53 protein-coding genes and 1 other RNA gene (1 of these 54 cut by a window edge) are annotated in these 56,768 nt (G+C 61.6%); 28 read left to right on the top strand and 26 right to left on the bottom strand.

Annotated features, from left to right (window positions below):
• Positions 1–65: 65 nt before the first annotated feature.
• Together REH59_RS24330 and REH59_RS24325 are read right to left on the bottom strand one after the other, a co-directional pair.
• On the bottom strand, positions 66–878 hold the full coding sequence (locus tag REH59_RS24330; RefSeq protein WP_003251736.1) for an SDR family oxidoreductase: 813 nt from the start codon (positions 876–878) through the stop codon (positions 66–68).
• 121 nt (positions 879–999) lie between these two features.
• Positions 1,000–1,464, bottom strand: coding sequence for a hypothetical protein (locus tag REH59_RS24325; RefSeq protein ID WP_003251738.1), 465 nt, complete (start codon positions 1,462–1,464; stop codon positions 1,000–1,002).
• Positions 1,465–1,633: 169 nt separating this feature from the next.
• On the opposite strand from REH59_RS24325, the gene REH59_RS24320 reads away from it, so the two are divergent.
• Entirely contained in the window at positions 1,634–2,086 is a 453-nt protein-coding gene (locus REH59_RS24320; protein ID WP_265536551.1) for a hypothetical protein, read from the top strand.
• 39 nt (positions 2,087–2,125) lie between these two features.
• Here the strand turns inward: REH59_RS24320 and REH59_RS24315 are convergent, their stop codons facing one another.
• The 13 genes from REH59_RS24315 to yaaA all read right to left on the bottom strand — a co-directional run bounded on the left by REH59_RS24315 (position 2,126) and on the right by yaaA (position 19,881).
• Positions 2,126–3,580, bottom strand: a complete 1,455-nt coding sequence (locus REH59_RS24315) for a mannose-1-phosphate guanylyltransferase/mannose-6-phosphate isomerase (RefSeq protein ID WP_003251742.1) — start codon at positions 3,578–3,580, stop codon at positions 2,126–2,128.
• Positions 3,581–3,615: 35 nt separating this feature from the next.
• Positions 3,616–4,263: an alginate O-acetyltransferase AlgF gene (locus REH59_RS24310; protein WP_003251744.1), complete on the bottom strand. Its 648-nt coding sequence runs from the start codon at positions 4,261–4,263 to the stop codon at positions 3,616–3,618.
• Positions 4,264–4,283: 20 nt separating this feature from the next.
• Complete coding sequence (locus tag REH59_RS24305; protein ID WP_003251747.1) at positions 4,284–5,441, bottom strand: alginate O-acetyltransferase; 1,158 nt, start codon at positions 5,439–5,441, stop codon at positions 4,284–4,286.
• 11 nt (positions 5,442–5,452) lie between these two features.
• Positions 5,453–6,910, bottom strand: a complete 1,458-nt coding sequence (locus REH59_RS24300; RefSeq protein WP_014592311.1) for an MBOAT family O-acyltransferase — start codon at positions 6,908–6,910, stop codon at positions 5,453–5,455.
• 198 nt (positions 6,911–7,108) lie between these two features.
• Complete coding sequence (locus REH59_RS24295) at positions 7,109–8,212, bottom strand: mannuronate-specific alginate lyase (RefSeq protein WP_014860708.1); 1,104 nt, start codon at positions 8,210–8,212, stop codon at positions 7,109–7,111.
• An 8-nt stretch (positions 8,213–8,220) separates the two neighbouring features.
• Positions 8,221–9,660 carry an alginate O-acetyltransferase gene (locus REH59_RS24290; RefSeq protein WP_014860709.1) on the bottom strand — a complete coding sequence of 480 codons (1,440 nt, stop codon included), beginning with the start codon at positions 9,658–9,660 and terminating at the stop codon, positions 8,221–8,223.
• Positions 9,661–9,673: 13 nt separating this feature from the next.
• Positions 9,674–11,233 carry a mannuronan 5-epimerase AlgG gene (gene algG / locus REH59_RS24285; RefSeq protein WP_003251754.1) on the bottom strand — a complete coding sequence of 520 codons (1,560 nt, stop codon included), beginning with the start codon at positions 11,231–11,233 and terminating at the stop codon, positions 9,674–9,676.
• 22 nt (positions 11,234–11,255) lie between these two features.
• Positions 11,256–12,734 (bottom strand): alginate export family protein, encoded by a 1,479-nt coding sequence (locus REH59_RS24280; protein ID WP_265536550.1) that lies wholly within the window; start codon positions 12,732–12,734, stop codon positions 11,256–11,258.
• Positions 12,731–14,164, bottom strand: a complete 1,434-nt coding sequence (gene algK / locus REH59_RS24275; RefSeq protein WP_014860713.1) for an alginate biosynthesis TPR repeat lipoprotein AlgK — start codon at positions 14,162–14,164, stop codon at positions 12,731–12,733. The genes REH59_RS24280 and algK overlap by 4 nt, the downstream gene beginning before the upstream one ends.
• Positions 14,165–14,174: 10 nt before the next feature.
• A complete protein-coding gene (locus tag REH59_RS24270; RefSeq protein ID WP_014860714.1) occupies positions 14,175–15,341 on the bottom strand; it encodes a PilZ domain-containing protein in 1,167 nt (388 codons plus the stop codon).
• Positions 15,342–15,378: 37 nt separating this feature from the next.
• Complete coding sequence (locus tag REH59_RS24265) at positions 15,379–16,860, bottom strand: glycosyltransferase family 2 protein (RefSeq protein WP_128573713.1); 1,482 nt, start codon at positions 16,858–16,860, stop codon at positions 15,379–15,381.
• Between the two features lie 86 nt (positions 16,861–16,946).
• Positions 16,947–18,263 (bottom strand): nucleotide sugar dehydrogenase, encoded by a 1,317-nt coding sequence (locus tag REH59_RS24260; RefSeq protein ID WP_004577139.1) that lies wholly within the window; start codon positions 18,261–18,263, stop codon positions 16,947–16,949.
• A gap of 838 nt (positions 18,264–19,101) precedes the next feature.
• Positions 19,102–19,881 (bottom strand): peroxide stress protein YaaA, encoded by a 780-nt coding sequence (yaaA, locus tag REH59_RS24255; protein ID WP_014860716.1) that lies wholly within the window; start codon positions 19,879–19,881, stop codon positions 19,102–19,104.
• A 137-nt stretch (positions 19,882–20,018) separates the two neighbouring features.
• On the opposite strand from yaaA, the gene REH59_RS24250 reads away from it, so the two are divergent.
• The 5 genes from REH59_RS24250 (at position 20,019) to moaE (ending at position 24,182) form a co-directional block, all read left to right on the top strand.
• Positions 20,019–21,146 (top strand): polysaccharide deacetylase family protein, encoded by a 1,128-nt coding sequence (locus REH59_RS24250; protein WP_014860717.1) that lies wholly within the window; start codon positions 20,019–20,021, stop codon positions 21,144–21,146.
• Between the two features lie 281 nt (positions 21,147–21,427).
• Positions 21,428–22,822 carry a PhoH family protein gene (locus tag REH59_RS24245; RefSeq protein WP_003251772.1) on the top strand — a complete coding sequence of 465 codons (1,395 nt, stop codon included), beginning with the start codon at positions 21,428–21,430 and terminating at the stop codon, positions 22,820–22,822.
• 195 nt (positions 22,823–23,017) lie between these two features.
• Positions 23,018–23,488: a cyclic pyranopterin monophosphate synthase MoaC gene (moaC, locus tag REH59_RS24240; protein WP_003251775.1), complete on the top strand. Its 471-nt coding sequence runs from the start codon at positions 23,018–23,020 to the stop codon at positions 23,486–23,488.
• The gene (gene moaD / locus REH59_RS24235; protein ID WP_003251777.1) at positions 23,488–23,733 is read left to right on the top strand and encodes a molybdopterin converting factor subunit 1; all 246 of its coding nucleotides are present in this window, start codon (positions 23,488–23,490) and stop codon (positions 23,731–23,733) included. The genes moaC and moaD overlap by 1 nt, the downstream gene beginning before the upstream one ends.
• Before the next feature lie 2 nt (positions 23,734–23,735).
• On the top strand, positions 23,736–24,182 hold the full coding sequence (gene moaE, locus REH59_RS24230) for a molybdopterin synthase catalytic subunit MoaE (protein ID WP_014860718.1): 447 nt from the start codon (positions 23,736–23,738) through the stop codon (positions 24,180–24,182).
• 573 nt (positions 24,183–24,755) lie between these two features.
• On the opposite strand, the gene rhlB is transcribed toward moaE, so the two are convergent.
• On the bottom strand, positions 24,756–26,198 hold the full coding sequence (gene rhlB / locus REH59_RS24225) for an ATP-dependent RNA helicase RhlB (RefSeq protein ID WP_010952422.1): 1,443 nt from the start codon (positions 26,196–26,198) through the stop codon (positions 24,756–24,758).
• Positions 26,199–26,298: 100 nt separating this feature from the next.
• Positions 26,299–26,955, bottom strand: a complete 657-nt coding sequence (locus tag REH59_RS24220) for an alpha/beta hydrolase (RefSeq protein ID WP_003251782.1) — start codon at positions 26,953–26,955, stop codon at positions 26,299–26,301.
• A gap of 332 nt (positions 26,956–27,287) precedes the next feature.
• Between REH59_RS24220 and REH59_RS24215 the strand changes: the two genes are divergently transcribed.
• The 4 genes from REH59_RS24215 (at position 27,288) to REH59_RS24200 (ending at position 31,445) form a co-directional block, all read left to right on the top strand.
• Complete coding sequence (locus tag REH59_RS24215) at positions 27,288–28,316, top strand: amino acid ABC transporter substrate-binding protein (RefSeq protein ID WP_014859324.1); 1,029 nt, start codon at positions 27,288–27,290, stop codon at positions 28,314–28,316.
• A gap of 67 nt (positions 28,317–28,383) precedes the next feature.
• Positions 28,384–29,562: an amino acid ABC transporter permease gene (locus REH59_RS24210; RefSeq protein WP_014859325.1), complete on the top strand. Its 1,179-nt coding sequence runs from the start codon at positions 28,384–28,386 to the stop codon at positions 29,560–29,562.
• A 10-nt stretch (positions 29,563–29,572) separates the two neighbouring features.
• Positions 29,573–30,670 (top strand): amino acid ABC transporter permease, encoded by a 1,098-nt coding sequence (locus REH59_RS24205; RefSeq protein WP_003251789.1) that lies wholly within the window; start codon positions 29,573–29,575, stop codon positions 30,668–30,670.
• 10 nt (positions 30,671–30,680) lie between these two features.
• Positions 30,681–31,445, top strand: coding sequence for an amino acid ABC transporter ATP-binding protein (locus REH59_RS24200; RefSeq protein WP_003251792.1), 765 nt, complete (start codon positions 30,681–30,683; stop codon positions 31,443–31,445).
• A gap of 170 nt (positions 31,446–31,615) precedes the next feature.
• On the opposite strand, the gene algW is transcribed toward REH59_RS24200, so the two are convergent.
• Positions 31,616–32,776 (bottom strand): Do family serine endopeptidase AlgW, encoded by a 1,161-nt coding sequence (gene algW / locus REH59_RS24195; protein ID WP_003251794.1) that lies wholly within the window; start codon positions 32,774–32,776, stop codon positions 31,616–31,618.
• 168 nt (positions 32,777–32,944) lie between these two features.
• On the opposite strand from algW, the gene REH59_RS24190 reads away from it, so the two are divergent.
• The 3 genes from REH59_RS24190 to cysN all read left to right on the top strand — a co-directional run bounded on the left by REH59_RS24190 (position 32,945) and on the right by cysN (position 36,762).
• Complete coding sequence (locus REH59_RS24190) at positions 32,945–33,703, top strand: Nif3-like dinuclear metal center hexameric protein (RefSeq protein ID WP_320450363.1); 759 nt, start codon at positions 32,945–32,947, stop codon at positions 33,701–33,703.
• A gap of 223 nt (positions 33,704–33,926) precedes the next feature.
• A complete protein-coding gene (cysD, locus tag REH59_RS24185) occupies positions 33,927–34,844 on the top strand; it encodes a sulfate adenylyltransferase subunit CysD (protein WP_003251799.1) in 918 nt (305 codons plus the stop codon).
• 16 nt (positions 34,845–34,860) lie between these two features.
• Entirely contained in the window at positions 34,861–36,762 is a 1,902-nt protein-coding gene (gene cysN, locus REH59_RS24180; protein WP_003251801.1) for a sulfate adenylyltransferase subunit CysN, read from the top strand.
• A gap of 85 nt (positions 36,763–36,847) precedes the next feature.
• On the opposite strand, the gene REH59_RS24175 is transcribed toward cysN, so the two are convergent.
• A complete protein-coding gene (locus tag REH59_RS24175) occupies positions 36,848–37,327 on the bottom strand; it encodes an Lrp/AsnC family transcriptional regulator (protein ID WP_003251803.1) in 480 nt (159 codons plus the stop codon).
• A 127-nt stretch (positions 37,328–37,454) separates the two neighbouring features.
• Between REH59_RS24175 and REH59_RS24170 the strand changes: the two genes are divergently transcribed.
• Positions 37,455–38,651, top strand: a complete 1,197-nt coding sequence (locus REH59_RS24170; RefSeq protein ID WP_014859327.1) for a methionine gamma-lyase — start codon at positions 37,455–37,457, stop codon at positions 38,649–38,651.
• Positions 38,652–38,875: 224 nt separating this feature from the next.
• Entirely contained in the window at positions 38,876–40,081 is a 1,206-nt protein-coding gene (locus REH59_RS24165) for an ISL3 family transposase (protein WP_265536574.1), read from the top strand.
• Between the two features lie 48 nt (positions 40,082–40,129).
• On the opposite strand, the gene REH59_RS24160 is transcribed toward REH59_RS24165, so the two are convergent.
• Positions 40,130–40,567: a YhcB family protein gene (locus tag REH59_RS24160; RefSeq protein ID WP_003251807.1), complete on the bottom strand. Its 438-nt coding sequence runs from the start codon at positions 40,565–40,567 to the stop codon at positions 40,130–40,132.
• Positions 40,568–40,702: 135 nt separating this feature from the next.
• Here REH59_RS24160 and REH59_RS24155 point away from each other — a divergent pair, with 135 nt between their 5' ends.
• The 3 genes from REH59_RS24155 to zapE all read left to right on the top strand — a co-directional run bounded on the left by REH59_RS24155 (position 40,703) and on the right by zapE (position 44,020).
• Positions 40,703–41,338, top strand: coding sequence for an alpha/beta hydrolase (locus REH59_RS24155; RefSeq protein ID WP_014861327.1), 636 nt, complete (start codon positions 40,703–40,705; stop codon positions 41,336–41,338).
• Between the two features lie 25 nt (positions 41,339–41,363).
• Positions 41,364–42,713 (top strand): tryptophan--tRNA ligase, encoded by a 1,350-nt coding sequence (locus REH59_RS24150; RefSeq protein WP_014861328.1) that lies wholly within the window; start codon positions 41,364–41,366, stop codon positions 42,711–42,713.
• Between the two features lie 212 nt (positions 42,714–42,925).
• The gene (gene zapE, locus REH59_RS24145) at positions 42,926–44,020 is read left to right on the top strand and encodes a cell division protein ZapE (RefSeq protein WP_003251813.1); all 1,095 of its coding nucleotides are present in this window, start codon (positions 42,926–42,928) and stop codon (positions 44,018–44,020) included.
• Positions 44,021–44,126: 106 nt separating this feature from the next.
• Here the strand turns inward: zapE and REH59_RS24140 are convergent, their stop codons facing one another.
• Complete coding sequence (locus tag REH59_RS24140) at positions 44,127–45,047, bottom strand: GlxA family transcriptional regulator (protein ID WP_173881439.1); 921 nt, start codon at positions 45,045–45,047, stop codon at positions 44,127–44,129.
• 190 nt (positions 45,048–45,237) lie between these two features.
• Positions 45,238–46,278 carry an NADP(H)-dependent aldo-keto reductase gene (locus REH59_RS24135; protein ID WP_003251817.1) on the bottom strand — a complete coding sequence of 347 codons (1,041 nt, stop codon included), beginning with the start codon at positions 46,276–46,278 and terminating at the stop codon, positions 45,238–45,240.
• Positions 46,279–46,536: 258 nt separating this feature from the next.
• Between REH59_RS24135 and rplM the strand changes: the two genes are divergently transcribed.
• The 7 genes from rplM to REH59_RS24100 all read left to right on the top strand — a co-directional run bounded on the left by rplM (position 46,537) and on the right by REH59_RS24100 (position 51,400).
• Positions 46,537–46,965, top strand: a complete 429-nt coding sequence (gene rplM, locus REH59_RS24130; RefSeq protein WP_003251819.1) for a 50S ribosomal protein L13 — start codon at positions 46,537–46,539, stop codon at positions 46,963–46,965.
• A gap of 14 nt (positions 46,966–46,979) precedes the next feature.
• Positions 46,980–47,372 carry a 30S ribosomal protein S9 gene (rpsI, locus tag REH59_RS24125; protein WP_003251821.1) on the top strand — a complete coding sequence of 131 codons (393 nt, stop codon included), beginning with the start codon at positions 46,980–46,982 and terminating at the stop codon, positions 47,370–47,372.
• A 262-nt stretch (positions 47,373–47,634) separates the two neighbouring features.
• The gene (gene petA / locus REH59_RS24120) at positions 47,635–48,228 is read left to right on the top strand and encodes a ubiquinol-cytochrome c reductase iron-sulfur subunit (RefSeq protein ID WP_003251823.1); all 594 of its coding nucleotides are present in this window, start codon (positions 47,635–47,637) and stop codon (positions 48,226–48,228) included.
• Entirely contained in the window at positions 48,228–49,439 is a 1,212-nt protein-coding gene (locus REH59_RS24115) for a cytochrome b (protein WP_003251825.1), read from the top strand. The genes petA and REH59_RS24115 overlap by 1 nt, the downstream gene beginning before the upstream one ends.
• Positions 49,439–50,218, top strand: a complete 780-nt coding sequence (locus REH59_RS24110; RefSeq protein ID WP_003251826.1) for a cytochrome c1 — start codon at positions 49,439–49,441, stop codon at positions 50,216–50,218. Before REH59_RS24115 ends, REH59_RS24110 begins: the two co-directional genes overlap by 1 nt.
• A gap of 116 nt (positions 50,219–50,334) precedes the next feature.
• Positions 50,335–50,958 (top strand): glutathione S-transferase N-terminal domain-containing protein, encoded by a 624-nt coding sequence (locus tag REH59_RS24105; RefSeq protein WP_003251828.1) that lies wholly within the window; start codon positions 50,335–50,337, stop codon positions 50,956–50,958.
• 10 nt (positions 50,959–50,968) lie between these two features.
• Positions 50,969–51,400 (top strand): ClpXP protease specificity-enhancing factor, encoded by a 432-nt coding sequence (locus REH59_RS24100; RefSeq protein WP_003251830.1) that lies wholly within the window; start codon positions 50,969–50,971, stop codon positions 51,398–51,400.
• A gap of 60 nt (positions 51,401–51,460) precedes the next feature.
• On the opposite strand, the gene REH59_RS24095 is transcribed toward REH59_RS24100, so the two are convergent.
• The 4 genes from REH59_RS24095 to REH59_RS24080 all read right to left on the bottom strand — a co-directional run bounded on the left by REH59_RS24095 (position 51,461) and on the right by REH59_RS24080 (position 54,904).
• On the bottom strand, positions 51,461–52,039 hold the full coding sequence (locus tag REH59_RS24095; protein WP_004575118.1) for a BON domain-containing protein: 579 nt from the start codon (positions 52,037–52,039) through the stop codon (positions 51,461–51,463).
• Positions 52,036–52,629 carry a phosphoheptose isomerase gene (locus REH59_RS24090; RefSeq protein ID WP_012053657.1) on the bottom strand — a complete coding sequence of 198 codons (594 nt, stop codon included), beginning with the start codon at positions 52,627–52,629 and terminating at the stop codon, positions 52,036–52,038. The genes REH59_RS24095 and REH59_RS24090 overlap by 4 nt, the downstream gene beginning before the upstream one ends.
• An 86-nt stretch (positions 52,630–52,715) precedes the next feature.
• Positions 52,716–53,087 carry a YraN family protein gene (locus REH59_RS24085; protein WP_003251836.1) on the bottom strand — a complete coding sequence of 124 codons (372 nt, stop codon included), beginning with the start codon at positions 53,085–53,087 and terminating at the stop codon, positions 52,716–52,718.
• Positions 53,087–54,904, bottom strand: a complete 1,818-nt coding sequence (locus REH59_RS24080; RefSeq protein ID WP_012053655.1) for a penicillin-binding protein activator — start codon at positions 54,902–54,904, stop codon at positions 53,087–53,089. The genes REH59_RS24085 and REH59_RS24080 overlap by 1 nt, the downstream gene beginning before the upstream one ends.
• 267 nt (positions 54,905–55,171) lie before the next feature.
• On the opposite strand from REH59_RS24080, the gene rsmI reads away from it, so the two are divergent.
• The 3 genes from rsmI to mraZ form a co-directional block, all read left to right on the top strand.
• Positions 55,172–55,966, top strand: coding sequence for a 16S rRNA (cytidine(1402)-2'-O)-methyltransferase (rsmI, locus tag REH59_RS24075; RefSeq protein WP_230065380.1), 795 nt, complete (start codon positions 55,172–55,174; stop codon positions 55,964–55,966).
• Positions 55,967–56,033: 67 nt separating this feature from the next.
• Positions 56,034–56,409: RNase P RNA component class A (gene rnpB, locus REH59_RS24070), an RNA gene on the top strand.
• 308 nt (positions 56,410–56,717) lie between these two features.
• A protein-coding gene (gene mraZ / locus REH59_RS24065; RefSeq protein ID WP_004575120.1) for a division/cell wall cluster transcriptional repressor MraZ crosses the window boundary here: on the top strand, positions 56,718–56,768 show its 5' portion. 405 nt of this gene lie beyond the right edge of the window; 51 of the gene's 456 nt are visible here — the first part of the coding sequence; it begins with the start codon at positions 56,718–56,720; its stop codon lies off the right edge, out of view.

The following is a 56,768-nucleotide window of genomic DNA, read 5'->3' as shown; positions in this document are numbered from 1 at the left end:
GGTGAACGGCGGGTGAAAATTGGCCTGCAGGCCCGGCCCTTTCGCGGGTACAGGCAGGCGATCACTCAGAGCGGGCGCAGCAGGCCAAAGCGCTTGCGCAGCGCCCAGTCCAGCAACCGCCGCGGCAGCAACCGTGCCATCAGCGGCAAGGCTGTACTGCCATTCCCCAAACGTACCACTGCGGGCGCCGGCGACTTGCCGACTGCTGCCAGCACGCCTTGGGCAAATACCGCCGCCGACGTTGGCTTGTCCTGCGATGCCCGCGCCCGCGCCTGCACATGCTCACGCAAAGGCCACCACGCCGAGTCGACCGCCAGCACCTGCTCAGCCTGGCGCTGGGCATTGCTGGCGAACTGCGAGGCAATTGCACCCGGCTGTACTTCCATCACCTGCACACCGAACGGCGCCAACTCCAGGCGCAAGGCATCGCTCAGGGCATGCACAGCCGCCTTCGAGGCGCAGTACGCGCCGGCGAAAGGCGTGACCAGCACGCCCGATACACTGCCGATATTCACCACCAGACCGCGTGAGCGGCGTAGCAGCGGGAACAGCGCCCGGGTAACGCCGACCACGGCGAAGACGTTGGTTTCGAACTGCTGGCGCAGGGCGTCGACGCCACCATCGAGCAGTGGGCCCATGGCACCGTAACCCGCGTTGTTGATCAGGATATCGAGGGTTTGCAGTTCCTCTGCCAGGCGGGCCAGTGCCTCGCCGTCGTTTACATCCAGCTGCCGGGCCGTGTAGCCGGCGGCACTCAGTTGCTCGACATCCTCAGGCTTGCGGGCGGTGGCCCAGACATGGTGGCCCGCATCGCGGAAGGCGTCGGCCAGGGCGCGGCCGATGCCGCTGGAACAACCGGTGATCAGGACGGTGGGCATGGTAGGGGCCTGTTGTCATGGAGGATTGGTTGTTGCCTGTGCCGGCCTCTTCGCGGGTCAACCTGCCCCTACACCCTGCAGGAGCGGGTTGACCCGCAAAGAGGCCGGCATAGGCAACACATCAATTGGCAAATGTACCTTGCAGGTGCTCTACCCGGAATTCCAGGGTCTGCGGCCGATAGCCGGAACGCAGCGGCGGCAATGGCAGGCAGTCTTGCCACTCGGCTCCCGGCTGCAATTCACCTGGCCCTCGGTATCGCGGTGCATTGTAGGTGTTCTCGGCCAGGTTCACGGTATCGCCCGGTGCGTACGCTGCCACGCGCCAGCGCAGTTCGGTCAGCGGCACGTCGTTACCGTTCTTCATGCGTACCTGCAGGGCACGGTCGGCGGGACAGTGTTCGGGGGCGTAGGTCAGGCGCAGGTCCAGGCGTGCCAGTCGACTGCTTTCGCGGCTGTCTTGCCAGACCACGAACAAGGCCACCAGGCCCAGGCCAAACACGGCCGCCAGGGAGATGGGAAGAGCCTTGGCTGGGTAACGCAACAACAACACCAGCCAGGTGAGGATCAGCAGGGCACCGATCAGCATCGCGTAATCGCCTCATTCGCGCGCAGGGATGGCTACAGCCTATCTAAAACCCAGCGGTCAGGTAACCGGTGAGCAACTATGCCAGAAGCCAGACCTGGCAATACTGCGAGTAGTGGAAAGGGTACATCCATTCTAGATTCCGCCATGCCTAATCAAAAGGAGCATGGCCATGAGTGACACATCGGTTGAGCAAAAACCTGTGCAAGAAATGAAAAAAGCGCCTGCCAAGGGCAACGTTACGGCTGTCATCAGCCTTGCGGGTCAAAGAGAGGATTTCGTTTCGAAGGGCGTGGATTTCGGGACCACTGAACAAAACGCGTGGTTGTATGCGTACAAGGGGCAGGCCGATGATGCGGACGTCTACATTGACTTCGACCTGCAGTTACAGGCGGGCGTGCGGGATGTCGTTATCGGGGGGGAGGCGAACCGGGCGCTTGTTCACAAGCGCGGCACAACCTATGGCGGCTATGCGAAATCCGGGCGTATCCGGAAACTCGAAATGACTGCCACAAGCATCAGGGCTGAATCCTTCGAATTTGAAGGGGAGGATGATTTGCAGCGACCTTTCAAGGTGGTGGGTGGCCCATTCGACATCTACGTCATAGCCCCGAGCGTTGAATGAGCAGGCTCGCCCCTGGTCAGCCCAGGGGCGAGTCAGCATTTACTGCGCGATGGTCTTCACCGAAACGCCGCGCTCGATGGGTGTGGACGTGCGCCCATACACATCCTCGAAGCGCTCGATATCATCCTCGCCCAGGTAGCTGCCGGACTGCACTTCAATGATCTCCAGCGGGATCTTGCCCGGGTTGCGCAAACGGTGCACCGAAGCGATGGGGATATAGGTCGACTGGTTTTCGGTCAGCAGGAACACGTTCTCGTCGCAGGTCACCTCGGCGGTACCGGATACCACGATCCAGTGCTCGGCGCGGTGATGGTGCATCTGCAGCGAGAGGCTGGCGCCCGGCTTGACGGTGATGTGCTTGACCTGGAAGCGGCCGCCCATGTCCACCGAGTCGTACGAGCCCCACGGGCGATACACTTCCAGGTGGTTCTGGGTTTCCGTGCGGCCCTGTTCGTCGAGGGTCTTGACCATCTGCTTGACGCCCTGGACCTTGTCCTTGTGGGCAATCATCATGGCATCCTTGGTCTCGACCACCACGATGTTCTCCAGGCCGATCACCGACACCAGTTTGCCGTTGCCGTGGATCATGCAGTTGCGGCTGTCTTGAACCACCACGTCGCCCTTGGTGACGTTGCCGTTGTCGTCTTTCTCGTGCACTTCCCACAGCGACGACCAGCAGCCTACATCGCTCCAGCCGGCCGACATCGGCACCACGCAGGCACGCTGGGTTTTCTCCATCACCGCATAGTCAATGGAGTTGTCCGGGCAGCAGGCGAAGGTGGCTTCGTCGATGCTCAGCACATCGCCGTCTTCCTGGCTGCGCTCCAGCGCCAGTACGCAGGTATCGTAGATGTCGCCGTCGTGCTTTTTCAGCTCTTCGAGGAAGCGGCTGGCGCGGAACAGGAACATACCGCTGTTCCAGAAGTAACCACCGGCCTGGACGAACTCGGCCGCGCGTTTTTCGTCGGGCTTCTCGACGAACTGCGCAACCCGCGCCACGCCTTCGGGCAGCAGCGCATCCTGGCTGGAACGGATGTAGCCGTAGCCGGTTTCCGGCTTGGTCGCCGGCACGCCGAACAGCACCATCTCGCCACGCTCGGCGGCCACGGTGGCCAAGGCCAAGGCACGTTGCAGGGCTTTCTGGTCATCGATCACATGATCGGCAGGCAGCACCAGCATCAGCTCGTCGCGGCCTTCGTTGACCAGCTTCATGGCAGCCATGGCCACGGCCGGCGCGGTGTTGCGGCCGAACGGTTCCATGAGGATGCCCTGGGTTTCCAGCTTCAGTGCGGCCAGTTGCTCCTGGACGATGAACTTGTGGTCCTTGTTACAGACCACGATCGGGGTGTCCATGCCCTCGAATACCAGGCGCTCGATGGTTTGCTGGAACAGCGTGTGCTCACCGGTCAGGGCCAGGAACTGTTTGGGGAACTGCTTGCGCGACAGAGGCCACAGACGGGAACCGCTACCACCAGAAAGAATTACCGGGATCATCATGTTTCTCCAATAGTCGTTGAGAGGCAGGGGAATCAGTTGCTAGCCACGGGGCGAGTTACCCACACCGGCGACAAGGCGTTGCCGGAACCCGTTACGTACAGCACTGCGGCTTCGCCGCGCTCCAGGGCGACGGGTTTCACGTCACCCACTTTCTTGTCTCCTTGGTACAGCGCCAGGTTGACCTTGACCGGGTTGATTTCGCGTTCGCCACGGCCGTTGGCGGCCACCGGCTTGACCACTTCGGTCTTGCCGTCGGCGGTTTTCAGGGTCAGTTGCTGGTCGCTCAGGTTCTGCACGCGCACCAGGGCTTTCTGCTTGTTCTTGAACGGTGGTTCTTCGATCAGCTTCGGGCTGCCGCTGTTGCTGTTGACCAGGGTGTAGTACTTGTCCGAGGCCAGCTTGACCGGCACGCTCTTGCCGCCGACTTGGGCGGTGTAGTCGCCGCCTGGCAGGAAGCTGAAATCGCTGCTGGCCTGTGCGCCAACCTGTTTGATCTGGGTGTTGCCGACCGACGCGGCGGCGGGTGCGCTGGTCGCGTTGTACAGGCGTACGAAGGTCGAGCCTTTCGGCGCACTTGGGCCATACAGTGCGGCGTCGGCACCGGCGAAGGCCTGCATCGAAGCAAGGGAAAGGCCGGCCGCGAGGGTGAGGGCTTTGGCAATGGAAGTCTTGGTAGTCATGTGCGTTTCCTCTCTATCAGTCAGTGGTCTGTCCGGGTGGACGACAAGGCCAGGTTTTCTTCGGATTTACGGGAGTTTTTCAGCTGCGCGATCCACTGCGGATCGAAGCTGCTGAGGTCGTTTTTCATTGGCAGATAACGTTCGGGGAATTCCCACACCACCACTTGTGGTGCGGCGTTTTTAAAGGCATCGCTTTGCAGGTACTTGAGCATCGGCAGCAGCGGGCCATGGCCGTCTTCGGCGTAGTTGGCGACGTCACTGCGCAGGGCCTGCTGCAGCGCGCCGAGGAAGTTCCAGTGCGGGTTGGCGCTGTAGCTGGTGCCTACCAGTGCAACCGGGATCTGCTTGTCGGCGAACAACGCGTCGCCGGCGTCACCCTCGGCATCGACCGGCCGGGTGGTGCGTTTCTGCAGGTTGTCCGGGGCTGGCAGCAGGTTGCTGAACAAGGGGTCCAGTGGCAGGAAGTTGGTCAGGTCGCCCTTGTAGGGGGCGGTGTTGCCCGCTTCTGTGATGAAGGCTTGTGGGTCGCCATTGAGCAGGCTCTGGCGGCTGACCGCTTCGGCCAGCGCCTGCGCCGCCACTTCGGCCCCCATAGGCGTCCAGTGGGTGTCAGTACGCAGAAACACCTGGCCGCGGGCCTTGGCCTGCTCCATCGGTGCCATCAGGTCCGGTGCGAACACGTTGGCCTGGCGTGCCTGGGCATGGAACTGGTTGTACAGGTCGTCATGCAGGCTGGCAGGCCGCTCTTTGCCCAGGTACTCGGCGTAGACCCGCGCCTTGGCTGGTACGATCGCCAGCACCAGCTGGCTACCGTGTTGCTGCAGGGTGTCGCGTACGCCACGGATCAGTGCCAGGTTTTCCTGCATCAATTGCTCGGCACCGGCGGTGGGCTTGAACTCTTCGTCGCTGAACAACCACTGGTCGCGGCCCAGTACCACACCCGGGCGGCCTTCGTTGAACAGCTTGAAGTCCATGGCCGCCCACAGGTTGGTGCCCAGGCGCTTGATCGGGAACTCGGCGTCGTAGTGGGTCTCGGCGGCCTTGGCCAGCTTGCCGTTGAGCAGGGTCATCTGCTCGGTGCGCTGGAAACTCTGCAGGCCACCGGTGGACCAGGCGCCCATGCCGACCAGCAGGCCGAGGAACGACAGGGAATAGGTGATGCGTAATGTCCGGGTCATGGTCATCAACCTCAGAACTGGAAGTAAAGGAACGGCGAGTAGCTTTGCGCCGAAAGCTTGAGGATCGAGGCGACGAACAGCAGCAGGATCAGTGCGCGGGTCATCACCCGGGTCCAGTCCAGGCCGATCGAGCCGTCAGCGTTGACCTGCACCGGGGTCGCCTTGGGCGTCGGCCTGGCATTGCGGTAGAAGTCGCGCAAGCCGAAGAACGCCAGGGTGAGGTAGGCGATAACCAGGGTGGCTACCTGCAGGCCGGTGAGCTGGGCACGGTTGAGCTCCGACAGCTGCCAGTCACCGAAGCTGAACATGGCGCCGTACATGCGGGCGGCCACCTGCAGGTTTTCGGCGCGGAAGATCACCCAGCCGACCACCACCAGCAGGAAGGTGAAGGCCCACTTCACCGGGTTGAAGCGCTGCGGGTTGGTGTCGAGGCCCAGCGCGCGCTCGATGGCCAGCCACATGCCGTGCCAGGCGCCCCAGATGATGTAGGTGAAGTTTGCACCGTGCCACAGGCCGCCCAGCAGCATGGTCAGGAACAGGTTGCGGTAGGTATTGAAGGTGCCTTTACGGTTACCGCCCAAGGTGATGTACAGGTAGTCGCGCAGCCAGGTCGACAGGCTGATATGCCAGCGCCGCCAGAACTCGGTGATCGACTGGCTGATATAGGGCTGCTTGAAGTTTTCCATGAAGCGGAAGCCCATCATCAGGCCCAGGCCGATGGCCATGTCGCTGTAGCCGCTGAAGTCGAAGTACAGCTGTGCGGTGTAGGCCAGGGCGCCGAGCCAGGCATCGCCCGTGGTGGGGTTTTGCAGGGCGAAGCAGTGGTCGGCGACCACGGCCAGGGTGTCGGCGATGAACACTTTCTTGATGAAGCCCTGCATGAAGCGGGTGCAGCCTTCGGAGAACTTGTCCAGCGTGTGGGTACGGTTGTTGAACTGGTCGACCAGGTCCTTGAAGCGCAGCACGGGGCCTGCGATCAGGTGCGGGAAAATCGCCACGAACGCTGCGAAGTCGATCAGGTTGCGGGTAGCCGGGGTGTCACCGCGGTATACGTCGATGATGTAGCTGATCGACTCGAAGATGTAGAACGAGATACCGATCGGCAGCAGCACGTGGGTCAGAATGAATGGCTCCAGGCCAAACGACGTCATGATCGCGTTCAGGCTGTCGACGCCGAAGTTGGCGTACTTGAAGTAGCCGAGGATCGCCAGGTCGACACCCACGCCGAGCAGCAGCCAGCGCTGCGCCGGCTTGGTGCGCACACCGGCGGCACCGACTTTCAGGCCGATCCAGTAGTTCCACAGGGTGACGCCGGCGAACAGTGCCAGGAAGTCCACCCGCCACCAGGCGTAGAAGATGTAGCTGGCGACCAGCAGCAGCAGGTTGCGATAACGTTGCCCGCTCAAGTAGTACAGGCCGAGGAAGATCGGCAAGAACAGGAACAGGAACACGTTGGACGAGAAGACCATCCCGGTTCTCCTAATTTGTTCACAGCATCCAGGGCAAAGCGCCCCCCAAACCCCCCAGTGCAAGACTGGAAGGCAACTTAGATTCCTGTGGGAGCGGGCAAGCCCGCGAACAAGGGCGAAGCCCTTGCCATGCACCGCGGTGGCTTCTTAGCGGGCATGCCCGCTCCCACAGGTTCCGCCCCCGCAATGGGGGTCAATTCATTTCTTGCTCTCTGCACTCGGGTCGTAGACCCGGGTCACATCGCCCCCCAGCCGGAAGCTGTTGAACGGCTGCATGTCGTGCTTGCGCTCAAGCGTGTCGCCGACGCAGTGGTACAGCGCACACCAGGGCTCGAGCCAGGAGTACTTGCTGTCGACCTTGAGGTCGGTCATGTCCTGTTTCTTGCCCGCGCGCGCCTTGAAGTGGCTGGGATCGCGGGCGCCGGCCAGCACGCCTTCACCCAGGCGCTGCAAGGCGAAGTTGTTCTCGGCGCGCAGGTCGACGCCATTGGCCTGGGCGAAGCTGGCAATCATCGCCAGCGGCGGCAAGGCGTAGTTGTGATAGGCCAGCGCGCGCTGCTTGCGCTTGATTTCGTTGGGCAGGAAGCCTTGGTCATCCACCTGGTTGGCGCCCACCTTGTATTCCTTCACGGCCCAGTCGAACAGGTCGCGACGGTCGGTGGCGACGGCGGTAGCCATGACTGACCAGGCCGCCCAGTAGCTGTGGTTGTTGATCTTCTCCAGCGGCAGGTCGCTCCAGTCACGCACAGTCTGCTCGGCCAGGCGGTTGAGCCATTTTTCGATCAGGTCGGCCTCGGCCTGGTGTGCGGCCAGCGGCTGCGAGTTGGAGAATTTCAGCCGCAACCATGAACCGCTCATGCTGCCCAGCGCCCATTTGCGCATCGACTTGCCGGTATGGTTGTAGTCGGTGGACAGCAATGCACCGGCGCGTGCCCAGGTACCCAGCCAGGTCAGGGTGCAGTCGAGTTGCGCCGGGCGGCCGTCGCGCATGTACTGGCCGACCATCTTGCTCACGCCTTTCTCCAGCGTGGTGATGTCTTCGGTCGACGTGCGGAAGGCTTTTTCCGAGGCTGCGTTGAGCGTTGCCCGTGCCTTGTCCGAGCCTTCGTACTTGCTGCGAAACTGCAGCGGGCCGGTGTATGGCTTGGGCGCCGCTTCGCAGCGGAAGTTACCCTCACCGGTCTTGAGCTTTTCGATCCCCTGGTAGTAACCCTGCGGCGGTACCAGCGCGGCGTGCGCGGCACCGCCAAACAAGGCCAACGCGAGCAGGGCGGGGCTGGAAATTCGCTTGAAAATGGTCATGGGTCGCCTCACTGGCCAGCCTGCGCGGTCTGCGCAGGCACGGCGAAGTTGTTGCGTTTGCAGAGCTTGGCTTCGACCTTCTGGGTGCCGCTTTCCGGCCCTTGTACCTCGAACGCCAGCAGGCTCTGGCTGGCCCAGTCCTCGTCTTCGCGCATCTGGAAGACGAAGCGGCCGTCGGTGTCGGAGGTTTCCGGTTTTTCCAGCTTGATGTCCTCATGGCGGCCGTTGAGGTACCAGAGGGTGGCCTGCAACACCTTCACCGAGGGGTCTTCGAACTTGACGTCCATCTGCAGGTTGCGGTTGATCAGGTCTTTGATCACGCCGCCCTTGCCGTTGACCATCAGCTCGTTCTTGCCAGGCTTGAGGGTGGTGCTGGCGCTCATCAGGGCTGGGCGGTCGTCGCAGCCGTCGTCGAGCAGGCCAAGGATTTGCCGCCAGATGGTTTCCTGGTCCAGGCGGTACAGCGGGGAGAATTCCCAGATCAGGATCTTCGGCGGGTTCTTCTGGAATTCCTCGCTGCCCAGGTACTGGATCATCGACCCTTCCAGGCCGCCGCCTGGGAAGGCGACGTTGAGCACGTCGGCGCCGATGTATTGCTCGAGGAAGCCCGAGAAGTTGTAGTTTTTGCCGCTGTGGCTGGTACCGACCAGGGTGATCTGCGCATTGCCGCTGTCACCGAACAGGTCGTCGCCACCGCTCGAGCCTTTCGGCTCGGTGGCGAACTGGTCCATGTACTGGACGGCGTAGCTGGTGCCGCACAGTTGGCCGGCAACGTTGTGCAGGGTGCCGGTCTTGCCCATGCGCCCGGACTTCTTCGTCTCGAATGCCTTGCGTGGGATGCCTTCGAAGGCCGGCATCTTGTGCACGGTGTCGGCCACGATCTTCGCCGCGCGCTCGGCCCCGTACGGCGTCCAGTGCTGGTCGCCACGGAAGTAGAAGTCCTTGCCCTGGTCAGCGGCGGCCAGTTGCTCGTTGGTCAGCGGTGACAGGTCGGGCACGTTGTAGCCCATGCTGGCGAAGCGCTTGAGCATGGCCTGGTAGTTGCCCAGGGCCTTCTGGTAGTCGAACGCGGCTTTTTCGGCCGGGTTGAGCATGTTGCGGTTCACCAGGCCGCGGGTCGGCTGGTACACCACCACCAGTTCCACGCCACGTTTCTTGAACGCGTCGTGCACTTGCTGCAGGCGTTTGTAGCCGGCTGGGGTGGTGTTGAACTCGGTGCGCAGGTCTTCGCGGGTGCGGAACAGCCAGTCGCCCTGGGCCTGCACCAGCGTGGTGAAGTTTTGCTGATAGCGGGTGGTGTAGCGGCTGGCATCGTGCGCTTCAGGGCACAACTGGCAGCAGGGCTCGGCGTTGAAGGTCGGGGCCTTGACGTCTTCGGCGCGCACGCCCTGGCTGATTGCCAGAAGGGCGGCGGACAGGCCCAGCAGTTTCATCAGGTGTGGAGTCATGGTCTGGGCTTCCTTAATCGATCATTTCGGTCTGGCGTTCGACCGGGTCGATCAGCACAGCCTTCTGCTGGCGTACCAGCAGGTCGAGGATTTCGTCCTGGCGCTCGCCCAGCACGCCATTGAGGCTGATGCCGCTGGCCTTGCGCGGGGCGAGCATGGACACCTTGTACAGCTCGACCGACAGCGGCGAGTCGATCGACAGCGGGCCGGAGCCGTTGGCCGACAGCTCGCCACCCACCACGATCAGCGACACCTTGGTGTCGAACGGGTCGAGGGCGATGTCGCGGTCGGTGTCGGACAGGTCCTTGATGTGGCCGTATACGCCGACCAGGCCGTTGGCCATGGCGACGTTTTCGTACAGGCGGATGTTCACGCTGTTACGCACGCGGATGCCGTGGCGGCGGTTGTTGACCAGCTTGTTGCCCCAGATCAGGTTGTCGCCGCTTTCGTACAGGGTGATGCCGTCGGTGTGGTTGCGGTAGATCTCGTTGTAGGCCACCAGGTTGTTGACGCTGTTACGGTCGATCACCACGCCCGAGAGCTTGTTGTCGTAGCTCTTGTTGTTGATGATCCAGCTGTCGTTGACCTCACGCGAAACGATGATGCCGTGCTTCTTCTTGGTGCCGTACACCGTGTTGCCGGCGATGATCAGGCGGTGCGAACGGTCGTGCGGGTCGATGCCGTAGACGATGTTGTCGCGGTAGGTGCTGTCCTTGATCACGAAGTCCTGGGTTTCGTAGCAGTAGAAGCCGTACCACATGTCGCTGAACTCCGAACCGATGATCCAGCCGGTGGGCTCCGGGCGGCCCATGCGCTTGGCCATGTTCGGCGTGTACTGCGAGATGCTCACGCCATACGACTTGGACTTGGCGTAGCCGAAGCTGGCCATCTTCGTATTGACGATGTAGGTCTCGGTACCGCCCCACGACAGCAGGAACGGGCGGAATTCCTTGGGCGAGCGGAAGGTCGCCGGGCCGTTGTCCTTTTCCCGCCAGCCGGTCACCTGGGTGTCGGTTACGAACAGCTTGCCGTCATTGACCAGAAATGCGCCGCCCTCCTGGGACAGGCGCAGCTGTTTGACCTTGCCGTCGATCTCGAGGATGCCCTTTTGCCCGACCACGATCGGCAGGCGTGCCAGGTAAACCCCAGGCTCGACTTCGCTGAAGTACTGTTTGGGTACCTTCTTGCTCAACTCGGTCAGGTCGACATGGCCGTCATCGACGAAGATCGCCTGCGGGATGCCGTGCTGGCGCTGCACCCACTCGGCGGCCTTGTTGTCGCCGCCGACGAACTCCTTGAGGGTGTCCTCCTGGAACATACGGCGCAGGCTGACCTTGCCCTTGTGGCGGCGGTCGATTTTCTTCTGCACCGCCTCGGCCGTGAAACCGGTGAGGTCGGGCAGCTTTGGCGGGTCCATCTGCAGCGGCTCGATCGGTGCGCTGGCCACCGTATAGGTCTTGGCCTGCTGCAGCTCCTTGGCTATCACCTGGGGCTCTGCGGCAGTGGCCAGGCCGCTTGCCAGCAGCAAGGCACTGGCCAACAGGCTGTGACGTAAGTGCGGGTGAAGGTTCATCACGGTCAGTCCCCTACCGGCCTCAGAAGCGCCAGATGACGTCGACGAAGGCGCGGTGCATGTACGAGTCCGCTTCCTTGCCGTAGGCGTCGCCCGGCTTGAATACACCGGCACGCAGGCGCACCAGGGCTGACGGCTCGTCGATGGCCTGGCTCATCGAAGCCGGCAGCAGGCCTTGCTTGAAGTACTTGGTCACGACCACGTCCATTTCCTGGCCGAGGTCTTTTTCGCCATCGACCAGCGGGCGATTCACGCCGTTGTCGTTGACCACCGCGTTGATGCCACTGGAACCGATGTTCTGGTTGCCATCGACCCGCCAGAATTTGTGGTAGATCAGGCTCGCGTCATAGTCGTCACGCAGCTGCCACGAAGCGAACAGGGTGGCGGCCTGCAGGTTGCCCAGCTCGCCGCGGAACGCTTCGCCGAAGCGGTGCACACGCGAGCGGGTGCCGGTGAAGTTGGAGCGGTTGCTCTCCAGGCCGGTCTGCTCGAAGTTGTTCGAACCGTCATCGCCGCCGCCGCCGCTACCGCGGGCGTACGCGGCGCCGACCTGCCATTGCGGGTCCAGACGCAGGCGGATACCGAGGTCGGTTGCCCAGGCGTTGACGTCACCGCTCTGCTTGCCGGTGGCGACCTGGTTGTCACCCACCTGCTGGGTGCTCAGCTTGTCGCGGTCACCGGTCAGCCAGGTGACGCTGCCCCAGTAATTCACGGTGTGGTCGTTGCGCCAGTTGTAGGCGTCGCTGTTGGCCTCCAGGCCCAGCCAGGTAAGGTCGCCAGTGCGGGTCTTGTCCAGCGCGTCGACCGTTTCGCCGGGGCTCTTCAGGCTGCCGCTGTCATGTGTGTGGTGAGCGCGCAGGCCAACCCAGTGGCCAGGAGTCCACTGCGTGGCGACGTTGCCGTAGATGTGGGTGCGGTCCTTGTCTTCCGGCGCCAGTTCGGTGAGGTCGGTGCGGTATTCGCTGAAACGCTGGGCGACGCCCAGGTCGGCCTTGAGCAAGGTGGTATCGAAGCTCCAGTTCAGCGCTTCGATGTTGGTATCGCGCCACATACCATCGTCGCTGCGCAGGCGCTGGCGACCGAAGCGCAGTTGCTCGCCTGGGTAGGCGGTAAGGCCGCTGTAGCCGACCCAGAACTCGCGCATGGCCAGGTAGCTTTTGTCTGGTTGACGGCTGTCGTCGCCGGTGTCGGTGCTGGTGCCATCGTCGTTCTGGCGCAAGGTGTCGGTTTCGATGGTGTCGGTCGCAGCGACCGCCTGGCCCATGGCGTAGGCACTCCAGTTACCGCGCTCGCCGTACACCCACGGGCGCAGATCCAGGCCTAGGCCGTTGACGTCGCCGCCAGAGCGGGTGCCCAGGTCACGGTCGTCTTCCGACTGGCCGGTGATTTTCACGTCCAGGCCGAAGTTTTTTTCAGCGGTCATTTCCGCCAGGGTCGGGCAGGACCACAGCAGGGCGAAGCTCAGGCCGATGCCGGCTTTCACGAAGGGATTGAGCGTCATAGCGAGTCCTCACCGTCTACTTCTTTTTCGTCGTCTTGCAGGGCTTCGAGGGCCAGGGTGCTATTCGCGCCCTGCGCCAGGCTGCCGCGTGCACGCTTTTCCTGGTCCAGCAGTTGCTGGGCCTGGTTGCGCTGATCAGGTGTCAGTTGCTGGTCGAGCTGCTGCAGCAGTTCGGCTGATTGCGGCGTCGGGTTGGCCTGCGACAGCTGGGCGAACACCCAGGCGTTGCCCGGTTGCGGGCGGATGCCGTGGCCCTCGCTGAACAGCTGAGCCAAGGCATAGTCGGCGCTGTTCTGCCCGCCACGGGCGGCGGCCAGCAGGTGGTCGACGGCTTTCTGCGGCTCGACATTGCCCAGGTAGCCGCGGCGGTAAAGCTGGCCCAGGTAGTAATGGGCGCTGATCTCACCGGCTTCGGCAGCGGCTTCCAGGTGCTGCTCGGCTTTTTGAGCGTCGGCTGGCAGGGTTTTGCCTTCGTAGTACAGGCGGCCCAGCAGTAGTTCGGCGCGTGGCTGTTCAGCTTCGCGGCCTTTGTCGATGTAGGCCATCAACTGGTCGGTGTCGCCCAGTTCGGGGAAGTCGTATACCAGCTGTGCCAGGCTGACCCAGGACGCCGGGTTGGCCGGGGCTACTTGCTCGAGCAGGTCCTTGGCGGTTTTTTCGTCGGTCTGGCCAAGGCTACGGTCGGCCAGCACGCGGGCCACGCTGTCAACACGGGTGGCCGGCACTGCGCCACGGGCGTAGGCGGCCTTCAGTTGGCCGAGCAGGGCGGCTTGCTGGTCGGCCTGGCCGCGTTTCTGGTACACGGTGGCCAGTTCGACGTAGCAGATGTCGGTGCTGTTGAGCGCCGCCTTGCAGATCTTTTCCACTTCGCCCAGGTGCTGGTCATAGGTGCCCTGGGTGCGGTACAGCAGCACCTGGGCCAGGCCCGCTTCCGGGTTGCCGGCGGCGCGCCACTGGTCGATCTGCTGCTGCGCGTTGACCTTGGGGAAGCTCTGCGGGTAGCTGAGGTAGAGCATCGCCAGTGGGATCAAGGTGTTGCTTTCGCCTTGACTGGCCGCTTGCTTGAGCAGGGTCTCTGCTTCTTCGCGCTCGGCCTGGGTGCTGTCCGGCTTGGCCACCAGCAGGCGGCCAAGGCGCGCCTGGGCGCGTGGCGACGTGGCGGCTGCAGCGCGATAGGTGGCTTCGGCTTCCTTGATTTGCGAGGGGTCGCGGGTGGCCACCTTGATGTCCGCAAGGCCGACTTGCGCTTCGCTGTAGCCCAGGTCGGCCAGCGCCTTGTAGTTGCGCTCGGCCAATGCCGTGTCACCGCGCTTCATGGCCTCGTTGGCCAGGCGCTGGTCGGGCAGGCCGGCACAGCCGGCCAGGGTGATGGCGGCGGCGAGTGCACACAATCCCAGGTTCACGCGGACCTTGTAGGTATCAGAGATCATTGTCCGTCCCTCACAGGCCACGGGCCACGGCTTTGTCGATCAGCCAGTTCAGCGAGGGGCCACGGTCGCTGTTGACCGAGGCCGGGCGGCCGGCCAGTTCGGCGGGCAGGCCGCTGTCTGGCTTGATCTGCACGCGGATGTCGGAGGACAGGTCTTCGCTGTTGAGGCTGGCGCTGCTGACGATCTGGCCGGTGCGCACTTCGTCTTCGCCGGCCACCTGGAAGTTGACCCGGGTACCCGGCTTGACCTCGTCGAACTGGCGGTAGCTGAAGCGCGCCTCGACCATCGGGTTGGTGGTGCGTGGGATCAGCTGGAAGATCGGCTGGCCCTTGGCGGCGTACTGGCCGTCGTCCACCAACTGGCGCGCGACCACGCAATCGCAGGGGCTGGTGAGGGTGCCGGACAGTTGCTTGCCGAACAGCTCCTCGATCTTCGCCGGCTCCAGCTGTGCGTCTTCAAGGTTGCCCTTGAGCATGTCCAGCATGCTGGTGGTGAAGCTGGCCAGTGGCGCGCCCTTGGCGATCTGCCCACCGCTTTCGACCAGGCTGCTTACGGTACCGTCGCGCGGCATGGTGACGTTGGTGGTCGGCACTGCGACCACACCGGCTTCGGCGTGGCTGACGAAATACATGCCATACAACGATTTGGCGACGAAGCCGAAGGCCGCAACGCCGACCACGAACACGCCCAGTGTGACGGTGACTGCCTTGAAACGGCCGAAGGCGCTAAGGCCCGCCCCACCGTCCTTCTGCTTGCGCGCCTTGGTGAAGTTGTCACGCTGCAGGGTGCTGAGTACGTCGCCGATGCTGATCAGCTCACCCGACAGGTGGCTGGTGATGATGTGCCGCAACGTGGCGATGTCGCGAGGTTCAAGGTTCTGGAACTGCGCACCGATACGGCCATTGTCCGGGTTGTACGAGCGCACCTGGAACTCGATGTCGATCGACAGGCCCAGGTTGTCGACCACGAACTGCAGGCGCCCGCGCAGCACATCGCCCACCGACTGCGGTTGCTTGGCGTGGAAGCTCAGGCCGCCGGCAGAAAGGTCTTCGACCTTGACTTCGTGGACCTGGCGCTGGGCGTCCAGGAACCGCAGCTTGGCGGGAATGCGTACCCGGGCGTGTTGGCGCTGGGCTTCGGACTCATGCACGACATTGACGTTCACGGCGGTATTCATGGTGGTTTGTTCCTGTTAGATCCGATCCGGGTTGGGCTCACACGACCATGAACAGCACAGCAACGAAGATGCTGGCAGCCGAGAAGGTCATGGTCCGCGAGGACCAGGTGTTGAACCATTGTTGAAAGCTGGCGAGGTCACGCTTGAGGGCAGTGGGCTGACGCGTCCACGACTGCTTGTCGAGGCGGAAGAACACGTAGATCTTCATCAGCGCGCCGATGATCTGGTTGTAATAGAGAATCAGCGGGTAGGCCGGGCCTACGTTGTGGCCTGAGCACAGCAGCATGATGGTGAGGATCAGGCGCGTGATGCCGATCCACAGCAGGTACACCAGCAAGAAGGCCATGCCGAACTTGAGGCTGGCGATCACCGCCACGGTCAGGCCCAGCAGGCTGGTCCACATCGACACGCGCTGGTCGAACAACACGATGCTGGTGAACAGCCCCAGGCGACGCAGGCCAAGGCCCAGTGCCCGTGAGTTCTGCCGCAGGTTGTTGCCGTACCAGCGGTACATCAGCTTGCGGCTGGCCTTGAGGAAGCTTTTTTCCGGCGGATGCTCGACCGTGTTGATGGCGGCGTCCGGCACGTAGAAGGTGTCGTAGCCCAGCCGCATCAGGCTGAACCAGCTGGACTTGTCGTCCCCGGTAAGGAACTTGAAGCGGCCCAGGCGCCAGTGCATCAGCGAGTCGCTTTCGACGTCGGCGATGAACTCGGGGTTGGTCACCACACTGGCGCGGAACATCGACATGCGCCCGGTCATGGTAAGCACGCGCTTGGACAGGGCCATCGAGCACATGTTGATGTGGCGCTGGGCGAAGCGCAGCTTGTGCCACTCGCTCATGATGTAGCCGCCACGCACTTCGCAGAATTCATTGGTGGTCAGGCCGCCCACATTGGGGAACAGCTTGAACCACGGCACGGTCTTGCGTACCACGCCGTCGGCCAGCACGGTGTCACCGTCGATTACCGCCACCACGGCGTTGTCGTCCGGCAGCATGCGCGAGATGGCGCGGAAGCCGTAGGCCAGGCCATCGCGCTTGCCGGTACCGGCGATACGCACGATGTCCAGCTTCACGTGGGCCGGCGGGTTGTACTTGGCCCACAGGCTCTTCACCAGCAGTTCATCGGACATTTCCACCAGCGAGCAGACCACGGTGGTGGGGAAGCCGCAGTTGATCGCCTCGCGGATCACCGAGCTGTACACCTGGGCGGTGGTCAGCGCTTCGATACGGAAGCTGGTGACCATCAGGTAGACATGCGACGGGTCGGTGGCGTTACCCATTTTCTGCACCTTGCGGCGCAGGTACGGATACACGCCGTAGAGGAAGATCATGCCGCGGATGAAATGGGTGGCGCCCATGGAGTAGCGCCAGATGCCGACTGCGCCGACCAGGAAGATGAAGTGCTTCGACTGCGAGTCGAAGATATCAGCTGGCAGGGCCAGGGCGATCAGCATGAGCAGGCTCATGTAGAGCAGCCACCCGGCGCACTGCAACAGCACTGTCTGGAGCCTTTGCATGTTCAGCATCCGTCGAGAATTCGGGAAAGGGTGGGCAGCGAGGAGGCGGCTCTTGTCGAGTGCCTCATCGCTGCCCGGCCGGGCACTTACCAGCAGATGCCTTCGGTACGGGCGGTAGTGCTGGTCGGTTTGTTCATGAAGCCGACCAGGTCGATCACCTGCTTGCCGGCTGGCGCTTGCAGGGCCAGCGCACGGAACTGCTCGTCACGGTTGCCGAGGACGATGATGTCGGCGTTGTCGATCACCTGCTGCAAGTTGGCGTTGAGCAGCGACGACACGTGCGGGATCTTCGACTCGATGTAGTCCTTGTTGGCACCGTGAACACGGGCGTACTGGACGTTCTCGTCGTAGATGTCCAGCTGGTAGCCCTTGCCGATCAGGCGCTCGGCCAGTTCCACCAGCGGGCTTTCGCGCAGGTCGTCGGTGCCGGCCTTGAAGCTCAGGCCCAGCAGGGCGACCTTGCGCTTGTCGTGGGCTTCGATCAGCTCGAAGGCGTTCTGCACCTGCGATTCGTTGCTGCGCATCAGCGAGTCGAGCAGCGGTGCCCGCACGTCGAGGCTGGCGGCGCGGTAGGTGAGGGCGCGTACGTCCTTGGGCAGGCAAGAGCCGCCGAAGGCGAAGCCAGGGCGCATGTAGTACTGGGACAGGTTGAGGACCTTGTCCTGGCAGACCACGTCCATCACCTCGCGGCCATCGACGCCCACCGCCTTGGCGATGTTGCCGATTTCGTTGGCGAAGGTGACCTTGGTGGCGTGCCATACGTTGCAGGTGTACTTGATCATCTCGGCCACTTCGATCGGCTTGCGGATGACCGGAGCGTCGAGTTCTTCGTACAGGGCCTGGAGGATGTCACCGCTGGCGCTGTCCAGTTCGCCGATGACCGTCATCGGTGGCTGGTCGTAGTCCTTGATGGCGGTGCTTTCACGCAGGAATTCCGGGTTGACCGCCACACCGAAGTCGACACCGGCCTTCTTGCCCGAGCAATCTTCCAGGATCGGGATGACCACGTTCTTGACGGTGCCAGGCAGCACGGTGCTGCGCACCACGATGGTGTGACGGCGGGTGGTGTCACGCAGCACGTAGCCGATTTCGCGGCATACCGACTCGATGTACTCCAGGCCCAGGTCGCCGTTTTTCTTGCTGGGGGTGCCCACGCAGATCATCGACACATCGCTGGCACGGATGGCTTCGGCGAAGTCGGTAGTGCCGCGCAGGCGGCCATTGGCGATGCCCTGTTGCAGCAGTGCTTCCAGGCCAGGTTCGACAATGGGCGACTTGCCCTGGTTGATCAGGTCGATCTTGGTGCTGGACACGTCCACACCGATCACTTCATGGCCACGCGCCGTCAGGCAGCCTGCACAGACTGCACCCACATAACCCAAACCAAAGATGCTGATACGCATCGCTATCACCTCATGTGTTTATCACGCCGACGCCTCCGCAGAGAGCCGGGCTGGGTTGATTAACAACAGTTTTCGGGCGCACGGATCCATGGCGAATGCACACTTCGCCGAGCGCAGGCAAAATAAATCCGGAGCGCAAAAAGTTATGCGCTCAAAGTTGGCACTCAATAGCCATTCATTAAAAAACGTGCCCTGAAATGCAGCCGTCTTTATTGCAATGCGCTACTTGGCGCGTTGCTGTGCTTGTTTTTTCAAGTGAATAAATCCTTTGAAATCAACCACTAGGACGATTTGTAAGGGACGCGTCTCTCCTGCATGGACAAGGTCTTCGGGGGGTTCCGTGATACCTGTCGAATTTCTCATGGCGGGCAGTGGATACCCGCCGCTGTCATCTGTAAGTCATCTCTCACAGCCCGTAGGCAGGACAATCGTTACGGCACTATGAGCGATTGCCTTTGGTAGAAGTTCCGGAGCCGGTTTCGCTCGAATGAAAGATTTCTAAATATTTATTCAGTTGCGGACAGTTTCAAATTGATAGCACGCGGGTGTTTCACCCCCGTGTATGAAGGACGTAACTGTTGCGAGATATTTTTATGCCAGCATCTGAAAAATTTTTTCAGAATTCGTCAAAAAAGGTATGAACGGTCTTATGTCGTTTGGCGATAAAGGTGGGCGTGCTGGATTTTTGGCGTCGGATTAATGGCGTTATGGCGGTTTGCAGCGTGCCCTGTTGCAGGGCAGAGAGGGGGGGCAGAGCTGCTGGCCTCTTCGCGGGTGAACCCGCTCCTACAGGTAGCGCATTACCTGTAAGAGCGGGTTTAGCCGTGAAGGGGCAGGGTCACTCCGAGGGGTGATCGCGCAGGAACACCAAATGGTCCGGCTTGGACTGCTCGGCACTGTAGTAGTACCCCTGAGCATCAAACTGCTTGAGCTGTTCCGGGGTGCTGATGCGCTGTTGGATGACGAAGCGGCTCATCATGCCGCGGGCTTTCTTGGCGTAGAAGCTGATGATCTTGTACTGGCCGTTTTTCTGGTCCTTGAAGTCGACGTTGATCACCCGGGCCTTCAGTGCACTGCGTTTCACTGCACTGAAATACTCGTTACTGGCCAGGTTTAACAGCACGTCATCGCCTTGGTCGGCCAGGGCCTGGTTCAGCCATTCGCTGATGCGCGTGCCCCAGAAGGCGTACAGGTCCTTGCCGCGGGCGTTGGCCAGCTTGGTGCCCATCTCCAGGCGGTAGGGCTGCATCAGATCGAGCGGACGCAGCAGGCCATATAGGCCCGAGAGCATGCGCAGGTGGTCCTGAGCGTAGCTGAAGTCGTCGTCACTCAGGCTCTCGGCATCGAGGCCGGTGTACACGTCACCCTTGAACGCCAGCAACGCCTGCTTGGCATTGGCCGGGGTGAAGTCTGGGGTCCAGCTGCCAAAGCGCGCCGCATTCAGGCCGGCGAGCTTGTCGGACAGGTGCATCAGCTCGCTGATCTGCGCTGGCGACAGTTCGCGCAGTTGCTGGATCAGGGCCTGGGATTCATCCAGGTACTGGGGCAGGGTGAAACGCTCGGTCACTGGCGGGGTGTCGTAGTCGAGGGTCTTGGCGGGGGAAATCACCGTCAGCATCGGGTCGGCTCCTGGCATCGTTGGCCGAGGATTCTACGGGGTGGGCGGTACAAGTCCAAACTATGGCGACGATAGTCACAGCCCATGGTCGGCGCAGGCGCTATAGTTCGCGTTTTGCCGTTGCGGAGCCTTCCACTGTGCGCATTGCTTCTGCCTTGCTGGCCGGCCTGCTGAGCCTGGCCGTGCAAGCCGCCCCTTCACCTCAGGTCAGCCTGGACCGCAGCCTGTGGCCCGAACAGCTGGACAGCCCGGCGCTGTTCGACGTGGCTTCTCGGGCAGAAATCCTGTCGTTCGCCCAAGTGCTGCACGAAAGCGAGTTGCTGGATGACGCAAGCCTGGCGGCCCGGCTGGGGCTGCGGCAGATCAACCTGCAGAAGGTGCGCCAGGTTCGGGCGCGCATGTGGCAGCGGTTGTGGGAGGGTTATCAACAGGCGCAGCGCAGTTGTGAGCAGGATGCATCATTCTGCTACCCGGTTACGTCCATGGCGGAGTTGCGTACACAAGCGGCGACGTTCGCTGCCGATGTCGGTGCGTTCTATACCGGCTGGATCGAGCCGAGCCACCAGTTCCATGTCCGCTACCTGGACGAGCAACTGCGCAAGGCGGCGTTGCTGCCGCAGACCAGCAGCGAAATCGAGCGGTTGTCTTCGCGTGAGCGCAAGGGTGACGAACTGAACGACCGCATGTTCCTGCTGACCTTTGTCGGCGGGCCCGGGCCCGAGGGGGGCAGTACGGATCTACTCACCGATTACCTGCGCCGGCAAAAGCTCGAAGGCACGTTCTTCACGCTCGGTAACCGTTTGCAGCAACGCCGTGATGGCGCGGCGGCAAATGCCTTGCGCCAGCTCTATGGCGGGCAGTGCGTGGGTATCCAGGGGTGGGAATACCGCTCCCATGCGCAGTGGACCGACTGGCAGGATTCGCTGCGGCGCAGCCAGGCGCGGGTGCAGGCTGATCTGCCCGAGCAGTATGTGCCGCTGTTCCGCCCTCCTTATGGCCAGCGCCGGGCTGACGGCGAAGCGTTCATGGCCCGCCAGCAGTTGCGGGTATCGTTGTGGGACATCGATGCCCAGGATGACGGTGCATTGAGCGCAGAAGCGTCCGCACAGCGCGTATTGACCCTGATGCTGTTGTGGCGCAAGGGCGTGATCCAGTTTCATGACAGCCTTCCCAAGGCGCAGCCGGCGGTGGAATGGTTGCTGCGCAATACCGCGCAAAGCGGCATCGGCTGGGAGGATTGCCGGGAATATGGATACCGCGAATAGAGGGTATGACTTTTGAGCGTAGTCCCCTCTGACGCTGGCGCCAAGGCCTCTTCGTCAATCGGAAAAATAAACTTCAAAAATGCGTAAAAATGCTTTTTTCGGTCATGGTTTTTGCGGTATGAAGAAACCAGACAGCCGATTCCTGCAGCACAGGTGGCGTCATCCAGGCCCACCTAGCCAGGTTCGCTTCCCGCCCGTAACAACGCGGATACGGGAACAGCGGCAGTCACTCTGCGGCGTAACAGACCACGCCGTGTGGCTTCGACATAAGGTGACCGAGTATGGATGACCAAGGACGCAACCCTTCCTCCAGCAAGCCAATCCTGTATGTGCTCGATACCAACGTCCTGATTCACGACCCTAACGCGTTACTGAACTTCGAGGAGCACCATGTCGCCATCCCGATGACGGTGCTGGAGGAACTCGACAAGCTCAAGACCGGCAAACAAAGCATCGCCGCCGAATGCCGGCAAGCCATCCGCCTGATAGACCAGACCCTCGGTGACGCTTCGCCCAGCGATGTCGAGCAGGGCGTACCGATCCAGCGCAACAAGAGCGGCCCCAAGGGGTTCCTGTCCATCCTGATGACCCCGCGCAACGAGCCGAACAAGCTGCTGCCGGAAAACCTCAACGACAACATCATCATCAACCAGTTGCTCGAAGTCCGGGCCCGGCGCACCGACCTGGACGTCGTGCTGGTCACCAAAGACATCAACATGCGCCTGAAGGCGCGCGCTTGCGGTATAGCGGCTGAGGACTACAGCACCGACCAACTGGTCGATGACGTGTCCTTGCTGTCCAAGGGCTACCATTCGGTCACCGGCTCGTTCTGGGACCGCGTGAGCAAGGTCGATACCCGCCAGGAGCGCGGCCGCACCTGGCATCGGGTGCAGATGATCGACAACCTGCCAGCTGTGCACGTCAATGAGTTCATCATCGATGAGCAGGGCTTCGTCGGGTGGATCAAGGGCATTCGTGACGACGAACTGCTGCTGCTCGACCTGCACCAGGAGCCGTTGCTGCACCAGGAAGCCTGGGGCCTGAAACCACGCGACATTCACCAAAGCCTGGCGCTGTTTGCCCTGCTGGACCCGGATATCCACCTGGTGAACCTGACCGGCGCCGCCGGCTCCGGTAAAACCATCCTGGCACTGGCTGCGGCCATCGAGCAGACCATGGTCAGCAAGCGCTACCGGCGCATCATCGCCACCCGCAGCGTGCAGGGGCTGGACCAGGAGATTGGCTTCCTGCCGGGTACCGAAGCAGAGAAGATGGAGCCGTGGCTGGGCGCCATCACTGACAACCTCGAAGCTTTGCACATGGATGACGAAAGCACCCATGGCAGCGTCGAATACATCCTTGAGCGCGTGCCGCTGCAGTTCAAGTCGCTGAACTACATCCGTGGCCGCAGCTTCCAGCAGAGCCTGATCCTGATTGACGAGTGCCAGAACCTGACGCCGCACCAGATGAAAACCATCATCACCCGTGCCGGCTCCGGGTCCAAGGTGGTCTGCCTGGGCAACCTGGCGCAGATCGACACCCCCTACCTGTCCGCGACCAGCTCGGGCCTGACCTACCTGACCGAGCGCTTCAAGGACTTCCCCCACGGCGTGCACATCACCCTGCAGGGCGTGCCTCGCTCGGTGCTGGCCGAGTACGCCGAGTCTCATTTGTAAACCCTGTAGCCGGGCAGATTACTGCCCGGCCTCTTCGTGGACACGCCCGTTCACAGGATCTCCACTTGATGCGAGGCCATGGAGCTCCTGTGGGAGCGGGCGTGCCCGCGAAGAGGCCAAACCTGCCGACACATACCTCTGCTCAAACCTGACCCACAGGTTTACACTGCGAAATCCCTTCACAGGAGCAGAGCAGTGCTGACACATCTTGATTCCCAGGGGCGGGCCAACATGGTCGACGTCACTGAAAAGGCCGTGACCGAGCGCGAGGCTACCGCCGAGGCGCGGGTGCGCATGTTGCCGCAGACCTTGCAGATGATCGTCGACGGTGAGCACCCCAAGGGTGACGTGTTCGCCGTGGCGCGCATTGCCGGGATACAGGCGGCGAAAAAAACCAGCGACCTGATTCCGCTGTGCCACCCGCTGATGCTCACCAGCGTCAAGGTCGAGCTCAGCGCCGAGGGGCAGGACGCCGTGCGCATCGTCGCCCGCTGCAAGCTGGCCGGGCAGACCGGTGTGGAGATGGAGGCGCTGACCGCCGCCAGCGTGGCCGCGCTGACGATCTATGACATGTGCAAGGCTGTGGATAAAGGTATGGTCATCGAGCAGGTGCGCCTGCTGGAAAAACTCGGTGGCAAGAGTGGCCATTACAAGGTGGAGGCGTGATGAAGGTCAAGGTGATGTACTTCGCCCGTTACCGCGAACTGTTGGGCGTGGATGCCGAGCGGGTGGAGGGGGCGTTCAAGGTGCTCGATGATGTGCGTCAGGCCTTGGTTGCCAAGGGCGGGCAGTATGAAGTGCTGGCCGAGCAGAACCTGATGTGCGCGCGCAACGAAGAGCTGTGCAAGCTCGATGAACCGCTGGAAGAGGGCGATGAAGTGGCGTTCTTCCCACCGGTGACCGGAGGCTGAACATGGCTGTACGAGTGCAGGAAGGCGCGTTCGACCCGGGGGCTGAGACCAATGCCATGCATGCAGCCAATGTGGGCGTGGGCGCGGTGGTCGGTTTTGTCGGCTATGTGCGGGATTTCAACGATGGCCGCGAAGTGGCGGGGATGTTCCTCGAACACTATCCGGGCATGACCGAAAAGGCCCTGGCCAAGATCGTGGTCGAGGCCGAGCAGCGTTGGCCGCTCTTGAAAGTGGAGGTGCTGCACCGCATCGGTGCGCTGGAGCCGGGCGAACCGATTGTGTTCGTGGGGGTGGCCAGTGCCCATCGGCAGGCGGCGTTCGATGCCTGCAACTTCATCATGGACTACCTGAAGACCCGGGCGCCGTTCTGGAAGAAGGAGAATACCCAGGAAGGGCCAAGGTGGGTGGAGGGGAAGGAAAGTGACCAGGATGCGGCGGGGCGCTGGTAATCAAGGCGCCACCGGTCGCCTGTAGGAGCGGGTTTACCCGCGAAAGGGCCGGCCCTGCTGGCCAATCTCCACCCGCCGTTCACCGTTGCCGCCACTACCGTATTCGCGGGTAAACCCGCTCCTACAGGGGGGACCCTGTGTCGCGAAAGGGCCGCGTGGCGGCCCCCCTACAATCTCCGCATCAAAGCCGACATCCCGGGGCCGCTGCGCAGCCCAATCGCGACACAAGGCCGCTCCCACAGATTGATCGCGTGTAGCCCGCTGAAGGTCAGTGACGATACGAGTCATCTTCACCAGCAAAGCTGATTGACACACCACTGGATGGGTGGAGGGGAAGCAGAGTGACCAGGATGCGGCGGGCCGCTGGTAATCAAGGCGCCGCTGATCCTTTGTGGGAGCAACTGTCTTGCTCAATTTCTGAAAGCTGGCGCCGTGTGGGAGCGGCCTTGTGTCGCGAAAGGGCCGCGTAGCGGCCCCCGACAATCTCCGCATCAAAGCCGAAATCCCGGGGCCGCTGCGCGGCCCAATCGCGACACAAGGCCGCCGCCACAGGGCGCATGTAGCCTGCTGAAGTCAGTGATGCTTGCGCGGCACCGGCTTGAGCAGTTCATCCGGCGGCATCTCGCACTTGATCTTGCGCCCCAGCAGCGCTTCGATCGCCGGCAGCTGATACGAGTCATCCTCACCGGCAAAGCTGATCGACACACCACTGGTGCCGGCACGGCCGGTACGGCCAATGCGGTGCACGTAGTCGTCAGGGTCTTCCGGCAGGGTGAAGTTGATCACGTGGCTGATGCCATCGATATGGATCCCGCGCCCGGCCACGTCGGTGGCCACCAGCACGGTGATGCGCCCTTCGCGGAAGCTCTCCAGGGTTCGGATACGCTTGTGCTGCGGCACGTCGCCCGACAGCTGGGCCGCATTGATACCGTCGCGTACCAGCTTTTCCTCGATGCGCCGCACTTCGTCCTTGCGGTTGGCGAACACCATCACCCGTTCCCACTTGTTCTGGGTCACCAGGTTGTACAGCAGTTTGTACTTGTCGCTGCCGGCCACCGCATACACGTGCTGCTCCACCGTTTCGCTGGCCACGTTCTCCGGCTCGATCTCGACGATGGCCGGGTTGGTGGTCCACTGCTTGGCCAGGTTCATCACATCGTCGGTGAAGGTGGCGGAGAACAGCAGGGTCTGGCGCTCGCTTTTCGGCGGTGTCTGACGAATGATTTGGCGGACCTGGGGGATGAAGCCCATGTCGAGCATGCGGTCGGCTTCGTCAAGCACCATCACCTCGACCATGTCCAGGTGCACTTCGCCACGCTGGTTGAAGTCCAGCAGGCGGCCCGGGGTGGCCACCAGGATATCGCAGTGGCGCGCTTCCAGGGCTTTGAGCTGCTTGTCGAAGTCCATGCCACCGACGAAGCTCATCACGTTCAGGCCGGTGTACTTGGTCAGGGCAGCGGCGTCCTTGGCGATCTGCACCACCAGCTCGCGGGTAGGGGCGATGATCAGCGCGCGCGGTTCGCCCATGTAGCGCTCTTTAGGCGGTGGCGTCTGCTGCAACTGGGAAATGATCGAGATCAGGAAGGCGGCCGTCTTGCCGGTGCCCGTCTGGGCCCGGCCGATAGCGTCCTGGCCACGCAGGGTGTAACCCAGGACCTGCGCCTGGATTGGCGTGCAGTACGGGAAGCCCAGGTCGTGGATGGCGTGCATCAGCTCGTTGGACAGCTTGAAGTCGTGGAAGCGGGTTTTGCCTTCCTGCGGCTCGACCACGAAGTCTTCGGGCTTCCACAGGCTGGCCTGTGGCTTGGGCTTGCGTTCGCGGCGCGGTTTGTCCTTGGCCGGTTGATCGGCAGGTGGCGTCGCGGCGGCAGGTTGCTCAGCCTTGGGGGCGGGGTTGGCATGGGGTGCGGCCGGTTTTGCCGCGGGCCGGGCTTCCGGCGTCACGCTGGCAGCAGGAGCGGCGGCTTGTGGCGCGGCCTCTCCCTTGCCGAATATTTTTCTGAGTGCTTTGAGCACGGTCGTCTCATCAACTGATTAAGGAATGTACGCCGGGCAGTGTAATGCAAGATCCGGGCGCGGCGTAGCGGAATACGCCCACAACTACAAGCGAGGCTGCCTATTGCAGCTGCTTGCTCAGCCAGTCGTGGATATCGTTCAGTTCTTCGACCACCACTTCGTGTTCCATCGGGTATTCGTACCAGCGGGCAGCGACGCCCCAGGTGTTCAGGTACTCGAAGGCGGTACGGCCCATGGACGGGATGACCACCGGGTCATGCACGCCATGCAGGCACAGGGCCGGTGTGCGCTGCTGGCAGGCACTCAACTGATGCTGGTCATTGAAGGTGGGGGCATAGGTGGACAGGGCGATCACCCCACCCAGTGCTTCCTGCCACTTTATATAGGCAGTGTGCAGCACCACCGCGCCGCCCTGGGAGAAGCCGGCCAGGAAGATCCGCGACAGGTTGATGCCTTTGGCCTGCTCGGCCTTGATCAGCGCAACCACCTGCTCGGCAGACGCTTCCAGCTGCGCTTCGTCGATGGCACGGGCCGGGGTCATGGCCTTGATGTCATACCAGCTGGGCATGGCATAGCCGCCGTTGATGGTCACGGGGCGGGTCGGTGCCTGGGGCATGATGAAGCGTGTGCTGAGCAAGCGCTCCTGCATGAATTCGGCCACAGGTAGGAAGTCGTAACGGTCGGCCCCCAGACCGTGCAACCAGATCACACAGGCGTCAGCGGTTTTCTGTGGTTCGAGAATCAGCGGGTTGGTCATGACTGCTCCGAAAGTGTGCGGGTCTTGTTATGGCGTGCGTGAAAAGAAAGCACCGGAAATGATTGTCGGAAAAAGAATGTCGCAACGATACAACTTTTCCTACTTGACGAGCGCTTAAACGCTACAGCCAGAAAATTTGGTACGCGGTTTGCAACTACACCTGTGATGCAAAGGGCAGGCCGTGACGGTAACACCCTCTGCACGCGAAGGCTGTCACAGAACAGTCCATTGCGCCAATTGACCCAATAACAAGCCAATACGGGTCGGATACGCCTCAAAAGGGTGCGGTGCAATTCCGGCTCGATACAACAAGAGCGATTTGGAGGTTGTGAATGAAGATGTTGAAAACCACCCTGGCAGTCCTGACCGCTGCCGCCGCGCTGGGCGCCGTGAGCACTGCCCAGGCCGGCGCCACCTATGATGCGGTCAAGAAGAAGGGCTTCGTCCAGTGTGGCGTGAGCGACGGTCTTCCAGGCTTCTCGGTACCTGATGCGCAGGGCAAGATCGTCGGCATCGATGCCGATGTCTGCCGCGCCGTGGCCGCCGCCGTGTTCGGTGATGCCACCAAGGTCAAGTTCAGCCAGCTCAACGCCAAGGAACGCTTCACTGCCCTGCAGTCGGGCGAGGTCGACGTGCTGTCGCGCAACACCACCTGGACCAGCTCGCGCGATGCCGGCATGGGCCTGGTGTTCGCGGGTGTTACCTACTATGACGGCGTCGGCTTCCTGGTCAACAAGAAGCTTGGCGTTTCCAGCGCCAAAGAGCTCGATGGCGCGACCATCTGCATCCAGGCCGGTACCACCACCGAGCTGAACGTGTCGGACTTCTTCCGTGCCAATGGCCTGAAGTACACCCCGATTACCTTCGACACCTCTGACGAGAGCGCCAAATCGCTGGAGTCTGGCCGTTGCGACGTGCTGACTTCGGACAAATCGCAGCTGTTCGCCCAGCGCTCCAAGCTGGCTGCGCCGACCGACTACGTGGTGTTGCCGGAAACCATCTCCAAGGAGCCACTGGGCCCGGTAGTGCGTAAAGGCGACGAGGAGTGGTTCAGCATCGTCAAGTGGACCCTGTTCGCCATGCTCAATGCCGAAGAAGCGGGCATCACTTCCAAGAACGTCGAGGCCGAGGCCAAGGCCACCAAGAACCCGGATGTCGCCCGACTGCTGGGTGCGGATGGCGAGTATGGCAAGGACCTCAAGCTGCCCAAAGACTGGGTAGTGCAGATCGTCAAGCAAGTGGGTAACTATGGCGAAGTGTTCGAGAAGAACCTGGGCCAGAGCACTGACTTGAAGATCGACCGTGGCATGAACGCCCTGTGGAACAACGGCGGCATCCAGTACGCGCCTCCAGTGCGCTGATGGCTGCATCCTGCGGCGGCATCCCGCCGCCGCAGGCTGTTCGAATCCCTACTGTCCGGGGCACTTCATGCAAAATCAAATCGGCGCACCCAAGGGCTTGTCCCTTAACGATCCGCGTGTGCGCGCGTGGCTGTTCCAGATCCTCACGATCGTCTTCGTGGTCGGCCTGGGCTGGTACCTGTTTCACAACACGCAAACCAACCTGCAACACCGGGGCATTACCTCGGGCTTCGACTTCCTCGACCGCAGTGCCGGCTTCGGCATCGCCCAGCACCTGATCCCCTATGTGGAATCCGACAGTTATGCGCGGGTGTTCGTCATCGGCCTGCTCAATACGCTGTTGGTGACCTTCATCGGCGTCATTCTGGCGACGATACTGGGCTTCATCATCGGTGTAGCGCGCCTGTCACCGAACTGGATGATCAGCAAACTGGCAACCGTGTATGTGGAAACCTTCCGCAACATTCCGCCGTTGCTGCAGATTCTGTTCTGGTACTTCGCCGTGTTCCTGACCCTGCCGGGACCGCGGGGCAGCATCAACATCGACGACATGTTCTTCATCAGCAACCGCGGCCTGAACATGCCGGGTGCGTCGATGGCCGACGGTTTCTGGCCATTCGTGGTGGCCCTGGCAGTAGCGATTGTCGCGATCGTGGTGATGGTGCGCTTTGCCAACAAGCGCTTCGACGAGACCGGCGTGCCATTCCACAAGTTCTGGGTGGGCCTGGCGCTGTTCATCGCCATCCCAGGGCTGAGCGTGTTGCTGTTCGGCAGCCCGGTCAGCTGGGAGGTGCCGCAGCTCAAAGGCTTCAACTTTGTCGGTGGCTGGGTGCTGATCCCCGAGTTGCTGGCGCTGACCCTGGCGCTGACTATCTATACGGCAGCCTTCATCGCCGAGATCGTGCGTTCCGGCATCCGTTCGGTCAGCCATGGCCAGACCGAAGCCGCGCGCTCGCTGGGCCTGCGCGAGGGCCCGACCCTGCGCAAGGTGATCATTCCCCAGGCACTGCGGGTGATCATTCCGCCGCTGACCAGCCAATACCTCAACCTGGCGAAGAACTCTTCGCTGGCGGCCGGTATCGGCTACCCGGAGATGGTCTCGCTGTTCGCCGGCACCGTGCTCAATCAGACCGGCCAGGCCATCGAGGTGATCGCCATCACCATGAGTGTCTATCTCGCCATCAGCATCAGCATTTCGCTGCTGATGAACTGGTACAACAAGCGCATTGCGCTGATCGAGCGGTGAGGATACGCCCGTGAATGCCCATGTTTTCAAACCCGATATGCCGCCACCGGTGAAAACCGTCGGCGTGCTCGCATGGATGCGTGCCAATCTGTTTTCCAGCTGGCTCAACACGCTGTTGACCCTGTTCGCCCTCTACCTGGTGTGGCTGATCGTACCGCCGTTGCTGCAGTGGGCGTTGATCGATGCCAACTGGGTCGGCACCACGCGCGCCGATTGCACCAAGGACGGTGCCTGCTGGGTGTTCGTGCAGCAGCGCTTTGGCCAGTTCATGTACGGCTATTACCCGACTGAGCTGCGCTGGCGTGTGGACCTGACCGTGTGGCTTGCCGTGCTCGGCGCCGCGCCGTTGTTCATCAAGCGTTTCCCGCGCAAAGCCTTCTATGGCCTGGGCTTCCTGGTGCTGTACCCGGTACTGGCCTATACCCTGCTGCACGGTGGGTACCTGGGCCTGGAAAGCGTACCGACCAGCCAGTGGGGCGGGCTGATGCTGACCCTGGTGATCGCCACCGTGGGCATCGTCGGCGCCTTGCCGCTGGGCATCCTGCTGGCACTGGGCCGGCGTTCGAGGATGCCGGCCGTGAAAGTGGTGTGCGTGACCTTCATCGAGTTCTGGCGAGGCGTACCGCTGATCACCGTGCTGTTCATGTCGTCGGTGATGCTGCCGTTGTTCCTGCCAGAAGGCATGAGCTTCGACAAGCTGCTGCGGGCGATGATTGGTGTGATCCTGTTCCAGTCGGCGTACATCGCCGAGGTGGTGCGCGGCGGCCTGCAGGCCATCCCCAAGGGCCAGTACGAAGCCGCCGCGGCCATGGGCCTTGGCTACTGGCGCTCGATGGGGCTGGTGATCTTGCCGCAGGCGCTGAAGCTTGTGATCCCCGGCATCGTCAACACCTTCATTGCCCTGTTCAAGGACACCAGCCTGGTGATCATCATCGGCCTGTTCGACCTGCTCAACAGCGTCAAGCAAGCAGCCGCAGACCCCGCCTGGTTGGGCATGGCCACCGAGGGCTACGTGTTCGCCGCCCTGGTGTTCTGGATTTTCTGTTTCGGTATGTCCCGCTACTCCATGCATCTGGAGCGCAAGCTGGACACTGGCCACAAGCGTTAGGAGTTTCGAAATGAGTGAAGCGATCAAGCAGCCTGCTGGCCCCGAAGGCATCATCCAGATGCAGGGTGTGAACAAGTGGTACGGCCAGTTCCATGTGCTCAAGGACATCAACCTGAACGTGCGCCAGGGCGAGCGTATCGTGCTGTGCGGGCCGTCCGGCTCGGGCAAGTCCACCACCATCCGCTGCCTTAACCGCCTGGAAGAGCACCAGCAAGGGCGCATCGTGGTCGATGGCGTGGAGCTGACCAACGACCTCAAGCAGATCGAGGCAATCCGCCGCGAGGTGGGCATGGTGTTCCAGCACTTCAACCTGTTCCCGCACCTGAGCATCCTGGAGAACTGCACCCTGGCGCCGATGTGGGTGCGCAAGATGCCACGGCGCAAGGCCGAGGAAATTGCCATGCACTACCTGGAGCGTGTGCGGATTCCGGAGCAGGCACACAAGTACCCTGGTCAGTTGTCTGGCGGCCAGCAGCAGCGTGTGGCCATTGCCCGCGCGTTGTGCATGAAGCCCAAGATCATGCTGTTCGACGAACCGACCTCGGCACTGGACCCGGAAATGGTCAAGGAAGTGCTCGATACCATGGTGGGCCTGGCCGAGGATGGCATGACCATGCTCTGCGTGACCCACGAGATGGGCTTTGCCCGTACCGTGGCGAACCGGGTTATCTTCATGGACAAGGGCGAGATTGTGGAGCAGGCCGCGCCGGATGACTTCTTCGACCGGCCGCGCAGTGACCGGACCAAGTTGTTCCTCAGCCAGATCCTGCATTGATGCAGTAGCGGCAGCAGACTCGGCCAACTGTGGAGCGGCCTTGTGTCGCGATGGGCCGCAAAGCGGCCCCGGGCATATGCCCTGCGAAGCTGAAATTTTGGGGCCGCTAGGCGGCCCATCGCGACGCAAGGCCGCTCCCACAGGGTTGCGGAACGGCTTAAGGCCTCACCTTACTTTTCTTCTTGCGTTACAGCCGGCGCCGGCGGCGGCCGCAGCCCCACCTCGGCGATCAGCTTCAATTGCTGACCGTTGCGCATCACCTCGATGGTGATCTTCTCGTTGGGTTTGATCCGCGCAACCTGGTTCATCGACTTGCGCCCGTCGCCGGCCGGCTCGCCATTGATGCTCAGGATCACGTCACCCAGTTGCAGCCCGGCCTTGGCCGCTGGCCCTTCGCGGAAGATACCCGCCACCACGATGCCTGGGCGGTCCTTCATGCCGAACGACTCTGCCAGCTCCTGGCTCAGTGGCTGTACTTCGATACCCAGCCATCCACGGATCACCTGGCCGTGTTCGACGATCGACTTCATCACCTCCAGTGCCAGTTTTACCGGGATGGCGAAGCCGATGCCCTGCGAGCCACCGGACTTGGAAAAGATCGCGGTATTGATGCCGATCAGGTTGCCATTGGCATCCACCAGCGCGCCACCGGAGTTGCCCGGGTTGATCGCCGCGTCGGTCTGGATGAAGTCTTCGTAGTTGTTCAGCCCCAGCTGGTTGCGGCCAGTGGCGCTGATGATGCCCATGGTCACCGTCTGGCCGACGCCGAACGGGTTGCCGATGGCCAGCGACACGTCGCCGATGTGAATGGTGTCGGAACGGCCGATGGTGATCGCCGGCAGGTTCTTCAAGTCGATCTTCAGCACCGCCAGGTCGGTTTCTGGGTCGCTGCCGATCACGCGGGCCAAGGTTTCGCGGCCATCCTTCAGGGCTACGACGATCTGGTCGGCGCCGCTGGTGACATGGTTGTTGGTTAGCAGGTAGCCCTCTGGGCTCATGATTACCGCCGAACCCAGGCTTGATTCCCAGCGGCGCTGTTTGGGCAGGTTATCGCCGAAGAAGCGGCGGAACTGCGGGTCTTCGAACAGCGGGTGGGCGCTTTTGTTCACCACCTTGGTGGTGTACAGGTTGGCCACCGCCGGGGCGGCCAGGGTCACGGCGTCGGCGTACGACACCGGGCCTTGCATGATCCGCGTGGTCTGTGGCGCTTGCTGCAGGTTGACGTCCTGGCTGGGCAGCCCGACCCATTGCGGAAAACGCTGGATGATCAGCATGGCGATCAGTATGCCGGTAAGCAGGGGCCAGCCGAAGTAACGCAAAGCCTTGAACATGAACGAATCCTGAAAAGAGCAGGGGCCAGCGGCCTGGCAGTGGGGCATGAGCGCGCGCGATCATACACCGGTTCCCCCAGTGACAGCGACGGCCCATAATGGCCGGCATTATACGGGCGTTCGTCAGGCGTTGTGCCCGAGAAAAGCGCAGTTTTCGAGGAGATTTTCATGGCCGTCGCTCTAAACACCCTGGTCGAGGAAGCCGAGCGTTACCTGGGCAGCGCGAAGATCCAGGATTATTGCCCAAATGGCCTGCAGGTCGAAGGCCGGCCGCAGGTCAGCCGTATTGTCAGTGGTGTTACCGCCAGCCAGGCATTGCTGGATGCCGCCGTCGAGGCCGAGGCCGATCTGGTGCTGGTGCACCATGGTTATTTCTGGAAGGGCGAGAACCCGTGCATCACCGGCATTCGCCAGCGTCGCCTGAAGACCTTGCTGAATAACGATATAAGCCTGTTGGCGTTCCACCTGCCCTTGGACATGCACCCGGACGTGGGCAACAATGTGCAGCTGGCGCGGCAACTGGAGATCACTGTCGAAGGGCCGCTAGACCCGGAAAACCCCAAAGTGGTCGGGCTGATTGGTTCGCTCGCCGAACCCATGACCGCGCGCGATTTTGCCCGGCGGGTGCAAGAGGTGCTGGGGCGTGAGCCGTTGCTGGTTGAAGGCAATGAAATGATCCGCCGGGTGGGCTGGTGCACCGGCGGCGGGCAGGGCTATATCGACACGGCGATTGCTGCGGGGGTCGACCTGTATCTGACCGGCGAGGCGTCCGAGCAGACTTACCACAGTGCGCGCGAGAATGGCGTCAGCTTCATTGCGGCCGGGCACCATGCCACTGAACGCTACGGGGTGCAGGCGCTGGGCGATTACCTGGCACGACGGTTTGCCGTGGAGCACCTGTTCATCGATTGCCCGAATCCTATCTGATGGCAGGGCCGGCCTCTTCGCGGGTGAACCCGCTCCTACGCGCGGGCCTCGTAGGAGCGGGTTCACCCGCGAAGAGGCCGGCCCTGCCAGCCCAAACCCCCAGTCATATCGTTAGACTTTTTCGATCTAGCCAGCCTCCTAAATAGAAGCAGCCGCTGTGATAAAGTGGCTCGCTCGAACACGGCCCGCAGGCCGTCCATAAGATCGTTTTTCGTGAGTAGCCATGGTCGACAAACTGACGCACTTGAAACAGCTGGAGGCGGAGAGCATCCACATCATCCGCGAGGTGGCCGCCGAGTTCGACAACCCGGTGATGCTTTACTCGATCGGCAAGGACTCCGCCGTGATGCTGCACCTGGCGCGCAAGGCCTTCTTCCCGGGCAAGCTGCCGTTCCCGGTGATGCACGTCGACACCCAGTGGAAATTCCAGGAGATGTACAGCTTCCGCGACAAGATGGTCGAGGAAATGGGCCTGGAGTTGATCACCCACGTCAACCCTGAGGGTGTGGCGCAAGGCATCAACCCGTTCACCCATGGCAGTTCCAAGCACACCGACATCATGAAGACCCAGGGCCTGAAGCAGGCGCTGGACAAGCATGGTTTCGACGCTGCCTTCGGTGGTGCGCGCCGCGACGAAGAGAAGTCGCGGGCCAAGGAGCGTGTGTATTCGTTCCGTGACAGCAAGCACCGCTGGGACCCGAAGAACCAGCGCCCCGAGCTGTGGAACGTGTACAACGGCAAGGTCAACAAGGGCGAGTCGATCCGCGTCTTCCCGCTGTCGAACTGGACCGAACTGGACATCTGGCAGTACATCTACCTTGAAGGCATCCCGATCGTGCCGCTGTACTTCGCCGCCGAGCGTGAAGTCATCGAGAAGAACGGCACCCTGATCATGATCGACGACGAACGCATCCTCGAGCACCTCTCCGAGGAAGAGAAAGCCCGCATCGTCAAGAAGAAGGTGCGTTTCCGTACCCTCGGCTGCTACCCGCTGACGGGCGCTGTCGAGTCGGAAGCCGAGACGCTCACCGACATCATTCAGGAAATGCTCCTGACGCGCACTTCCGAGCGCCAGGGCCGGGTCATCGACCACGATGGCGCCGGTTCCATGGAAGACAAAAAACGTCAGGGCTACTTCTAATTTTCAGGGTTACTCCATGTCGCACCAATCCGATTTGATCAGCGAAGATATCCTCGCTTATCTGGCTCAGCACGAGCGTAAAGAACTGCTGCGTTTCCTCACCTGCGGCAACGTGGATGACGGCAAGAGCACCCTGATCGGGCGCCTGCTGCACGACTCCAAGATGATCTACGAGGACCACCTCGAGGCCATCACCCGTGATTCGAAGAAAGTCGGCACCACCGGCGAAGAAGTCGACCTGGCGCTGCTGGTAGATGGCCTGCAGGCCGAGCGCGAGCAGGGCATCACCATCGATGTCGCCTACCGCTACTTCTCCACCGCCAAGCGCAAGTTCATCATCGCCGACACCCCGGGCCATGAGCAGTACACCCGCAACATGGCCACCGGTGCGTCCACCTGCGACCTGGCGATCATCCTGGTCGATGCCCGCTACGGCGTGCAGACCCAGACCCGTCGCCACAGCTACATCGCGTCGTTGCTGGGTATCAAGCACATCGTGGTCGCGGTCAACAAGATGGACCTGAAGGGCTTCGATGAAGGCGTCTTCGAGTCGATCAAGGCCGACTACCTGAAGTTCGCCGAAGCCATCAACCTGACCCCGAGCAGCCTGCACTTCGTACCGATGTCGGCGCTCAAGGGTGACAACGTGGTCAACCACAGCGAGCAATCGCCGTGGTACGCCGGCCCGACGCTGATGGAAATCCTCGAAACCGTCGAGGTTTCGGCCGACCGCAACTTCACCGACCTGCGTTTCCCGGTGCAGTACGTCAACCGTCCCAACCTGAACTTCCGCGGCTTCGCGGGCACCATCGCCAGTGGCGTGGTGCACAAAGGTGACGAGATTGTCGTGCTGCCGTCGGGCAAGAGCAGCCGGGTCAAGTCCATCGTCACCTACGAAGGTGAACTGGAAAACGCTGGCCCAGGCCAGGCCGTGACCCTGACCATGGAAGACGAGATCGACATCTCCCGTGGCGACCTGCTGGTACATGCCGACAACGTCCCGCCGGTCACCGACCAGTTCGACGCCATGCTGGTGTGGATGGCCGAGGAGCCGATGCTCCCGGGCAAGAAATACGACATCAAGCGTGCCACCAGCTACGTGCCAGGTTCGATTGCCAGCATCACCCACAAGGTCGATGTGAACACCCTGGAGCAGGGCGCTGCCAGCGCGCTGCAGCTGAACGAGATCGGCCGCGTCAAGGTAGCCCTGGACACCTCGATCGCCCTCGACGGTTACGACAGCAACCGCACCACCGGTGCGTTCATCGTCATCGACCGCCTGACCAACGGCACCGTTGGCGCCGGCATGATCATCGCCCCGCCCGTGTTGCCACACGGCAGCACCGGCCATCATGGCAAGCAGGCCCATGTGTCCACCGAAGAGCGCGCCCTGCGCTTCGGTCAGCAGCCAGCCACTGTGCTGTTCAGCGGCCTGTCGGGTGCTGGCAAGAGCACCTTGGCCTATGCCGTGGAGCGCAAGCTGTTCGACATGGGCCGTGCGGTGTACGTGCTCGATGGCCAGAACCTGCGTCACGACCTGAACAAGGGCCTGCCACAGGACCGCGCTGGCCGTACCGAGAACTGGCGCCGCGCCGCCCATGTGGCGCGCCAGTTCAACGAGGCCGGCATGCTCACCCTGGCTGCGTTTGTGGCCCCGGATGCCGAAGGCCGCGAACAGGCCAAGGCGCTGATCGGCAAGGAGCGCCTGGTGACCGTTTACGTCCAGGCCTCGCCGCTGGTTTGCCGTGAGCGTGACCCGCAAGGCCTGTACGCTGCCGGTGGCGACAACATCCCGGGTGAGAGCTTCCCGTTCGATGTGCCATTGGATGCTGATCTTGTGATCGACACCCAGGCCACCAGCGTGGACGAGGGCGTGAAACAGGTGCTGGACGTGCTGCGTCAGCGTGGCGCGATCTAAGCGATAGCCTGCAAGGAAAACCCCGCTTCGGCGGGGTTTTTTGTCTCGCGTTCAGGATCCTTCTCAATACTCGGAAAGATCCGCCTCAGATATGTTTCTCCGACACCGGTATCACCCGTCTTTCCTTCACCGCTTTGTACGAAAAGCTCGAATAGATCTCCTTCACCCCCGGCAACCGCTGCAGCACTTCCCGGGTAAATTCGCCAAACGACTCCAGGTCCCGTGCCAGGATCTCCAGCAGAAAGTCATAGCGGCCGGAGATGTTGTGGCAGGCGACGATCTCGGGGATTTCCATCAGGCGCTGTTCGAACGCCAGCGCCATGTCCTTGGTGTGCGAGTCCATCATGATGCTGACGAACGCGGTCACGCCAAACCCCAGCGACTTGGGCGAGAGGATGGCCTGGTAGCCGGTGATGTAGCCGTTTTCCTCCAGTAACTTGACCCGTCGCCAGCAGGGCGAGGTGGTCAGTGCCACCTGGTCGGCGAGTTCGGCAACGGTGAGACGGGCATTGTCCTGCAAGGCGGCGAGCAGGGCGCGGTCGGTGCGGTCGAGGCTTGAAGGCATTTTTTGCCCTCCTGGTCCGTTGATTATTGTTTTTGTTCCAGCAAGCACGTGTATGCGTAGGCTATTTTGGAAAAAATCGGGCAGCTCGGTGGCATAAGCTTATAGCAAACCACAAGAGGCTGTTGCCATGCGCGACTCCCACCACAACACCGGTTTTTCCACGCGGGCCATTCATCATGGCTATGACCCGCTTTCCCATGGTGGCGCCCTGGTGCCACCGGTGTACCAGACGGCTACCTATGCCTTTCCCACTGTCGAGTACGGTGCTGCCTGCTTCGCCGGGGAGGAGCCTGGGCATTTCTACAGCCGCATTTCCAACCCCACGCTGGCCTTGCTGGAGCAGCGCATGGCTTCGCTGGAGGGCGGCGAAGCGGGGTTGGCGTTGGCCTCGGGGATGGGCGCGATTACCTCAACCCTCTGGACCCTGCTAAGGCCTGGGGATGAGCTGATTGTCGGGCGCACCTTGTATGGCTGTACCTTCGCTTTTCTGCACCACGGTATTGGTGAGTTCGGGGTGAAAGTTCGCCATGTCGACCTCAATGATGCCAAGGCCCTGAAAGCGGCGATCAGCAGCAAAACACGGATGATCTACTTCGAAACACCGGCCAACCCCAACATGCAGCTTGTGGATATTGCGGCGGTTGTGGAGGCAGTGCGGGGGCATGATGTGCATGTGGTGGTCGATAACACCTACTGTACGCCGTACCTGCAGCGGCCACTGGAGCTGGGGGCGGACCTGGTGGTGCACTCGGCAACCAAGTACCTCAGTGGGCATGGCGATATCACTGCCGGGTTGGTGGTGGGGTGCAAGGCGTTGGTAGACCGTATCCGCCTGGAAGGGCTGAAGGATATGACCGGCGCGGTGCTGTCACCGCATGACGCGGCGTTGCTGATGCGCGGTATCAAGACCCTGGCCCTGCGCATGGACCGGCATTGCGCCAATGCCCAGCAGGTGGCCGAGTTTCTCGCTCGGCAGCCGCAGGTGGAATTGATTCATTACCCGGGGCTACCGTCTTTTGCCCAATACGCGTTGGCCCAGCGACAGATGCGTTTGCCTGGCGGGATGATTGCGTTTGAGCTCAAGGGTGGCATTGAGGCGGGGCGGCGCTTCATGAATGCGCTGCAGCTCTTTGCCCGGGCGGTGAGCCTGGGGGATGCCGAGTCGCTGGCGCAGCATCCGGCGAGCATGACGCATTCCAGCTATACGCCGCAGGAGCGGGCGCATCACGGGATATCGGAGGGGTTGGTGCGTCTGTCGGTGGGGCTGGAGGATGTGGAGGACCTGCTGGCAGATGTCGAACAGGCATTGCAGGCCTGCTGTTAGGTTGCCTGCACTGGCCCTTTCGCGGGCCCGCCCGCTCCCACAGGTGTTTCACAGGTTTCAAATGCTGTGGTGTACCTGTGGGAGCGGGCGTGCCCGCGAAGGGGGCCAGTGAATCCAGCCCATAAAAAAGGTTCTTCACGGAATCCCGGGAAAGACAGAAACAAGAACGCCGGTTTGATGGATGATGTTCGTGCGAGCAAACACATCAACAAACCGGCGTTCTTGTGCACGATATTAATACGTTTCTGCCCTTTTGGGAGGGCTTTTCTGTCATTGCCATCAGGCCTGACGGCGACGATCTGCTGATCGACCTGATTCCGCAGCCCACTAGGTTCCCCACCTGCAGCGGCTGCCATCAGCCCAGCACCGCCATCCACGAATACTGCCAGCGCTCGATCCGTGATCTCCCCATTCTTGGCCATGCGGTACGGTTGAATGTGGAACTGCGGCGCGTTGGGTGTCGCGCATGCGGCAAGCGGATGGAGTCAGTCAGCTGGCTTGATCGCTATTCGCGTATGACCCAGCGCTTGGCCGAGGCCGTGATCCAGGCTTGCCAGCGGCTGCCTACCCTGCACGTCGCCGAGCTGTTTGACTTGCATTGGGACAGTGTGCGCTTGCTGGAACGACGAGCTCTACAAGCCGCTCTAGAGAAGCTACCAAAGGCCCAGCCCAGGCGCCTGGTGATGGACGAGTTCGCCCTGTTCAAAGGCCATCGCTACGCCAGCGTGGTGCTGGACGCCGATACCCGCCGGGTGCTGTGGATTGGTGAAGGACGTAGCAGAACGGCTATCAGGCCCTTCTTTGAAGAGCTGGGGCCAGAAGGCTGTGTGCGGATCGAAGCAGTGGCGATGGACATGAACACCGCATTTGACCTAGAGGTACGCCAACACTGCCCTCAGGCACGCGTGGTCTACGACCTGTTTCATGTAGTCGCCAAGTATGGGCGCGAGGTGATTGACCGGGTACGGGTCGACGAAGCCAACCGTCTGCGCCATGACAAACCCGCGCGCAGGGTGATCAAGCAAGCACGCTGGCTACTGCTGCGTAATCCGGAAAATCTCAAGCGAGAAGATCAACAGGTGCACCTGAGGGATCTGCTGTCGGCTAACCAATCGCTGATGACGGTTTATCTGATGAAAGCAGAGTTAAAAGCGCTGTGGTCGCCCACCACCGCCTGGGGTTGGCGATCAGCCTGGAAGCAGTGGCTGCGTCTGGCTGATGAAAGCGCGATACCGGCACTGAAGCAGTTTGCTAAACGCCTGAAGGGATACTGGCGCGGCATCTTGAGCAGGGTGCGATGGCCAATGCATACGGGCCAGCTGGAAGGCATCAACAACCGGATCAAGGTGATCAAGCGGATGGCTTACGGCTACCGGGACAGCGAATTCTTTTTCATGAAGATCAAGAATGACTTTCCCGGCAATCCGTGAAGAACCATAAAAAAGGCCTCTTGCGAGGCCTTTTGCATGTTCAGCAGATCAACGCTTGAGCCCGTAGCTCTCATCCAGCATGCCCGGCGAGTTAGGCACTTTCGGCGCATAGTCGCGCGGCACTTCGGCGGTGTCTTTAGGTGGGGTCAGGCGGTCACGCGGGCCTTGCGGTGCATCGGAGTGCAGCGCAGCCAGCAGGCGTTGGCGGGTGACGTCATCGAGGGCCAGGCTGTTGGCGCCTTCAGCCAGGTGATCCTGTACGTCCTGATAGCTCTGGGTCAGTTTCTTGACCAGCATGGCGGTGCTGTTGAAGTGGGTGACCACTTCGTTCTGGTAGCTGTCGAAGCGCTTCTGGATGTCATCCAGTTGACGCTGGGTGTTGCTCGGGGCCGCATTGGGCAGCAGGCGGGCAACAATGAAACCGACTGCCACACCGATGACCAGGGCCAGGGTTGGCAACAACCAAACAAGGAGCGAGAGTTCCACGAGTCCTTCCTCTATAAACGGCTTTGCTTTACGTTAACGGCTCAGACCTGCGCTGTATACCGCGAGCGATCGCAAATCAGAACAGAATTTCACACCTAGACGAATCGACCCTTCTCGAGGTCACGGAGTAGTGCCTTGCTTGTCCGCGAAACCCCCTTGTTCATCGATGGCCCCAGCGGCCAGCTGGAAGCGTTGTACCTGGACGTGGCGCAAGCCCGTGGCGCGGTGCTGATCTGCCACCCTAACCCGGTCCAGGGCGGCACCATGCTCAACAAGGTGGTCTCGACCCTGCAGCGCACCGCACGTGATGCCGGCTATGTGACCCTGCGTTTCAACTACCGTGGCGTCGGCCAGAGCGCCGGCAGCCACGACATGGGCGCTGGCGAAGTGGCCGATGCCGAGGCCGCAGCAGCATGGCTGCGTGCCAGGCACCCCGGGCTACCGTTGGTGCTGATGGGCTTTTCGTTCGGTGGTTTCGTTGCCACCAGCCTGGCCGGGCGCCTTGAAACGGCAGGCGTCGAGTTGCAGCACCTGTTCATGATCGCCCCGGCAGTCATGCGCCTGACCGCCGAATTCCCGCTGCCGCAGCGCTGCCCGCTCACCGTGGTGCAGCCGGACGCCGACGAAGTCGTCGCGCCGCAGCTGGTTTACGAATGGTCCGACAGCCTGCCGCGCCCCCGTGAGCTGCTGAAAGTGGCAGAATGCGGACACTTCTTCCATGGCAAGCTGACCGATCTGAAGGATCTGCTGCTGCCGCGCCTTTCGAACTGAGCCAAGCCTGAATAAGCGAACACCCATGACCACGCGCATTCTTACCGGTATCACCACCACCGGCACTCCGCACCTGGGCAACTACGCCGGCGCCATCCGCCCGGCGATCCGTGCCAGCCAGCAGCCCGGTGTCGACTCGTTCTACTTCCTGGCCGACTACCACGCCCTGATCAAGTGCGACGACCCGCTGCGCATCCAGCGCTCGCGCCTGGAAATCGCCGCCACCTGGCTGGCCGGTGGCCTGGACCCGGACAAGGTGACCTTCTATCGCCAGTCCGACATCCCGGAAATCCCCGAACTGACCTGGCTGCTGACCTGCGTTGCTGCCAAAGGCCTGCTGAACCGTGCGCATGCCTACAAGGCCTCGGTGGACAAGAACGTCGAGAACGGCGAAGACCCGGACGCCGGCGTGACTATGGGCCTGTTCAGCTACCCGGTGCTGATGGCCGCCGATATCCTGATGTTCAACGCCAACAAGGTGCCGGTCGGTCGTGACCAGATCCAGCACGTGGAAATGGCCCGCGATATCGGTCAGCGCTTCAACCATCTGTTCGGTCAAGGCAAGGACTTCTTCGCCTTGCCGGAGGCTGTGATCGAAGAAAGCGTGGCGACCCTGCCGGGCCTGGACGGGCGCAAGATGTCCAAGAGCTATGACAACACCATCCCGTTGTTCACCAGCGCCAAGGACATGAAAGACGCCATCTCGCGCATCGTCACCGATTCGCGCGCGCCCGGTGAGGCGAAAGACCCGGACAACGCGCACCTGTTCACCCTGTACCAGGCCTTCTCGACGCCTGAGCAGTGCGCCGGTTTCCGCGAAGAGCTGCTGCAGGGCCTGGGCTGGGGCGATGCCAAACAGCGCCTGTTCCAGCTGCTGGACGGCCAACTGGCCGAGAAGCGCGAGTACTATCACCAGCTGATCGCCCGGCCGGCGGACCTGGAAGACATCCTGCTGGCCGGCGCTGCCAAGGCCCGCAAGATCGCCACGCCGTTCCTTGAGCAGCTGCGCGAGGCCGTTGGCCTGCGTTCGTTCCGCAGCAGCGTGCAGGCCAGCACCGAGGTGAAGAAAAAAGCCACCAAGAGCGCGCGTTTTGTCAGCTTCCGTGATGAAGACGGCAGCTTCCGCTTCCGCCTGCTGGCCGCTGATGGCGAGCAACTGCTGTTGTCGCGCAGCTTCGCCGACGGCAAGAGTGCCGGCGCCGTGAGCAAGCAGCTGCAGCAAGGTGGCGAGGTTGATGTGCGCATCGAAGGCCTGAGCTTCGGCCTGTGGCTCAATGGCGAGCAGGTCGCCGACGGGCCGCAGTTCGACAACGCTGAAGCCCGTGATGCGGCCATTCAGAGCCTGAACGAAGCCTTGGCACCACAGCAGGACTGAGGCCGCCAAACGGTGGGAGCAACTGTCTTGCTCAATTTCTGAAAGCTGGCGCGATCCGTGTGGGAGCGGGCGTGCCCGCGAAACAGGCGCCGCGGTGCATGGCACCGGCTTTGCCGGTGTTCGCGGGCACGCCCGCTCCCACAGACTGATTGCCATTAAGCGGGCCTGTCGCTACAGTGACGGCCCGTTTTTTGTTGCCTCGCTAACGAATCATGACTCCCTTAGAACGCTATCAAGCAGATCTGAAACGTCCCGACTTCTTCCATGACGCGGCGCAGGAAACTGCGGTGCGTCACCTCCAGCGCCTGTACGACGACCTGGTGCACGCGCAGAACAACAAGCCGGGCGTGTTCGGCAAGCTGTTCGGCAAGAAGGAGCAGACCCCGGTCAAGGGCCTGTACTTCTGGGGTGGGGTGGGGCGAGGCAAGACCTACCTGGTTGATACCTTCTACGAAGCGCTGCCGTTCAAGCAGAAGATGCGTACGCACTTCCACCGCTTCATGAAGCGTGTGCACGAGGAGATGAAAACCCTCAAGGGCGAGAAGAACCCGCTGACCCTCATTGCCAAGCGCTTCAGCGAAGAAGCCAAGGTGATCTGCTTCGACGAATTCTTCGTGTCGGACATTACCGACGCCATGATCCTCGGCACCTTGATGGAAGAGCTGTTCAAGAATGGCGTGTCGCTGGTGGCCACCTCCAACATCGTGCCGGACGGCCTGTACAAGGACGGCCTGCAGCGTGCGCGCTTCCTGCCGGCCATCGCCATGATCAAGCAGTACACCGACGTGGTTAACGTCGATAGCGGGGTCGACTACCGCCTGCGTCACCTGGAGCAGGCTGAACTGTTCCACTTCCCACTCGATGACGCGGCGCACCAGAGCATGCGCGCCAGCTTCAAGGCGCTCACCCCTGAGTGCACCCAGGCGATCGAAAACGACGTGCTGATGATCGAGAACCGCCCGATCAATGCCCTGCGTACTTGCGACGACGTCGCCTGGTTTGACTTCCGCGCCCTGTGCGACGGGCCGCGTAGCCAGAACGACTACATTGAGCTGGGCAAGATCTTCCACGCCGTATTGCTGAGCAACGTGGAGCAGATGGGCGTCACCACCGACGACATCGCCCGTCGTTTCATCAACATGGTGGACGAGTTCTACGATCGCAACGTCAAGCTGATCATCTCGGCCGAGGTGGAGTTGAAGGACCTGTATACCGGTGGGCGTCTGAGCTTCGAGTTCCAGCGTACCCTGAGCCGGTTGCTGGAGATGCAATCGCACGAGTTCCTGGCGCGCGCACACAAGCCCTGACGGCAGCGGCAAGCGTCAGGCGACAAGGAAAGTTCAGGGCAATGCGCGATCCGCTCTGGTTTTTCCTTGTCGCTTCAAGCTCGAAACCTGCCGCTCTGGAAGCCTTTCAGGCTTCCTGCATGAACTGCTGCCGATACTGGTTCGGCGACAACTCGGTGTGTTGGCGGAACAGCCGCGCAAAGAAACTGGCATCGTCATACCCCACCTCGTAACTGATGGTCTTGATGCTCTTGCGCGTACTCGACAACAACCCCTTGGCTGTCTCGATGCGTAACCGCTGCAGGTAATGCAGCGGCTTGTCACCCGTTGCGCCCTGGAAGCGACGCATGAAGTTGCGGATGCTCATGCCGTGGTTGCGGGCCACATCCTCGAAGCGGAACTTGTCGGCGAAGTGTTCCTCCAGCCAGTGCTGGATCTGCAGGATGATCAGGTCCTGGTGCAGTTTCTGCCCGCCAAAGCCCATGCGCCCCGGGGTGTAGTTGCGTTGCACTTCGTAGAGGATATCGCGGGACACTGCACGGGCCACGTTGGCACCGCAGAAGCGTTCGATCAGGTAGATGTACAGGTCGCAGGCCGAGGTTGCACCGCCGGCGCAATAGATATTGTCGGCATCGGTCAGGTGCTTGTCCTGGTTCAGGCGAATCTTCGGGAAGCGTTCGGCAAAGCTGTTGAAGAAGCGCCAGTAGGTGGTCGCTTCCTTGCCATCGAGCAGGCCGGATTCGGCCAGCCAGAACACACCACTGGCCTCGGCGCACAGCACCGCGCCACGCGCGTGCTGTTCACGCAGCCACGGCAGCACCTGTGGGTAACGCTGCAGCAAGTTGTCGAAATCATCCCAGTAGGCCGGGAGGATGATCACATCGGCGTCGTCCAGGCCGCCGTCAACCGGTAACTGCACATTGCTGAAGCTGTCCACGGGCTGGCTGTCGGGGCTCACCAGGCGGATGTCGAACATGGGCTGCAAGCCCAGGCCCAGCTGCTTGCTATAGCGCAGGCTGGCGAGGTGGAAGAAGTCCTTGGCCTGCATCAAGGTCGAAGCGAACACCTTGTCAATGGCCAGGATGCTGACGCGCCGCAGCGACGCTGAGGGTTGGGTAAACATCATTGTCATTGTTCTTATAGGGTAGAGTGGTCAATCACCGGCTGGATCGTCTTATTTTTTGGCGATTGTGTCTACCCCATGTAACAGCGGCGCAAAGCGGGGCGCAGTGTTTGGCTCAAGGTGCCGGGTTGGGCTGCTCCTGATGAATGGCTTCGATCGCTGTCAGCAGATCGGCGCTCAGGTTCAGTTCAAGGCTGGCCAGGTTGCTGTCCAGCTGCTGCAGGCTGGTGGCACCTATGATGTTGCTGGTCACGAACGGCTGTCGGGTGACGAACGCCAGGGCCATTTGCGCCGGGTCCAGGCCGTGCTCGCGGGCCAGCTGCACGTAGCGGCTGCAGGCCGCCACGGTCTGTGGGTTGGAGTAACGGGCAAAGCGGCTGAACAGGGTCAGGCGTGCATTGTCCGGCCGTGCGCCGTTCTCGTACTTGCCCGAGAGCATGCCGAAGGCAAGCGGCGAATAGGCCAGCAGGCCACACTGCTCGCGTATGGCCACTTCTGCCAGGCCCACCTCGAAGCTGCGGTTGAGCAGGTTGTACGGGTTCTGGATCGATACCGCCCGCGGCCAGCCACGGCTCTCGGCCAGTTGCAGGAACTTCATGGTGCCCCACGGCGTTTCGTTGGACAGGCCGATGTGGCGGATCTTGCCCGCACGCACCTGCTCGTCGAGCACTTCGAGGGTTTCTTCCAGTGGGGTGAAGTGATCCTGCGGCAGGTGCTGGTAGCCCAGCTTGCCGAAGAAGTTGGTGCTGCGCTCTGGCCAGTGCAACTGGTACAGGTCGATGCGGTCGGTCTGCAGGCGCTTGAGGCTTTCGTCCAGCGCCGCGACGATGTGCTGACGGTTGTGCTTGAGCTGCCCGTCACGGATATGGCTGATGCCGTTGCCCGGGCCTGCAACCTTGCTGGCCAGGATCCACGCGTCGCGGTCGCCATGGTCACGGAACCAGTTGCCGATGATGCGCTCGGTGGCCGCGTAGGTCTCCGGGCGGGGAGGGACCGGATACATCTCGGCGGTGTCGATGAAGTTGACCCCGGCGGCCTTGGCCCGGGCAATTTGCTCGTAGGCCTCGGCCTGGATGTTCTGCTCGCCCCAGGTCATGGTGCCCAGGCACAGGGCGCTGACGTTGAGGTCGGTACGGCCGAGCTGGCGGTATTCCATCGGTTAGTCACTCCTTGGCAATAGAAGCCAATCAAAGCAGGTTGAAATTTTTCGCGCAATCTGGATAATTCAGCCCCTCTCCGCGTGGCGGAAGTGATGCACCATCACGCAGGAAGAACCCCGTCGAACATTGGCGTGCCCGACCCGAGCCCCCAAAAGCGTCTGTGTTCGGCTGCGCGCTTGCCCTTGGCAAGCTGTGCACTATCCAGTAAGATTCGCCGTCTATTTTTCGCTGGGCGGCCTCTGAGGCTTTAGAGAATGAAAACTTTTACTGCTAAACCGGAAACAGTAAAGCGCGAGTGGTTCGTAGTCGACGCCGCTGGCCAGACCCTGGGTCGTCTGGCTACCGAAATCGCTACCCGTCTGCGTGGCAAACACAAACCAGAATACACCCCTCACGTTGACACCGGCGACTACATCGTCGTTATCAACGCCGAGCAGGTTCGTGTGACTGGTGCCAAGTCTTCCGACAAAATGTACTACTCCCACTCCGGTTTCCCAGGCGGTATCAAGGAAATCAACTTCGAGAAGTTGATCGCCAAGGCCCCTGAGCGTGTTATCGAAACTGCGGTCAAAGGCATGCTGCCTAAGAACCCGCTGGGTCGCGACATGTACCGCAAGCTGAAAGTGTACGCGGGTGCTGCTCACCCACACACTGCTCAGCAGCCTCAAGAACTGAAGATCTAACGGGATAGTTCATTATGTCGGCGACTCAAAATTACGGCACTGGCCGTCGCAAGACCGCAACCGCTCGCGTATTCCTGCGTCCGGGTACTGGTAACATTTCCATCAACAACCGTTCTCTGGACGTGTTCTTCGGTCGCGAAACCGCTCGCATGGTTGTTCGCCAGCCGCTCGAGCTGACTGAATCCGTTGAGAAATTCGACATCTACGTCACCGTTTCCGGTGGTGGTGTCAGCGGTCAGGCCGGTGCGATCCGTCACGGTATCACCCGCGCTCTGATGGAATACGACGAAACCCTGCGTGGCGCTCTGCGTCGTGCTGGCTACGTCACCCGCGACGCTCGTGAAGTTGAGCGTAAGAAAGTGGGTCTGCGTAAAGCGCGTAAGCGTCCTCAGTACTCCAAGCGTTAATACCGCTTCGGCAGTCGAAAAAAGCCCGGTTCCTTGGAACCGGGCTTTTTTTTTAGCCTTGAACTAACCTGTCAGCAGTCAGTGGCCGCTTGTCGCATAGACGTAGATCAAGCAAAGCGTGGGTTGTCGCCCTTGCCGGGGTAATCACCTTGTCAGTGTGTGGATTTGTTTCTTACCATGGCGGCCAATTTTTAGTGCCATTGACACAACCTAAGTACAGGCCAGGTCCAACTGGCCAAGCAAGCTGATGGGAGAGGACTGAATGAGCAATGACGGCGTCAACGCAGGCCGGCGCCGCTTCCTCGTAGCCGCGACATCCGTGGTCGGGGCGGCGGGGGCAGTGGGGGCTGCGGTACCGTTCGTGGGGTCATGGTTTCCCAGTGCCAAGGCGAAAGCCGCGGGTGCACCGGTGAAGGTCAACATCGCCAAGGTCGAGGCGGGGCAGCAGATGGTGGCCGAGTGGCGTGGCCAGCCCGTATTCATCGTGCGGCGAACGGAGGAAATCCTTGGCAATCTGAAAAAAATCACGGGTGACCTGTCCGACCCCGAGTCCAAGGCCTCGGTACAGCCAGCGTACGTCGACCCTGAGGTTCGCTCGATCAAGCCGGAAATTCTTATTCTCGTCGGCCTGTGCACGCACCTGGGCTGCTCGCCCACCTTCCGACCAGAGGTGGCGCCCGCCGACCTTGGGCCGAAGTGGGTAGGTGGTTACTTCTGCCCATGCCACGGCTCTCACTATGACCTGGCTGGCCGTGTCTACAAGTCCCAGCCAGCGCCTCTCAACCTGCCCGTGCCACCGCACTCTTATGAGTCGGACGAGATCATCGTCATTGGCGTCGACCAGGAGAACGCATGATGAGCAAGTTCATGGACTGGATTGATGCTCGCTTCCCCGCCACCAAGATGTGGGAAGACCACCTCAGCAAGTATTACGCACCCAAGAACTTCAACTTCCTGTACTTCTTCGGCTCCCTGGCATTGCTGGTGCTGGTCAACCAGATCGTGACCGGCGTGTGGCTGACCATGAGCTTCACGCCCTCGGCGGAAGAGGCGTTCGCCTCGGTCGAGTACATCATGCGCGACGTGGAATACGGCTGGATTCTGCGCTACCTGCACTCCACGGGGGCGTCAGCGTTCTTCATCGTGGTCTACCTGCACATGTTCCGCGGCCTGCTCTATGGCTCCTATCAGAAGCCACGCGAGCTGGTCTGGCTGTTCGGCATGCTGATCTATCTGGCGCTGATGGCTGAAGCGTTCATGGGCTACCTGCTGCCATGGGGGCAGATGTCGTACTGGGGCGCCCAGGTGATCATCTCGCTGTTCGGTGCCATCCCGGTGATCGGTGATGACCTTACCCAGTGGATCCGTGGTGACTACCTGATCTCGGGCATCACCCTGAACCGCTTCTTCGCCCTGCATGTGGTTGCCCTGCCAATCGTGATTCTTGGCCTGGTGGTACTGCACATCCTCGCCTTGCACGAAGTGGGTTCGAACAACCCTGATGGCGTCGACATCAAGAAGAAAAAGGACGAAAACGGTATTCCGCTGGATGGTATTCCGTTCCACCCGTACTACACCGTCAAAGACATTGTCGGCGTGGTGGTGTTCCTGTTCGTGTTCTGCGCTGTGGTGTTCTTCTTCCCTGAAATGGGCGGTTACTTCCTCGAGAAACCTAACTTCGAGCAGGCCAACGCCTTCAAGACCCCAGAGCACATCGCGCCGGTGTGGTACTTCACACCGTTCTACGCAATCCTGCGTGCGGTGCCTGACAAGCTGATGGGCGTCATTGCCATGGGGGCGGCCATCGCCGTGCTGTTCGTACTGCCCTGGCTCGACCGCAGCCCAGTGCGTTCCATGCGTTACAAGGGCTGGATCAGCAAGGTCTTCCTGCTGGTGTTCTGCGTGGCCTTCGTCATCCTCGGCGTGCTGGGCGTACTGGCACCGACACCTGGGCGTACCTTGTTGTCGCAGGTATGCACGGTGCTGTACTTCGCCTACTTCCTGCTGATGCCGTTCTACACAAGGCTTGAGAAGACCAAACCGGTTCCGGAAAGGGTGACTGGCTGATGAAAAAGTTGATTGCAGTATTTTTGCTGGCAGTGATGCCTGCCTTTTCCTTCGCTGCCGAAACTGGCCTGGAGCTGGACAAGGTCGATATCGACCTGACTGACAAGGCCGCCATGCAGGACGGTGCGCGTACTTTCGCCAACTATTGCATGGGGTGTCACAGTGCCAAGTTCCAGCGTTACGAGCGGGTGGCTGATGACCTGGGTATCCCGCATGAATTGATGCTCGAGAAGCTGGTGTTCACGGGCGCCAAGATTGGTGACCACATGCAGATCGGCATGAAGCCCAGCGACGCCAAGACCTGGTTTGGTGCCGCGCCGCCCGACCTGACCTTGGTCGCCCGCGTGCGCGGTACCGATTGGCTTTACACCTACCTGCGCAGCTTCTATGAGGACCCATCGCGCCCTTACGGGGTGAACAACAAGGTGTTCCCGAACGTCGGCATGCCTAACGTGCTGGTGGGTCTGCAAGGTAACCAGGTGGTGGGTTGCAAGCAGGTGCAGACGGTGGTCGAGGGCAAGAAGCAATTCGACCCGTTGACCGGCAGCCCGTTGACCCATGAAGCTTGCGATCAGCTGACCATTACGCCGAATTCCGGTACCCTGACGACCGAGCAGTTCGACGAGAAGGTCAAGAACCTTGTGACCTTCCTGGCCTATTCGGCCAACCCAGTCAAACTGGAAAGCCAGCGCATCGGCACCTATGTGTTGCTGTACCTGGCTTTCTTCTTCGTATTCGCCTACTTGCTCAAGCGTGAATATTGGAAGGACGTGCACTGATCACGCAGTAGTTTCTGGTTGTTGAACGCGCCCGGGGTGGCCTAGCAGTATTGCCAGGCCACCCCGGGCGCGTTTTCATTTAAAGTTGCACAAGCATCCGTGCGAGGAGCCGCTACATGGGCGCAACCAACAGGTTAGCCTGCTATTCCGATCCCGCTGATCACTATTCTCATCGGGTGCGCCTGGTTCTGGCCGAGAAGGGCGTCAGCGTGCAGTTGATCGATGTCGATCCCGCCCGCCTGCCGCCGAAGCTGGCCGAGGTCAACCCTTATGGCAGCGTGCCGACCTTGGTCGATCGTGACCTGGCGTTGTATGAATCGACCGTGGTGATGGAATACCTCGAGGAGCGTTACCCGCACCCGCCGCTGATGCCGGTATACCCGGTTGCGCGTGGCAACAGCCGTCTGCTGATGCACCGCATCCAGCGCGACTGGTGTGCCTTGGCCGATACCGTGCTTGACCCGCGTAGCAGTGAAGCTGCCCGAACCGAAGCGCGCAAGGCCTTGCGCGAAAGCCTGACCGGGGTCTCGCCGTTGTTTGGCGAGTTCGCCTGCTTCATGAGTGATGAGCAAAGCCTGGTCGATTGCTGTCTATTGCCCATACTCTGGCGTTTGCCGGTGTTGGGTATCGAATTGCCGCGGCAAGCCAAGCCGCTGCTGGATTACATGGAGCGCCAGTTCGCCCGCGAGCCTTTTCAGGCGAGCCTGTCCTCCGTAGAACGTGAAATGCGCAAGCTTTAAGGAGCCGTTGATGAACTCCAGTCGCCCCTATCTGGTTCGAGCACTGTACGAGTGGATCGTCGACAACGATTGCACGCCCCATATGCTGGTCAATGCCGAATTCCCGAAAGTTCAGGTGCCGGATGGTTTCGCCAGTGATGGCCAGATCGTCTTGAATATCTCGCCAAGTGCCGTGCGTAGCCTGCACATGGACAATGACGCAGTCAGCTTCGAGGGCCGCTTCAGTGGTGTGGCTCACTCGCTGTTCGTGCCGGTTGGTGCAATCCTGGGTATCTACGCCCGCGAAAATGGCCAGGGTATGGTCTTCGAGCTGGAGCCGTCTTCGATGGATGGCGACGAGCTCGAAGACGATGATGTGCAGCCGGATGACGATGGCCCGCCAGACGATGGAGGGCAGCCGCCGCGTCCGACTGGCCGGCCAAGCCTGAAAGTGGTCAAGTAACAAAAAAGGCGATCCAGATGGATCGCCTTTTTTGTTTGGCCTGTCCAGGCAATCACTGAGTCAATCGATGTACTCGAACAGCTTGACGATCTTCTGCACGCCCGACACGCCCTGCACCACGGCAGTGGCCGAGTTGGCTTCTTGACGGGTGACCAGACCCAGCAGGTAGACGATGCCGTTTTCGGTAATCACCTTGATGCGCGAGCTGGGCACGGCGTTGTCGGTCAGCATCTGGGTCTTGATCTTGGTGGTCAGCCAGGCGTCGTTGTTGCGCGCCAGAATGGAGGAGGGCTGCATCACTTGCAGCTCATTGTGTACTTTCTTGACCCGTTGGACCTGGCTGGCCGTTTGCTCCGCGAGGCTCTTGAGCTCGGCGCGTGGGGTCTGCCCGGCCAGCAGGACGATACCGTTGTAGCTGCTGACAACGATGTGCGAGCCCTTGTCCAGGTCTGGGTTGGCTTTGGAAATGTTCACGGCAGCCTTGGTCTCGATCAGCGAGTCGTCGATCTTGCTGCCGATGGTGCGCGTGCCGCGATCGTCCTCGATCGGCGAATTGCGGGTAGAGGTGAGTACCGAGCTGCAACCAGTGACGCTCAGGCACAGGGTCAGGGCCATCAGGCCCAGGCGCATAGGGGTCATTCTTCACTCCCGAACAGTTGGCTGTCGATCAGATCGCACAGGCAGTGGATCGCCAGCAGGTGGACTTCCTGGATACGCGCGGTAACTGTCGAAGGCACGCGGATTTCCACGTCTTCGGGCAGCAGCAGCGAAGCCATGCCGCCGCCATCGCGACCCGTCAATGCTACGACAATCATTTCACGGTCATGTGCGGCCTGGATTGCCTGGATTACGTTGGCCGAATTGCCGCTGGTGGAGATCGCCAGCAGAACGTCACCGGGCTGGCCCAGGGCGCGGATCTGCTTGGAAAAGACTTCGTTGTAGCTGTAGTCGTTGGCGATCGAGGTCAGGGTCGAGCTGTCGGTGGTCAGCGCGATGGCTGGCAGGCTGGGACGCTCGCGCTCGAAGCGGTTGAGCAGCTCCGATGAAAAGTGCTGGGCATCGCCGGCCGAGCCGCCGTTGCCGCAGGCGAGCATCTTGCCCTCGTTGAGCAACGCATTGACCATGACCAGGCTGGCCTGCTCGATGTGCGGTGCCAGGATGTCCATTGCCTGTTGCTTGGTTTCGATGCTGGCCTCGAACAGCCGGCGAATTCGGGATTGCATGTCCATCTGGTGACCTTAAATGGGGCGGTGGCCTTTGCTACGCGCAACAACGACCAGCCCGCGATACATAGAGCAAAAAAAACGAAGTGGGTTCAGCATTCGAAGGCGTTTTTCAGCCATTGAAGCGGTCTGCCTGCATGGTGGCTACCCTGCAGGGCGACTACGTCGAAGCGGCAGGGGTAGTTGCCCCAGTGGGCCTCCTTCTGCAGGAACAGGCTGGCGGCAAGCACCAACCGTTTCTGCTTGCGCCCGTCGATACTGTCGAGGGCGCCTCCGAAGCCCGCGTGCAACCGGTAGCGGACTTCGACGAATACTACTGTATCGGCGTCGAGCATGACCAGATCAAGCTCGCCGCCTTTGCATCGCCAGTTGCGCGCCAGCAACTGCAGCCCTTGCCCCTGAAGGTACTCAAGGGCTTGGGTTTCTGCCGCTTGCCCGGCACGGGTAGGCGATGCTGCGGCCATCAGCGCGCGGTGTCAGGCAGGCGCTTGACCTGGCCGCCGGTGAACTCGGCCCATGGCAGCTGGCGCTCGACGCGCTGGTTGGCATTGATGCTCAGGCTGCCCGAAAGGCCCAGGATGCGGTTGTCTGGTAGCGCTTTCAGTTGGCCCAGGCGCGGCGCCAGGCTGTAGGCGTCGACGCCCATGGCATACAGGCGACCGAGGCTGCCAGCGGCTTGCGGCCACTGCTGTACAACCTGTTGACGCAGGCTGTTGCTGGTGTCGAGCAGCCACGGTGTTTCGCAGAAGCGGATGCCGTTCATGTCATTGTACTGGTTGATGTCACCGCTGGCGCTGTACAGGTTCGAGGTGGCATAGACCGGCACATCACCGGCGTACTGGAAGTTCAGGGTCGGCTTGATCTGCTGCGCCTGTTGTGGGGTCGAGGCGAGGAAGATGAAGTCGATGTCCTGGCGGCGCGACGGTTGTGCAGCGATGCTGCCGCCCACCGTGCTTTGCAGGCTCTTGGCGCGGCCTTCGCTCTGGCGCAGCTGGAACAGGTCGGCAATCTGCTGGGCCAGGGCGACCGGTTGGGCGATGCGCTGGGCGGCGAGCAGGGTTCCGCCATTGCCTTCCCAGTCCTGGCGGAAGGCGGCCAGGACACGGTCACCCCATTCGCCGCTCGGCACCAGGGCTACGGCGCGGACCATGCCATCGGCGCGGGCGCGGCGGGCCACTTCACGGGCTTCGTCTTCGGCCGCCAGGCCGAACTGGAACAGTTGTGGCGGCGCCTTCTGGCCAGCGTCGGCGTAGTTCAGGGCCAGCGTGGTGATCGGCAGCTGGGGTTTGGCGGCCAGTTGTTTGACCAATGGTTTTTCAAGCGGGCCGATGACCAGTTGCACGCCGGCGGCTTGCGCCTGGCGATAGAAGTCGTCCAGCGAGCCGATACGCGAGCTGTCGAACACCTGCACCGCAGGCGCTGGCTGGCCGCTTTGCTGGGCCTGGAAGTGGGCGGCCATGAAGCCATCGCGCAGGGCGCGGGCTACACCAGCCAGCGGGCCTTCCTGAGGCAGCAGCAGGGCGATCTTGGTCAGCGGCTGGCTGGCCAGTTCCTTGAGTTTGGTCAGGGCCAGCGGCAGTTGCTGGGCGGCAGGGTGGTCCGGGTGCTGTTTGACCCAGGCTTCGATGGCCGCTTGCTGCTGCTCCAGGGTGCCAGCGCTTTTCACGGCGAAGGCCAGGCTGGTCCAGCCAGCCAGGGTCTGATCGTTGGTTGGCTGCTGCAGTTGCTCTGCCGGAAGCGATGCAACCAAGGCCCAGATGGCGTCATTGTTGGTGCTGGCGGCCTGGCCGCCAAGCAGCGGGGCCAGGAGAGTGCGCTGCTGTGCGGCAGCCAGGGCCTGGCCGTCGGCTTCGAGCGCGGCGGCGTGCACGCTGTAGGTGCGCACTTGCTGTTCTGTCGGCAGCTCGGCAAGGCGCTGCAGGCTCGGGTGGGCCAGGGCGGTCAGCGCTGCTTTGGGCTGGTTGCGGCTCATGGCCAGTTCCGCCGCGAGGGTGCTGGCGAACACTTGCTGGGCCGGCTTGAGCGTGTCCAGCGGGACCTGCTCGAGAATGCGTGCGGCGCGTGGGAAGTCCTTCTGCTTGTAGGCCAGGTCGGCCGCGCTCAGGCGCAGCAGGGCGGCGTCTTCTGCAGACTTGCTGGAAGCGGCCTTTTCGAGCAGTTGCTCGATGCTGGCATCCGGGGTGCGTGGCAGTTCGCCCAGGCTGGATGAGGGCGAGCTGGCGCAGGCTGCCAGCAGGGCGGCGAGGCAGAGGGCTGTGAGCAGCCGCAGGCAAGCGATCATGTAAAGGTCCTGTTACTCGATCAAGTTGGCCGGCAATTGTACCCAAGCACTGGCCGGGGCGCGATGTTGCTGTGTCGATCCTTCACTATAGGTGGCGTGTTCCTGATCGCCGGCGAGTTTCTTTGCGCCCTGTTGCAGGCGCTCGGGCTACAATGGCGCCTTTGATCCGAATGACAGGTGTGCGCAGTGACTGATGTGGCAGGGGCTTCGAAATCCGCGGTGGGGACGCTGTATGTGGTGGCAACCCCCATCGGCAACCTCGACGACATGAGCGCCCGGGCGCTGAAGGTGCTGGCGGACGTGGCGCTGATCGCCGCCGAAGACACCCGTCATTCGATCCGTCTGCTGCAACACTTTGGCATTGATACGCCGTTGGCCGCTTGTCATGAGCACAACGAGCGTGACGAGGGCGGGCGTTTTCTCTCCAAGCTGCTGGCGGGTGAAAATGTGGCGCTCGTCTCTGATGCCGGCACGCCTCTGATTTCCGACCCGGGCTACCACTTGGTGCGTCAGGCGCGGGCCGCGGGGGTGAGCGTGGTGCCGGTGCCGGGCGCCTGTGCCTTGATCGCCGCGCTATCGGCGGCAGGCCTGCCATCGGACCGCTTCATCTTCGAAGGCTTCCTGCCGGCCAAGCAGGCAGGGCGCCGGGCGCGCCTGGAGCAGGTGAGGGAAGAGCCGCGCACGTTGATCTTCTATGAAGCCCCGCATCGCATCCTGGAGTGTCTTGAAGACATGGAGGCGGTATTTGGTGGCGATCGTCCGGCGTTGCTGGCGCGCGAACTGACCAAGACCTTCGAGACCCTAAAGGGCTTGCCGCTGGCTGAGTTGCGTGCGTTCGTAGCCGGCGACAGCAATCAGCAGCGCGGTGAGTGCGTGGTGCTGGTCGGCGGATGGAGTGCGCCGGAGGGCGAGCAGGCCATCAGTGCCGAAGCACAGCGCGTGCTCGACCTGCTATTGGCTGAGTTGCCACTGAAGCGGGCGGCGGCGCTTGCAGCGGAAATTACCGGGGTGCGCAAGAACCTGTTGTATCAACTGGCCCTTGAAAAGCAGAAAGCCGAATAGTGGCAGTTTGATATAAATGGCGTTAGCGCTTGTTCTTGCGCGCGCGTGCCGGTAACCTTGGCGGCGGAGAGTCGATCGGACAGTCGCTGCCTGTTTTTGTTCCGCAACTTTTTGTTGTGTGAGCAGCAGGGGGAGGAAAGTCCGGGCTCCATAGGGCAGAGTGCCAGGTAACGCCTGGGAGGCGTGAGCCTACGGAAAGTGCCACAGAAAATAACCGCCTAAGCACTTCGGTGCCGGTAAGGGTGAAAAGGTGCGGTAAGAGCGCACCGCACGGCTGGCAACAGTTCGTGGCTAGGTAAACCCCACTCGGAGCAAGACCAAATAGGGTTCCATCAGGCGTGGCCCGCGTCGGAACCGGGTAGGTTGCTAGAGGCGTCCAGTGATGGCCGTCGTAGAGGAATGACTGTCCTCGACAAAACCCGGCTTACAGATCGACTCTCCACCTTTCTTTCCCTGCTTGAATCGATAGCAGATCCTCTCTGGTAATACCGAAAAAATCTTACTCTTAATAAATTACTTTAACTTCGAACTCCATTCGTTTGCGTGGGTTTGATTTTTCTCGTGTTTTTCTCTCTCTGGCAGTCCTTCCACATTCCGTTGTTGCGCTAAATCTCGGTCCTGTAAGGCTTTTCCTTATGAACGTGCCTTGACGGTGCTGCGGGCGGATTCCTATAGTGTGCGCAAGTGGCAGAAAGTGGGATGAAGTGGGTTTTCTGACACAAAAAAGCTAACATTGTGGGGAATCACAGCCGTGTTCCGCGGAGCCAACGCCGTCAGCCTCGATGCAAAGGGCCGTCTCGCC

It is taken from the genome of Pseudomonas sp. BO3-4 (assembly GCF_034044115.1).
Classification (GTDB): domain Bacteria; phylum Pseudomonadota; class Gammaproteobacteria; order Pseudomonadales; family Pseudomonadaceae; genus Aquipseudomonas; species Aquipseudomonas alloputida.
The sequence above is the reverse complement of the archived record's forward strand: the minus strand, read 5'-3'. Positions and strand labels throughout refer to the sequence as shown.

Coding starts and splice junctions, on each gene's coding strand:
- REH59_RS24330 (WP_003251736.1), bottom strand. CDS start 878: ATGCCCACCGTCCTGATCACCGGTTGTTCCAGCGGCATCGGCCGCGCC.
- REH59_RS24325 (WP_003251738.1), bottom strand. CDS start 1,464: ATGCTGATCGGTGCCCTGCTGATCCTCACCTGGCTGGTGTTGTTGTTG.
- REH59_RS24320 (WP_265536551.1), top strand. CDS start 1,634: ATGAGTGACACATCGGTTGAGCAAAAACCTGTGCAAGAAATGAAAAAA.
- REH59_RS24315 (WP_003251742.1), bottom strand. CDS start 3,580: ATGATCCCGGTAATTCTTTCTGGTGGTAGCGGTTCCCGTCTGTGGCCT.
- REH59_RS24310 (WP_003251744.1), bottom strand. CDS start 4,263: ATGACTACCAAGACTTCCATTGCCAAAGCCCTCACCCTCGCGGCCGGC.
- REH59_RS24305 (WP_003251747.1), bottom strand. CDS start 5,441: ATGACCCGGACATTACGCATCACCTATTCCCTGTCGTTCCTCGGCCTG.
- REH59_RS24300 (WP_014592311.1), bottom strand. CDS start 6,910: ATGGTCTTCTCGTCCAACGTGTTCCTGTTCCTGTTCTTGCCGATCTTC.
- REH59_RS24295 (WP_014860708.1), bottom strand. CDS start 8,212: ATGACCATTTTCAAGCGAATTTCCAGCCCCGCCCTGCTCGCGTTGGCC.
- REH59_RS24290 (WP_014860709.1), bottom strand. CDS start 9,660: ATGACTCCACACCTGATGAAACTGCTGGGCCTGTCCGCCGCCCTTCTG.
- algG (WP_003251754.1), bottom strand. CDS start 11,233: ATGAACCTTCACCCGCACTTACGTCACAGCCTGTTGGCCAGTGCCTTG.
- REH59_RS24280 (WP_265536550.1), bottom strand. CDS start 12,734: ATGACGCTCAATCCCTTCGTGAAAGCCGGCATCGGCCTGAGCTTCGCC.
- algK (WP_014860713.1), bottom strand. CDS start 14,164: ATGATCTCTGATACCTACAAGGTCCGCGTGAACCTGGGATTGTGTGCA.
- REH59_RS24270 (WP_014860714.1), bottom strand. CDS start 15,341: ATGAATACCGCCGTGAACGTCAATGTCGTGCATGAGTCCGAAGCCCAG.
- REH59_RS24265 (WP_128573713.1), bottom strand. CDS start 16,860: ATGCAAAGGCTCCAGACAGTGCTGTTGCAGTGCGCCGGGTGGCTGCTC.
- REH59_RS24260 (WP_004577139.1), bottom strand. CDS start 18,263: ATGCGTATCAGCATCTTTGGTTTGGGTTATGTGGGTGCAGTCTGTGCA.
- yaaA (WP_014860716.1), bottom strand. CDS start 19,881: ATGCTGACGGTGATTTCCCCCGCCAAGACCCTCGACTACGACACCCCG.
- REH59_RS24245 (WP_003251772.1), top strand. CDS start 21,428: ATGGATGACCAAGGACGCAACCCTTCCTCCAGCAAGCCAATCCTGTAT.
- moaD (WP_003251777.1), top strand. CDS start 23,488: ATGAAGGTCAAGGTGATGTACTTCGCCCGTTACCGCGAACTGTTGGGC.
- moaE (WP_014860718.1), top strand. CDS start 23,736: ATGGCTGTACGAGTGCAGGAAGGCGCGTTCGACCCGGGGGCTGAGACC.
- REH59_RS24220 (WP_003251782.1), bottom strand. CDS start 26,955: ATGACCAACCCGCTGATTCTCGAACCACAGAAAACCGCTGACGCCTGT.
- REH59_RS24215 (WP_014859324.1), top strand. CDS start 27,288: ATGAAGATGTTGAAAACCACCCTGGCAGTCCTGACCGCTGCCGCCGCG.
- REH59_RS24210 (WP_014859325.1), top strand. CDS start 28,384: ATGCAAAATCAAATCGGCGCACCCAAGGGCTTGTCCCTTAACGATCCG.
- REH59_RS24200 (WP_003251792.1), top strand. CDS start 30,681: ATGAGTGAAGCGATCAAGCAGCCTGCTGGCCCCGAAGGCATCATCCAG.
- algW (WP_003251794.1), bottom strand. CDS start 32,776: ATGTTCAAGGCTTTGCGTTACTTCGGCTGGCCCCTGCTTACCGGCATA.
- REH59_RS24190 (WP_320450363.1), top strand. CDS start 32,945: ATGGCCGTCGCTCTAAACACCCTGGTCGAGGAAGCCGAGCGTTACCTG.
- cysD (WP_003251799.1), top strand. CDS start 33,927: ATGGTCGACAAACTGACGCACTTGAAACAGCTGGAGGCGGAGAGCATC.
- cysN (WP_003251801.1), top strand. CDS start 34,861: ATGTCGCACCAATCCGATTTGATCAGCGAAGATATCCTCGCTTATCTG.
- REH59_RS24175 (WP_003251803.1), bottom strand. CDS start 37,327: ATGCCTTCAAGCCTCGACCGCACCGACCGCGCCCTGCTCGCCGCCTTG.
- REH59_RS24170 (WP_014859327.1), top strand. CDS start 37,455: ATGCGCGACTCCCACCACAACACCGGTTTTTCCACGCGGGCCATTCAT.
- REH59_RS24150 (WP_014861328.1), top strand. CDS start 41,364: ATGACCACGCGCATTCTTACCGGTATCACCACCACCGGCACTCCGCAC.
- zapE (WP_003251813.1), top strand. CDS start 42,926: ATGACTCCCTTAGAACGCTATCAAGCAGATCTGAAACGTCCCGACTTC.
- REH59_RS24140 (WP_173881439.1), bottom strand. CDS start 45,047: ATGCAGGCCAAGGACTTCTTCCACCTCGCCAGCCTGCGCTATAGCAAG.
- REH59_RS24135 (WP_003251817.1), bottom strand. CDS start 46,278: ATGGAATACCGCCAGCTCGGCCGTACCGACCTCAACGTCAGCGCCCTG.
- rplM (WP_003251819.1), top strand. CDS start 46,537: ATGAAAACTTTTACTGCTAAACCGGAAACAGTAAAGCGCGAGTGGTTC.
- rpsI (WP_003251821.1), top strand. CDS start 46,980: ATGTCGGCGACTCAAAATTACGGCACTGGCCGTCGCAAGACCGCAACC.
- petA (WP_003251823.1), top strand. CDS start 47,635: ATGAGCAATGACGGCGTCAACGCAGGCCGGCGCCGCTTCCTCGTAGCC.
- REH59_RS24115 (WP_003251825.1), top strand. CDS start 48,228: ATGAGCAAGTTCATGGACTGGATTGATGCTCGCTTCCCCGCCACCAAG.
- REH59_RS24110 (WP_003251826.1), top strand. CDS start 49,439: ATGAAAAAGTTGATTGCAGTATTTTTGCTGGCAGTGATGCCTGCCTTT.
- REH59_RS24105 (WP_003251828.1), top strand. CDS start 50,335: ATGGGCGCAACCAACAGGTTAGCCTGCTATTCCGATCCCGCTGATCAC.
- REH59_RS24100 (WP_003251830.1), top strand. CDS start 50,969: ATGAACTCCAGTCGCCCCTATCTGGTTCGAGCACTGTACGAGTGGATC.
- REH59_RS24095 (WP_004575118.1), bottom strand. CDS start 52,039: ATGACCCCTATGCGCCTGGGCCTGATGGCCCTGACCCTGTGCCTGAGC.
- REH59_RS24090 (WP_012053657.1), bottom strand. CDS start 52,629: ATGGACATGCAATCCCGAATTCGCCGGCTGTTCGAGGCCAGCATCGAA.
- REH59_RS24085 (WP_003251836.1), bottom strand. CDS start 53,087: ATGGCCGCAGCATCGCCTACCCGTGCCGGGCAAGCGGCAGAAACCCAA.
- REH59_RS24080 (WP_012053655.1), bottom strand. CDS start 54,904: ATGATCGCTTGCCTGCGGCTGCTCACAGCCCTCTGCCTCGCCGCCCTG.
- rsmI (WP_230065380.1), top strand. CDS start 55,172: ATGAGCGCCCGGGCGCTGAAGGTGCTGGCGGACGTGGCGCTGATCGCC.